Origin of the sequence: Pelagivirga sediminicola, assembly GCF_003072125.1 — a bacterium.
In the GTDB taxonomy this organism is placed as follows: domain Bacteria; phylum Pseudomonadota; class Alphaproteobacteria; order Rhodobacterales; family Rhodobacteraceae; genus Roseovarius; species Roseovarius sediminicola.
On sequence record NZ_QCYH01000006.1, the window covers coordinates 167407 to 222581 of the forward strand.

The 55175-nt window shown below is 64.6% G+C and carries 60 protein-coding genes (2 of these 60 only partly in view); 27 read left to right on the forward strand and 33 right to left on the reverse strand.

The window, feature by feature from the left end:
- The 5 genes from DC366_RS12045 to DC366_RS12055 form a co-directional block, all read left to right on the forward strand.
- Window positions 1–138, forward strand: partial view of an aminotransferase class IV gene (locus tag DC366_RS12045; protein ID WP_108692463.1) — the final stretch only. The gene continues 717 nt to the left of window position 1, outside the view; 138 of the gene's 855 nt are visible here — the last part of the coding sequence; its start codon lies beyond the left edge, outside the window; it ends in the stop codon at window positions 136–138.
- 552 nt (window positions 139–690) lie between these two features.
- On the forward strand, window positions 691–1374 hold the full coding sequence (locus tag DC366_RS19890; RefSeq protein ID WP_165802896.1) for a DUF4123 domain-containing protein: 684 nt from the start codon (window positions 691–693) through the stop codon (window positions 1372–1374).
- On the forward strand, window positions 1305–1733 hold the full coding sequence (locus tag DC366_RS19895; RefSeq protein ID WP_369333110.1) for a hypothetical protein: 429 nt from the start codon (window positions 1305–1307) through the stop codon (window positions 1731–1733). Before DC366_RS19890 ends, DC366_RS19895 begins: the two co-directional genes overlap by 70 nt.
- 7 nt (window positions 1734–1740) lie before the next feature.
- A complete protein-coding gene (locus DC366_RS20565; RefSeq protein ID WP_369333109.1) occupies window positions 1741–1887 on the forward strand; it encodes a hypothetical protein in 147 nt (48 codons plus the stop codon).
- Window positions 1888–1947: 60 nt separating this feature from the next.
- Window positions 1948–3672 (forward strand): hypothetical protein, encoded by a 1725-nt coding sequence (locus DC366_RS12055; protein ID WP_108692465.1) that lies wholly within the window; start codon window positions 1948–1950, stop codon window positions 3670–3672.
- On the opposite strand, the gene DC366_RS12060 is transcribed toward DC366_RS12055, so the two are convergent.
- The 4 genes from DC366_RS12060 to DC366_RS12075 form a co-directional block, all read right to left on the reverse strand.
- Window positions 3564–4325 (reverse strand): amino acid ABC transporter ATP-binding protein, encoded by a 762-nt coding sequence (locus DC366_RS12060; RefSeq protein ID WP_108692567.1) that lies wholly within the window; start codon window positions 4323–4325, stop codon window positions 3564–3566. The two genes, DC366_RS12055 and DC366_RS12060, sit on opposite strands and share 109 nt — an antisense overlap.
- Before the next feature lie 11 nt (window positions 4326–4336).
- On the reverse strand, window positions 4337–5008 hold the full coding sequence (locus tag DC366_RS12065) for an amino acid ABC transporter permease (RefSeq protein ID WP_108692466.1): 672 nt from the start codon (window positions 5006–5008) through the stop codon (window positions 4337–4339).
- 135 nt (window positions 5009–5143) lie between these two features.
- Entirely contained in the window at window positions 5144–5902 is a 759-nt protein-coding gene (locus tag DC366_RS12070; RefSeq protein WP_108692467.1) for a transporter substrate-binding domain-containing protein, read from the reverse strand.
- 351 nt (window positions 5903–6253) lie between these two features.
- A complete protein-coding gene (locus DC366_RS12075; protein WP_243405116.1) occupies window positions 6254–7387 on the reverse strand; it encodes a polysaccharide biosynthesis/export family protein in 1134 nt (377 codons plus the stop codon).
- Between the two features lie 267 nt (window positions 7388–7654).
- On the opposite strand from DC366_RS12075, the gene DC366_RS12080 reads away from it, so the two are divergent.
- Window positions 7655–8635, forward strand: a complete 981-nt coding sequence (locus DC366_RS12080) for an NAD(P)H-dependent glycerol-3-phosphate dehydrogenase (RefSeq protein WP_108692469.1) — start codon at window positions 7655–7657, stop codon at window positions 8633–8635.
- A gap of 3 nt (window positions 8636–8638) precedes the next feature.
- Here the strand turns inward: DC366_RS12080 and DC366_RS12085 are convergent, their stop codons facing one another.
- The 11 genes from DC366_RS12085 to DC366_RS12135 form a co-directional block, all read right to left on the reverse strand.
- Window positions 8639–9244, reverse strand: a complete 606-nt coding sequence (locus DC366_RS12085; RefSeq protein ID WP_108692470.1) for a sugar transferase — start codon at window positions 9242–9244, stop codon at window positions 8639–8641.
- Window positions 9241–10098, reverse strand: coding sequence for an NAD-dependent epimerase/dehydratase family protein (locus DC366_RS12090; RefSeq protein ID WP_108692471.1), 858 nt, complete (start codon window positions 10096–10098; stop codon window positions 9241–9243). The genes DC366_RS12085 and DC366_RS12090 overlap by 4 nt, the downstream gene beginning before the upstream one ends.
- Window positions 10099–10168: 70 nt before the next feature.
- Window positions 10169–10753: a tetratricopeptide repeat protein gene (locus tag DC366_RS12095; protein ID WP_108692472.1), complete on the reverse strand. Its 585-nt coding sequence runs from the start codon at window positions 10751–10753 to the stop codon at window positions 10169–10171.
- A complete protein-coding gene (locus DC366_RS12100) occupies window positions 10731–11438 on the reverse strand; it encodes an ABC transporter ATP-binding protein (RefSeq protein WP_108692473.1) in 708 nt (235 codons plus the stop codon). Before DC366_RS12100 ends, DC366_RS12095 begins: the two co-directional genes overlap by 23 nt.
- Window positions 11428–12195 carry an ABC transporter ATP-binding protein gene (locus DC366_RS12105; protein WP_108692474.1) on the reverse strand — a complete coding sequence of 256 codons (768 nt, stop codon included), beginning with the start codon at window positions 12193–12195 and terminating at the stop codon, window positions 11428–11430. The genes DC366_RS12100 and DC366_RS12105 overlap by 11 nt, the downstream gene beginning before the upstream one ends.
- The gene (locus DC366_RS12110) at window positions 12192–13145 is read right to left on the reverse strand and encodes a branched-chain amino acid ABC transporter permease (RefSeq protein ID WP_108692568.1); all 954 of its coding nucleotides are present in this window, start codon (window positions 13143–13145) and stop codon (window positions 12192–12194) included. Before DC366_RS12110 ends, DC366_RS12105 begins: the two co-directional genes overlap by 4 nt.
- A complete protein-coding gene (locus DC366_RS12115; protein WP_108692475.1) occupies window positions 13138–14007 on the reverse strand; it encodes a branched-chain amino acid ABC transporter permease in 870 nt (289 codons plus the stop codon). Before DC366_RS12115 ends, DC366_RS12110 begins: the two co-directional genes overlap by 8 nt.
- Before the next feature lie 64 nt (window positions 14008–14071).
- On the reverse strand, window positions 14072–15364 hold the full coding sequence (locus DC366_RS12120) for an ABC transporter substrate-binding protein (RefSeq protein WP_108692476.1): 1293 nt from the start codon (window positions 15362–15364) through the stop codon (window positions 14072–14074).
- A gap of 391 nt (window positions 15365–15755) precedes the next feature.
- Window positions 15756–17039 carry an ABC transporter substrate-binding protein gene (locus DC366_RS12125; RefSeq protein WP_108692569.1) on the reverse strand — a complete coding sequence of 428 codons (1284 nt, stop codon included), beginning with the start codon at window positions 17037–17039 and terminating at the stop codon, window positions 15756–15758.
- A 127-nt stretch (window positions 17040–17166) separates the two neighbouring features.
- Window positions 17167–18729, reverse strand: coding sequence for an alanine/glycine:cation symporter family protein (locus tag DC366_RS12130; RefSeq protein ID WP_108692477.1), 1563 nt, complete (start codon window positions 18727–18729; stop codon window positions 17167–17169).
- A gap of 15 nt (window positions 18730–18744) precedes the next feature.
- Window positions 18745–19182, reverse strand: coding sequence for a universal stress protein (locus tag DC366_RS12135; RefSeq protein ID WP_108692478.1), 438 nt, complete (start codon window positions 19180–19182; stop codon window positions 18745–18747).
- A 248-nt stretch (window positions 19183–19430) separates the two neighbouring features.
- Between DC366_RS12135 and DC366_RS12140 the strand changes: the two genes are divergently transcribed.
- On the forward strand, window positions 19431–20465 hold the full coding sequence (locus DC366_RS12140; protein WP_108692479.1) for a succinylglutamate desuccinylase/aspartoacylase family protein: 1035 nt from the start codon (window positions 19431–19433) through the stop codon (window positions 20463–20465).
- A gap of 4 nt (window positions 20466–20469) precedes the next feature.
- On the opposite strand, the gene DC366_RS12145 is transcribed toward DC366_RS12140, so the two are convergent.
- Window positions 20470–21147 (reverse strand): hypothetical protein, encoded by a 678-nt coding sequence (locus tag DC366_RS12145; protein ID WP_108692480.1) that lies wholly within the window; start codon window positions 21145–21147, stop codon window positions 20470–20472.
- A 270-nt stretch (window positions 21148–21417) separates the two neighbouring features.
- Here DC366_RS12145 and DC366_RS12155 point away from each other — a divergent pair, with 270 nt between their 5' ends.
- The 5 genes from DC366_RS12155 (at window position 21418) to DC366_RS12175 (ending at window position 26642) form a co-directional block, all read left to right on the forward strand.
- Window positions 21418–21930 carry a TRAP transporter small permease subunit gene (locus DC366_RS12155; protein WP_207768706.1) on the forward strand — a complete coding sequence of 171 codons (513 nt, stop codon included), beginning with the start codon at window positions 21418–21420 and terminating at the stop codon, window positions 21928–21930.
- Entirely contained in the window at window positions 21927–23252 is a 1326-nt protein-coding gene (locus DC366_RS12160; RefSeq protein ID WP_207768707.1) for a TRAP transporter large permease, read from the forward strand. The genes DC366_RS12155 and DC366_RS12160 overlap by 4 nt, the downstream gene beginning before the upstream one ends.
- A gap of 26 nt (window positions 23253–23278) precedes the next feature.
- Window positions 23279–24358: a TRAP transporter substrate-binding protein DctP gene (dctP, locus tag DC366_RS12165; protein WP_108692482.1), complete on the forward strand. Its 1080-nt coding sequence runs from the start codon at window positions 23279–23281 to the stop codon at window positions 24356–24358.
- A gap of 303 nt (window positions 24359–24661) precedes the next feature.
- Window positions 24662–25612: a YaaC family protein gene (locus tag DC366_RS12170; protein WP_165802898.1), complete on the forward strand. Its 951-nt coding sequence runs from the start codon at window positions 24662–24664 to the stop codon at window positions 25610–25612.
- A gap of 97 nt (window positions 25613–25709) precedes the next feature.
- Window positions 25710–26642 (forward strand): IS5 family transposase, encoded by a 933-nt coding sequence (locus DC366_RS12175; RefSeq protein WP_108692484.1) that lies wholly within the window; start codon window positions 25710–25712, stop codon window positions 26640–26642.
- Between the two features lie 138 nt (window positions 26643–26780).
- Here the strand turns inward: DC366_RS12175 and rpsU are convergent, their stop codons facing one another.
- Window positions 26781–26987, reverse strand: coding sequence for a 30S ribosomal protein S21 (gene rpsU / locus DC366_RS12180; RefSeq protein ID WP_025051451.1), 207 nt, complete (start codon window positions 26985–26987; stop codon window positions 26781–26783).
- 104 nt (window positions 26988–27091) lie between these two features.
- Here rpsU and DC366_RS12185 point away from each other — a divergent pair, with 104 nt between their 5' ends.
- The 4 genes from DC366_RS12185 to DC366_RS12200 are packed head-to-tail and all read left to right on the forward strand — an operon-like array spanning window position 27092 to window position 30428.
- Window positions 27092–27769, forward strand: coding sequence for a COQ9 family protein (locus DC366_RS12185; protein ID WP_108692485.1), 678 nt, complete (start codon window positions 27092–27094; stop codon window positions 27767–27769).
- Between the two features lie 13 nt (window positions 27770–27782).
- Window positions 27783–28766 (forward strand): NAD(P)H-quinone oxidoreductase, encoded by a 984-nt coding sequence (locus DC366_RS12190; protein WP_108692486.1) that lies wholly within the window; start codon window positions 27783–27785, stop codon window positions 28764–28766.
- Between the two features lie 13 nt (window positions 28767–28779).
- Window positions 28780–29880 carry an exo-alpha-sialidase gene (locus DC366_RS12195; RefSeq protein WP_165802899.1) on the forward strand — a complete coding sequence of 367 codons (1101 nt, stop codon included), beginning with the start codon at window positions 28780–28782 and terminating at the stop codon, window positions 29878–29880.
- Complete coding sequence (locus DC366_RS12200) at window positions 29877–30428, forward strand: hypothetical protein (RefSeq protein ID WP_108692488.1); 552 nt, start codon at window positions 29877–29879, stop codon at window positions 30426–30428. Before DC366_RS12195 ends, DC366_RS12200 begins: the two co-directional genes overlap by 4 nt.
- Before the next feature lie 152 nt (window positions 30429–30580).
- Here the strand turns inward: DC366_RS12200 and rplT are convergent, their stop codons facing one another.
- From rplT to pyk, 4 genes are all read right to left on the reverse strand, one after another.
- Window positions 30581–30946, reverse strand: a complete 366-nt coding sequence (gene rplT / locus DC366_RS12205; protein ID WP_108692489.1) for a 50S ribosomal protein L20 — start codon at window positions 30944–30946, stop codon at window positions 30581–30583.
- 12 nt (window positions 30947–30958) lie between these two features.
- The gene (rpmI, locus tag DC366_RS12210; protein ID WP_108692490.1) at window positions 30959–31159 is read right to left on the reverse strand and encodes a 50S ribosomal protein L35; all 201 of its coding nucleotides are present in this window, start codon (window positions 31157–31159) and stop codon (window positions 30959–30961) included.
- A 121-nt stretch (window positions 31160–31280) separates the two neighbouring features.
- Window positions 31281–31505, reverse strand: coding sequence for a hypothetical protein (locus DC366_RS12215; protein ID WP_108692491.1), 225 nt, complete (start codon window positions 31503–31505; stop codon window positions 31281–31283).
- A gap of 34 nt (window positions 31506–31539) precedes the next feature.
- A complete protein-coding gene (pyk, locus tag DC366_RS12220) occupies window positions 31540–32985 on the reverse strand; it encodes a pyruvate kinase (RefSeq protein ID WP_108692492.1) in 1446 nt (481 codons plus the stop codon).
- A 126-nt stretch (window positions 32986–33111) separates the two neighbouring features.
- Between pyk and DC366_RS12225 the strand changes: the two genes are divergently transcribed.
- Genes DC366_RS12225 through DC366_RS12235 form a run of 3 tightly spaced genes read left to right on the forward strand, consistent with a single transcriptional unit; the run spans window position 33112 to window position 34555 of the window.
- Window positions 33112–33852, forward strand: coding sequence for an N-formylglutamate amidohydrolase (locus tag DC366_RS12225; RefSeq protein WP_439331659.1), 741 nt, complete (start codon window positions 33112–33114; stop codon window positions 33850–33852).
- A gap of 14 nt (window positions 33853–33866) precedes the next feature.
- On the forward strand, window positions 33867–34241 hold the full coding sequence (locus DC366_RS12230) for a 5-carboxymethyl-2-hydroxymuconate Delta-isomerase (RefSeq protein ID WP_108692493.1): 375 nt from the start codon (window positions 33867–33869) through the stop codon (window positions 34239–34241).
- Window positions 34241–34555 (forward strand): DUF1244 domain-containing protein, encoded by a 315-nt coding sequence (locus DC366_RS12235; RefSeq protein ID WP_108692573.1) that lies wholly within the window; start codon window positions 34241–34243, stop codon window positions 34553–34555. Before DC366_RS12230 ends, DC366_RS12235 begins: the two co-directional genes overlap by 1 nt.
- 49 nt (window positions 34556–34604) lie before the next feature.
- On the opposite strand, the gene DC366_RS12240 is transcribed toward DC366_RS12235, so the two are convergent.
- The 3 genes from DC366_RS12240 to dgcN all read right to left on the reverse strand — a co-directional run bounded on the left by DC366_RS12240 (window position 34605) and on the right by dgcN (window position 37495).
- Entirely contained in the window at window positions 34605–35462 is an 858-nt protein-coding gene (locus DC366_RS12240; RefSeq protein ID WP_108692494.1) for a D-amino-acid transaminase, read from the reverse strand.
- Between the two features lie 5 nt (window positions 35463–35467).
- Entirely contained in the window at window positions 35468–36427 is a 960-nt protein-coding gene (gene dgcA, locus DC366_RS12245) for an N-acetyl-D-Glu racemase DgcA (RefSeq protein WP_108692574.1), read from the reverse strand.
- Between the two features lie 66 nt (window positions 36428–36493).
- Window positions 36494–37495, reverse strand: a complete 1002-nt coding sequence (dgcN, locus tag DC366_RS12250) for an N-acetyltransferase DgcN (RefSeq protein ID WP_108692495.1) — start codon at window positions 37493–37495, stop codon at window positions 36494–36496.
- Window positions 37496–37801: 306 nt separating this feature from the next.
- Here dgcN and DC366_RS12255 point away from each other — a divergent pair, with 306 nt between their 5' ends.
- A complete protein-coding gene (locus DC366_RS12255) occupies window positions 37802–38761 on the forward strand; it encodes an L-malyl-CoA/beta-methylmalyl-CoA lyase (RefSeq protein WP_108692496.1) in 960 nt (319 codons plus the stop codon).
- A gap of 69 nt (window positions 38762–38830) precedes the next feature.
- Here DC366_RS12255 and DC366_RS12260 read toward each other — a convergent pair whose 3' ends face one another.
- From DC366_RS12260 to DC366_RS12290, 7 genes are all read right to left on the reverse strand, one after another.
- On the reverse strand, window positions 38831–39748 hold the full coding sequence (locus DC366_RS12260) for an ornithine cyclodeaminase family protein (RefSeq protein ID WP_108692497.1): 918 nt from the start codon (window positions 39746–39748) through the stop codon (window positions 38831–38833).
- Window positions 39745–40365 carry an HAD family hydrolase gene (locus tag DC366_RS12265; RefSeq protein ID WP_108692498.1) on the reverse strand — a complete coding sequence of 207 codons (621 nt, stop codon included), beginning with the start codon at window positions 40363–40365 and terminating at the stop codon, window positions 39745–39747. The genes DC366_RS12260 and DC366_RS12265 overlap by 4 nt, the downstream gene beginning before the upstream one ends.
- On the reverse strand, window positions 40362–41318 hold the full coding sequence (locus DC366_RS12270; RefSeq protein ID WP_108692499.1) for a DMT family transporter: 957 nt from the start codon (window positions 41316–41318) through the stop codon (window positions 40362–40364). Before DC366_RS12270 ends, DC366_RS12265 begins: the two co-directional genes overlap by 4 nt.
- A gap of 10 nt (window positions 41319–41328) precedes the next feature.
- The gene (locus tag DC366_RS12275) at window positions 41329–41775 is read right to left on the reverse strand and encodes a YaiI/YqxD family protein (RefSeq protein ID WP_108692500.1); all 447 of its coding nucleotides are present in this window, start codon (window positions 41773–41775) and stop codon (window positions 41329–41331) included.
- 10 nt (window positions 41776–41785) lie between these two features.
- Window positions 41786–43240: a Si-specific NAD(P)(+) transhydrogenase gene (sthA, locus tag DC366_RS12280; protein WP_108692501.1), complete on the reverse strand. Its 1455-nt coding sequence runs from the start codon at window positions 43238–43240 to the stop codon at window positions 41786–41788.
- A complete protein-coding gene (gene fghA, locus DC366_RS12285; protein WP_108692502.1) occupies window positions 43230–44063 on the reverse strand; it encodes an S-formylglutathione hydrolase in 834 nt (277 codons plus the stop codon). The genes sthA and fghA overlap by 11 nt, the downstream gene beginning before the upstream one ends.
- An 82-nt stretch (window positions 44064–44145) precedes the next feature.
- Window positions 44146–45078 (reverse strand): AEC family transporter, encoded by a 933-nt coding sequence (locus DC366_RS12290; RefSeq protein ID WP_108692503.1) that lies wholly within the window; start codon window positions 45076–45078, stop codon window positions 44146–44148.
- Window positions 45079–45311: 233 nt separating this feature from the next.
- Here DC366_RS12290 and rpsD point away from each other — a divergent pair, with 233 nt between their 5' ends.
- The 4 genes from rpsD (at window position 45312) to DC366_RS12310 (ending at window position 48992) form a co-directional block, all read left to right on the forward strand.
- Entirely contained in the window at window positions 45312–45932 is a 621-nt protein-coding gene (rpsD, locus tag DC366_RS12295; protein WP_108692504.1) for a 30S ribosomal protein S4, read from the forward strand.
- Window positions 45933–46060: 128 nt separating this feature from the next.
- The gene (gene hisC, locus DC366_RS12300; protein WP_108692505.1) at window positions 46061–47146 is read left to right on the forward strand and encodes a histidinol-phosphate transaminase; all 1086 of its coding nucleotides are present in this window, start codon (window positions 46061–46063) and stop codon (window positions 47144–47146) included.
- Window positions 47143–48060 carry a prephenate/arogenate dehydrogenase family protein gene (locus tag DC366_RS12305; protein WP_108692506.1) on the forward strand — a complete coding sequence of 306 codons (918 nt, stop codon included), beginning with the start codon at window positions 47143–47145 and terminating at the stop codon, window positions 48058–48060. The genes hisC and DC366_RS12305 overlap by 4 nt, the downstream gene beginning before the upstream one ends.
- Window positions 48057–48992 (forward strand): extensin-like domain-containing protein, encoded by a 936-nt coding sequence (locus DC366_RS12310; RefSeq protein WP_108692507.1) that lies wholly within the window; start codon window positions 48057–48059, stop codon window positions 48990–48992. Before DC366_RS12305 ends, DC366_RS12310 begins: the two co-directional genes overlap by 4 nt.
- Window positions 48993–48995: 3 nt before the next feature.
- Here the strand turns inward: DC366_RS12310 and DC366_RS12315 are convergent, their stop codons facing one another.
- A complete protein-coding gene (locus DC366_RS12315) occupies window positions 48996–50012 on the reverse strand; it encodes a DUF2125 domain-containing protein (protein ID WP_108692508.1) in 1017 nt (338 codons plus the stop codon).
- Window positions 50013–50143: 131 nt separating this feature from the next.
- Between DC366_RS12315 and DC366_RS12320 the strand changes: the two genes are divergently transcribed.
- The 3 genes from DC366_RS12320 (at window position 50144) to DC366_RS12330 (ending at window position 53753) form a co-directional block, all read left to right on the forward strand.
- A complete protein-coding gene (locus tag DC366_RS12320) occupies window positions 50144–50674 on the forward strand; it encodes a gamma-glutamylcyclotransferase (protein WP_108692509.1) in 531 nt (176 codons plus the stop codon).
- A 67-nt stretch (window positions 50675–50741) separates the two neighbouring features.
- Window positions 50742–51956: a biopolymer transporter ExbB gene (locus tag DC366_RS12325; RefSeq protein WP_108692510.1), complete on the forward strand. Its 1215-nt coding sequence runs from the start codon at window positions 50742–50744 to the stop codon at window positions 51954–51956.
- 3 nt (window positions 51957–51959) lie between these two features.
- Window positions 51960–53753, forward strand: coding sequence for a peptidoglycan -binding protein (locus tag DC366_RS12330; protein ID WP_108692511.1), 1794 nt, complete (start codon window positions 51960–51962; stop codon window positions 53751–53753).
- Between the two features lie 60 nt (window positions 53754–53813).
- Here the strand turns inward: DC366_RS12330 and clpA are convergent, their stop codons facing one another.
- Window positions 53814–55175: the 3' portion of an ATP-dependent Clp protease ATP-binding subunit ClpA gene (gene clpA, locus DC366_RS12335; RefSeq protein WP_108692512.1), read on the reverse strand. Its footprint extends 966 nt past the window's final position; 1362 of the gene's 2328 nt are visible here — the last part of the coding sequence; its start codon lies beyond the right edge, outside the window — the gene reads right to left on this strand; it ends in the stop codon at window positions 53814–53816.

Below are 55175 nucleotides of genomic sequence, written 5' to 3' on the forward strand. Positions count from 1 at the left end.
TTCGCGACCTCGGCCACAAGCTTCGTGCAGCCCGTCGTCGAGATTGACGAAACGGCAATCGGTACCGGAATACCCGGCCCGATCACGCAGCGCCTGCGTGAGATCTACATCGACGAGAGCCGAAAGCGCGCGATTTGAACGCTTCAATTCTCGATCGGCGGAACCTCGTCGAACTGAGAGCCCGACGCATTGGCTACTGAAGCAGAGGTGATGTGAATGGATAGGTGCTACGTTGAATGTCATGCTTAGGGTATTTCGCGCAGCCACTCTACGTTTTCTGTCCTGCGAAATTTATGGCTTAACATTCTGATAATTTAAATAATTCGTTCGATTTAGGTTCTGGCGCCTTTGGCGTGGGGCGGCGGGTCCCTTCACCCGCACCAAATCGAAACGATAGGTTCTTACTCCGGGCGCGATCACGTGCAGCCGCTATGCCTTACGACGAGCGAAGGGCAGACCGCCTTTGATGCATCTGTTGAAGTCGTGACAAATGCGGGTAATGTCTGTGGTTCGGGCAGTTCTCGGCGCAATTCCGAGGTCAATTGGCAAGCCTTTTGCATCAAAGCGATTGATGGCAGAATGCGAGTGACGTCCAAGTATATCATGTCCGAGCGGATCGACATTGGCCGGGCGAGGCGATTCGCCTGTGCAGATGCCCCTTTCGCCCGCCATTGTCCGAACGGCTGATCCGTGATCGAGCCCTGGATCGCATCCTGCCGCCTGCGGGCGGCCAGCCCGGACAGCAGGCGTTGGGATGGCGATACCGACTTTGGCGAAGGCCTGCTGATAACATCGGCCGAGGACGCCGCGAGCTATGCTGCCGCGATCAGGGCCCGGATCGAGGCCACGGGGCTTCTCCTTGATGATGTCACGGATGCAGGCCCGCTGAGGACGGCGGCGGCCTATGCGCGGCACCGCGCCGAGATCGATCAGTCCTATTGGCAAATCAATGAGACGGGCCTGCTGCTTGTGAGCGGCCTTCACCCATTTGTGCCGGACACGAACTGCGCCGAGGCAGCTTGGGACGACCTGCTTGCGCGCGGGGCGGAGCCGCTTTGGGGGGTGATCGACGGGGTCAACTGGCCGGAGGCGCCTGCGCTTTTGGAAAGCCGGACGGATGCTGTGTGCCTCTATGCCTCGCATGGCGCTGCCGCGCGGGCGGGGGCGCCATGGCTTGTCCGGCTCAGCGACAGCAGTCCGGTCACGGCCATGTTCAGATCGCGGCCGCACGAGCGGCATTCGGGCATCTTGCTCCAGAGCAAATGGATATGTACGAGTTGCGCAAGCATTTGCGCAAATTCACGATGGTCTGGACGCCCGCCGACGACAACGCGCCGATCTACTTCCGGTTTTATGACCCGCGGTCCTGCTTGATATGGTCGGCGCGCTGGGCGCGCGCAATTGGGAGAGCTTCAGCGCGCCGTACTCATCCATGGCGGCGCCGCTTTCGGCGCAATCGCTCCTGCCGCGCTATAGCAGGCTGTCGGCGCCTTGCGATCTGTTTGATCCGCCGGACAGCTATCAGGGCCGGATCACGGGCATCGCCTGCGGGCCCTGCACGCAGCAGGCTGCAACATTCAGGCTGGACGCCTCCGAATTCGACCGGTTCTCGGCGCTGCACATGGAGAAATCCAAGCGGGCGCTGGCGTTGTCGCTGCATGCGTCGATGGGCAGCTTTTACCCAAGGACAGGTTCCTGCCCGCCGCTCAGGCGGCCTCCGGTGTCGCGCATGACCACGGCTTGCGCAGCCAGAACCAGGTGCACGTGATTGCCCGCTGCCTGCTTATCCTCGGGCTGGACTTTCCCACAGGCTTCCCGGAAGCTCAGGCGATCCTTCGGGACAGGACATTGCTGCCCTGGCAGCGCAAGAACAAACTGCATGACTGATTCGTCATGGCGACACCCCCTGTCGGCTCAAGCGCATTTCACCTGAGGAACTGACCTGGCATGGCCGACATGACAATTCTGGAAGCAATGAACTGGATCCAGTCCAACCCGAACAGCCTGGGCGATGTGTATGGCCAGCTGTACACGGTGCAGACGGGGCTGAACCAGGACCTCGATGATCCCTACCTCCAGGGGCAACGCGACTACCTGGTCGGCGAAGTTCAGGCCGCGAAGGACGAACAGCAGCAGGAGGCCTTCGATTCGGGCGAATTCGGCGCCGCGGCCTGCGATTGCGAGCCGGGCGAGCCGTGCTGCATGCGCGCGTTCAAGGTCCATGACAGCGCGGCCCCCTCCCGCAAGATTGACTGGCGCCTTGCCGAAGGTGCCCCTGAAAAACTGTTCATGATCACGAAGGAGGCGACGGGAGGGCGCGCATCCGCCAATGTGACGGTAGAGTATGAAGAGTGGGAAACCTGCAAACTGGGCCTCAAGGACAAGCCGCGGATCTTTGCCTACGGCTTTCATGATGACGACACCGAGTGTTTTCAGGAAAAGAGGGCCGAAAAGACCGTAACAACGCCGCTCCAGTTGCCGGTATTCAACCTGCCGTTCTTCCCGACCGAATTGCTGCAGGTGATCTGGATCATCCAGGTGATGATGCGGGCGGCGACCTTTGACGAAGATGAATTGCCCAGTATCTATTCGGCCCAGTGCTCGGATCCGCGCGGCTATCCGATCAAAATCGTACGGCAAGGGCCGGTCAATACGCCCATCTTCGCCTTCATAGACAAGATAAACAACGCGATGAAAGGGCTGGCGGATGAGTGCCGCTCCAAGCCGTTCGAGCCCAGCGTGCTGGCACCGTCAACCTTTTCCTACCAAAGCTCGTTGAAGCTGGAGTTCAGCGTCGAGGTGTTGGCGCCGACAATGGAGCTGAAGGGCAAAGGGGGCAGCCCCAATCTGGAGCTGACGCTGAACCCGTTCGGGCTGAGCTTCGGGCCCGCGGTGACGGGAACCGTCGATCTTCTTGACCTTTTCCTTTCAAGAATTCCCTACGGACCGGACATCAGGAACCGGCTTGCTCATCCGGGCGGCGTGGTAAGTGCCTCTGCGGAATGCTCATTGACGGTCAGGGGGGCCGGCCTTGCCAAGCTGGAGGTTCTGAATGGTGCCACGATCGAAATCGGCAGCGCCGAGGGGTGGGAGGCCGAATTCGGCAAGATGGACACGCGCTATGCCGGCGAGCTGAAGCTGACGGGCAGCCTCAAGGCCTGCGCGCGGCTGGATCTGCGCACCTGGTTCTTCGATGCCAGCGCTTCTGCGGGTGCGGAGGTCAGCACGGGATGGCAGTTCGGCGGGCGGGCGAACGACAGGGCCGACGGGACCGTGAAATGGGAAGAAATTTATCACTTTCAGGGCATCTTGCTGAAGGCCTACGCGAGCGTCGCTGCCGGGACCGATACCGGCCGGGGAAAAGATCGGCGCGTATCGGGTCATGTTCTGCCAGCAGCCGGGCGGCGAGATGAAAGTCTGCCACCAGATGGACATCCCTTACTGACGCGTTTCCAACCTGGCGGCGCGGCTCGATGCGCCCCCGATGCGCGCAGATGTAACAAGGCCCCGCCATTTCCGGCGGGGCCTTGTTCGTCAGCGCCAGCAGGTGCGCGCGGCATGTCTCAGTGCGTCAGCACCCGCGCAAGGAAGCTCTGCGTGCGTTCGTTCTGGGGGTTGTCGAATACCGCCTCGGGCTTGCCCTGCTCGACGATCTCACCCTTGTGGATATAGATCACCCGGTCCGCGACCTCGCGCGCAAAGGTCATCTCATGCGTGACGATCACCATCGTCATGCCCTCGCGGGCCAGTTCGCGCATGGCGTCCAGCACCTCGCCGATCATCTCGGGATCCAGCGCCGATGTCGGCTCGTCGAACAGCATCAGGCGCGGCTCCATCGCCAGCGCGCGGGCCAGCGCGACGCGCTGCTGTTGCCCGCCCGATAGCTGCGTGGGGTGCTTTTCGGCCTGATCGGAGATGCCGACCCGCTCCAGCAGGCGGCGGGCGGTCTGTTGCGCCTCGTCCCGGCTGGCGCCGCGCACCTTCATCGGGGCCAGCGTGACGTTGTCCAGCACCGTCATGTGCGGGAACAGGTTGAACTGCTGGAACACCATCCCGACCTCGGTGCGGATCTGCTGCAGCGCCTTGGACGCCTTGCCGTTGGGCAGCAGCTCCTTGCCGTCCACATCAAGATGGCCGGACTGGAACTCCTCCAGCCCGTTGATGCAGCGGATCAGCGTCGATTTGCCCGATCCGCTGGCGCCGATGATCACCACCACCTCGCCGGGGGTGACGGCCAGATCGACATCCTTCAGCACGTGCAGGGTGCCGAAATGCTTGTTCAGCTTCTCCATCCTGACGATGGGCTTGGCGCCGTCTTTTTGCATGTTGTCGCCCTTCATTGTCCGACCAGCCCCTTGCGTTCCAGAAGGCGCAGGCACACCGACAATGTCAGCGTGATCGCCAGATACATGATGGCCACCATCATGTAGACCTCAAGCGCGTTGAACGTGGTCGCGATATATATCTGGCCCTGACGGACCAGCTCGCCCACGCCGATGACGGCAAAAAGCGATGTATCCTTGATGCTGATGATCGCCTGGTTTCCCAGCGCCGGGATCATGCGGCGAAAGCCCTGCGGCCAGATGATGTAACGAAATGTCTGGATGCGCGACAGGCCCAGCGACACGCCCGCCTCGCGCTGGCCGCGCTCGATGGACTGCACGCCGCCGCGCACGACCTCCGAGATATAGGCGCCGGAGTTGACGGCGATGGCGGCGATGCCCGCGGTCAGCGCGTCGATCGGGCCGCCCAGAAGCTGGGGCAGGCCGTAGAAGATGAACAGCACCTGAACCAGAACCGGGGTGCCGCGGAACACCTCGATATAGGCGATGGCGGGCCAACGCAGCCACGCTGTGGGGCTGATCCGCATGAGGCCGAAAATGATGCCGATGATGAACCCGATCGCCAGACCCCCGAACGAGATCATCAGCGTATAAGGCACGCCCTTGAGCAGATAGGGAATCGAGTCGATCGCCGCCTGCCAGTCAAATTGAAAGGATGAATTCACTAATCGGGCTCCGCTGCGGTGATATCCGTTGACGTGAAAACCTCCCCGAAGATGCGTCCCCGGAGAGGCTGGGCCGCGCGGTCACGCAGCCGGGTCATCATGCATGACGCATGGCGCATGGCGCAAGCGCGAGGATTACTCTTCGCTCTTGCCGAACCACTTGGCGTGGATCTCGTCATAGGTGCCGTCCTCGCGCATGGCGGCCAGCGCCTCATTCACCGCGGCGACACGCTCGCTGCCCTTGGGGAACGCGATGCCATACTGCTGACCTTCATAAAGCGGGCCGACAACCTTGACCCGGCCTTCGCCCTTGGTCTGCGAGAAGTAGCCGACATTGGGCGCGTCATAGAACACCGCGTCGACGCTGCCGCCGACCAGCGCCATGTACATGTCCGCCGAGCCCGGATAGGGCGTAATCGTCGCCTCGTCACCGAATTTTTCGGTCAGGTAGTCATAGCTGGTCGAGCCGATCTTGCTGCCGATCTTCATGCCCTTGAGATCGTCGATTTCCTTGACGCCCTCCTGATCCATGCTGACCAGCATCTGCAGACCGCTGTCGTAATAGGGGTCGGAGAAATCCACGATGCCCTTGCGCTCTTCGGTGATGGTGATGCCTGCGATCGCGATATCCACGTTGCCGGTCTGCAGCGCGGGGATGATCCCGTTGAAGTCCATCGTGTTGATGTTCGGCGTGAACCCGGCGCGCTCGCCGATTTCGCGGATGATGTCCATGTCGAAGCCGGTCATCTCGCCGGTTTCCTGATCCATCATCTCGAACGGCACAAAGCTGGGGTCGGTGGCGACGCGCACGTCGTCCGCCTGCGCCATCGCGCCCATCGTCATGCCGATGCCGGCCGCACTGGCCAGCGCAATCTTCCTGAAGTCGAATTTCATGGTTTTCTCCCTTTGTTTCGCTTGTCGCGAGATCGTTCACTTAGACGGCACGGACCATGACGAAGCGTCATCACAGCGTCAACCCGAAAGCCCGCCGGATGCCGCGTCGATACGTGCGGCGCGGGACGGGCAGCCCGTCAACTGCGCAAATAAGGCTGGGTTCCGGAGGCGCGGCGCGGCTTACGATTGCCGCACTGAACGGGCGCCGCTGCGCGCTCGATTGCCATTATATTGCGTGAAAAGGGGGCGTCGGCGACAGGATCGCAAAGGTCAGCGCCGCCATGCTGGCCGCGCATCCACCGGACGGTTGCGTCAAGTGACGGCCCGAACCACGTGGTCCGGGCGCGCCGCTTAATAATTCTGGACCGAGCTTGCCACCCCGAAGGCGGAGCCGACAAGGCTGAGGATCGTGCGCACCGATGTCACGGTCGATTCGGTGGCCATGACGGTATCTTCGGGCTGAATCTGGAACTTGCGGGCGGCAAAGAGGCCATCGGCGCTGCTGACGTCAAAAGCAAAGACGACCTGAGGCTTGCTGGGGCCGGTCCCGTCGCTGCGCAGCGCCGAGGCGGGGTAGTCGCGCAGCACCAGAACACCCTTGGGATTGGCCCGGTTTTCGGACAGACCGCCGAGGATCGACAGCGCTTCCAGTGCGGTGATCTTCTCCTGCTCGAAGCGGATCAATTCCTCGCTGCCCGTGGCGCCGAACGCGGTGAAATAGCGCTTGTCCTCCAGCACCATCACGCTGTCGCCGCCGCGCAGGGTGATGTTATGCGCGCCGCTGTCGAACAGACGGTCGGCGCGGATCCGGTAGGTGGCGTTGCCGCGCTGCAACTGCACCTGCGGGTTGCGCAAGGTGGGCGCGATGCCGCCGCCCTGGGCAATCAGGCTGAGGATCTTGTAGTTGCGATCTGGCAGGGGAAAACTGCCCGGCTGGGCCACGCCCGACACAAGGTTGACCGAATTGTTCTGTCCGGGCTGCAATTCCAGCTGCACCTGAGCCGACGGCACGATCGAGGCCAGCCGGTTCTGCACCTCGCGCCGGGCCTGCGCGGGGGTCTGGCCGTTCACCACGACCTCCTCCAGATACGGCACGAAAATGGTTCCCGAAGGCGATACCGTCAGCCCCTGCATCGTCACCGACTTGCCGTCAGCCTGCGTCAGCAGCGAGTTTTCCTGATTGTCCCAGATCGCCAGATCCACCTTGTCGCCGGCCCGGATGATCGCGCTTTGCGGCCCGTTCGACGCCTGCGGCCAATGAAATGCCTCGCTGGTGCCGGTTTCGGGCCAGGTGGAGATCGCGGGCACATTGGCGCGGCTGACGCGTATCACCTGATAGGTCGGCGACTGGGCGTTTTCCTCTTTCACGATCTCATTCGTCAGGGCGGCGCCCCGCGGCAGGCTGCAGGCCGGAATAGCCACCAACGCCAGTCCAAGGACGGCGTGACGCAGGATGCTGCGGGCGGATATGGTGATAGGGTCCACGTGTCTTGTTCCTGCGCTCATGCCCGGCGCCCCCCGCGCCGACGCCCACACATCTACAAGCTGCCCGGCGTCGCCGACAACCCGAAAACCGGCCGCACCACCAAGGATCGCAGGCGCAGTTGCACTGGCTACAACGGGTTGTGGCCGCCGGGAACATCCAGAGCGCCCGCTTGGCCTTTGATCCGGCGTGATAATTGGATGGCGACGGGTGCTGGTGCGCGTTAGCATGGGTCCTGTTCGGGCAGCAGGATACAGGCGGAAAACAGCATGACGAATGATACGGTTGTCGTTGTCGGCGGCGGAGCCTGGGGGACGGCGCTGGCGTGCGTTGCCGCAAGGGCCGGGCGCCGCGCGACGGTGCTGTGCCGCGATTCTGCCGTGGCGGATGCGCTGAGCGCGCGCGCGGAGAACCCGCGCTACCTGCCCGGCATCACGCTGGCCGACGACATCGGCGCCACGACCGACCCCGCGGTGCTGGGCGCGGCGGATATCGTCATCCTTGCGATCCCTGCGCAAAGGCTGCGCGCCGCGCTGCCGGGTCTTGCGCCGCAGATCGCGCCGGGCGCGCGCCTGATCAACACCGCCAAGGGGATCGAGCTGGGCACGGGATGCGCGCTGAGCCGCGTGATCGCCGAGATCTGTCCCGATCATGCCCAGGCGATCCTGTCGGGGCCCAGCTTTGCCACCGATGTGGCGCGCGGCAAACCCACTGCCGTGACGCTTGCGGCGCGTGGTGAGGCGTCGGCGCTGGATCTGTGCCGCGCGCTGAGCTCGGACAGCTTTCGCGCCTATGCCAGCGCGGACATGGCCGGGGTCGAAACCGGCGGCGCGCTCAAGAACGTCTATGCGATCGCCGCCGGTGTGGTCATCGGCCTCGGCTTCGGCGAAAGCGCCAAGGCGGCGCTGATCACGCGTGCCTTTGTCGAATTGCGCCGCCTTGGCGCCGCGATGGGCGGCCAGCCCGAGACCTATCTGGGCCTGTCCGGCTTTGGCGATCTGATGCTCAGCTGCTCGTCCGCGCAATCGCGCAATTTCGGCTATGGCATGGCGCTGGGCCAGGGCGAGGACGTGACCGGCCGGCCCCTGGCCGAGGGGGTGGCGACCGTGCGCATCGCCAGCCGCATCGCCGATGAAAGCAGCCTCAGCGCCCCGATCCTGCAAGCCACAAAGCGCCTGATCGAAGGCGAGATCGCCCCCAAAGACGCGGTCGAGGCGCTGCTTTCGCGCCCGATCAAGGAAGAATTCTGAGCCTCAGCGCAGGCGCCGGAACACCGTTTTCAGCGTGATCTCCCAATCATAGCAAAACGAGCGGTTGCGCTGATAGATCATGTCGATCCGCGCCTTGCGCGGCACGCAGCGGGCCGAATAGACGCGGTCGGTCTCGGCCGCATCGCGGCAGGACGCCAGCAGATATTCCTCGTGCTCGTGGAAATAAAGTGTGGCAAGCCCGGTGATGCCGGGCCGGGATTTCAGCACTTCGGCATAGATTTCGGGAAACCGCTCGACATAAAGGCGCAAGGGCGGGCGCGGGCCGACAAGGCTGATGTCGCCCTTCAGCACGTTCAGGATTTGCGGCAACTCGTCCAGCCGCTTGGCGCGCAGCATCGCGCCGGTGCGTGTCAGGCGCCCGTGCTTGTCGCCGCCCGACACGCCGATGTCATCTGCTGCGGGGCGCATGGTGCGGAACTTGATCAGGCCAAAGGACTGTGTGGGCGTTTTCATCCGCTCGGCCACGTAGAAAACCGGCCGCCCGTCGCGCACGAGGATCAGCACGGCGACCCAGATCATCACCGGTAGCAGAACGGTGCCCAGCACGATGGCCGAGATGATGTCGAAAAACCGCTTGAACGGCGTCATGCCGTGTCCCTGACCCGGCGCAATTCATCCAGCATCGGGCCCGCCTCCGACGCGGTATCGGCAAAGCTGTGCAGCGCCGCCAGCGCGCTGCAATCCAGCGTGATGTTCTGGACCGCATCCGGCGGCGCCGGGCGCATGACATAGGGCGTGCCGCCGACCTCCAGAAGCGTCTGCATGGCGACGGGCGCGGGCGCGCCGACATTCAGCGTCTCCGGCAGGGCCGCGCCCTTTTTCAGCAATGTCTCAAGCACCTGCGCGAGGGTGACAGGGCCGATATAGCTGCGCAGCGGCCCGTGCCCGTCGGTAAACTGATCAAGGTGAACGGGGTGATCCTCGCGTGCCTTGCAGGCGTTCAACATAAGCGCGTCCGCGCCCAGCACATTGCCGATCCGAAGCGCGCAAACGGGCGGCGCGCCCTCCGTGTCGTGCGCTGCGCGCTCGGCTGCCAGCTTGGCCTTGGCATAGGGGCTGGCGGGGTCGGGGGTGTCCTCCTCGGTATAGGGGCGATCCTTGCCGGTGCCATAGACGGCCGAGCTTGAGGCCAGCAGCACATGTTCCGCGCCCATTTGCGCGGCTGCCTCCATCGCGGCCCCGGCGATCACGGCGTTCTGGTCCAGATCGGCGTCCTCGGCGGGGGTCACGCCGGCCAGCACCAGGAGGCGGTCGAAATCGCCCGCGGCGGCCAGCGCAGCGGCGCCGTCCGAGGCGCACCATTCGATATCACCGCCCGCGCCGCGCGCCTGCCACGTCAGCGCCATGCCGCGCGGCGGCGCCGCGTCCCAGTAGTGGCGCAGCATCCGGCCCACGCGGCCCGTGCCGCCGAGGATCAGCACTTTCAGATCGTCTTGTGCCATGGGCCATGCCTTTCGGGGTTGCGCCTGCGGCGGGCACGGCAAAAGCCGGTCCCGCCGCAATGGCGCAGGTCTAGCGCGGCAAGGCGTCCGGTATCAACAAGGCTGCGGCCAAAACCTTGCGCGTGCCGTCAAAGACGGGCGGCTTTTCACCGCGCCAGCGGGAAAAATGGCGGTGCGGTGTCCGCTCGCCTCCCATTGCGGCCAGTGTCTCGCCGGTTTCCTCGGCGATGCGGCCAAGGCGCAGGCGCAGGTTGTCGTGATATTGCCCGCGATGCTTGGCCTCCATCCGCAGATGAAACAGCGACGAGCGGATGCGCGGACGAATCTCCATATCCGCCACCGCAGCCGGGGCCGAGTGCCAGCTCTGCCGGGCCAGCGCGATCAGCGCGCCCGCATCGCGGCCCCGCGCCAGCCGCACCATCGCGCGCGCAGCAGGCGCCGTTGCGCGGCGCAGATCGGCCGCATCGAAGCGGCCCCGCGCCAGCGCATCGGCGTAGAAAAAGAGGCGCCCGGCGCGCGCCATATGGCCGGCGCAAAACGCCTCGTTTCCCGCCTCCATCAGGCGCTCCCACGTCAGGTCGGCGCGGGTCCAGCCGGAATTGCGGGCCAGATCCCAGTCAGGATCGCCGCGCCTAGATGCCCAGATAAGCGGCACGGACCGTCTCGTTATCGTGGAGCTCATGGGCGGGGCCCTCCATCGCGCAGTTGCCGGTTTCCAGAACATAGGCGTAATCGGCCAACTCCAGCGCCAGCTCGGCGTTTTGCTCGACCAGGACGACCGACAGGCCTTGGGCGTTGATTTCCTCGACGATCACCGCGATCTCCTCGACAATGACGGGGGCAAGGCCCATCGACGGCTCGTCCATCAGCAAAAGGCGCGGCGCGGACATCAAAGCACGGCCAATCGCCAGCATCTGCTGTTCGCCGCCCGACATGGTCTGCGCGCGCTGGGTGCGCCGCTCGCGCAGCCGCTCGAACCGTTTGAAGACGTCCTCCAGATCGTTTTCCACCGCGTCCTTGTCACGCCGCAGAAACGCGCCGGTGCGCAGGTTTTCCTCGACCGTCATCTGCGGAAAAATGCGCCGCCCCTCGGGCACATGCGCGATGCCGTGCGCCACCACCTTGGAGGCGGGCAGCCCGTCGATCCGCTTGCCCTCGAACGTGATCTCGCCCTTCGTGATCGGCACCATGCCGGACATGGCGCGCAGGGTGGTCGTCTTGCCCGCGCCATTGCCGCCGATGATGGTGACGATCTTGCCCTCGGGGACCTGGATCGAGATATCGCGGATCGCGTTGATCTTGCCGTAATTGACGGCGATGCCCTTCATCTCAAGCAACATGGCGCGCGCCCCCCAGATAGGCTTCGATCACGGCGGGATGGTTGCGGATCTCCTTCGGGCCGCCCTCGGCCAGAAACTTGCCAAAGCTCATGCAGGTGATCCTGTCGCACAGGCCCATGATCGCCTGCATGTCATGCTCGACCAGAAGGATGGTCGTGCCGGCCTCGCGCAGGCGGCGCATGAGGTCCATCATCTGGCGGGTCTCCTCGGGGTTCATGCCGGTGAAGGGCTCGTCCAGCAGCATCAGGTCGGGATGGCTGGCAAAGCAGATCGCCATGCCAAGGGCGCGCTGGTGGCCGTGGCTCAGATCGCCTGCGCGCTCGGTCGCCAGATCGCTGAGGCCAAAGAATTTGAGCGCCTCGCGCGCGCGCCCCTCGGCGCCCTCGCGATCCTCGCGGTCCCAGCCGACGATGGCGGCAAAGATGTTCGGACGGAATGGCATATGGGTGCCGATCAGCACGTTCTCCATCACCGTCAGTTCGGCAAACAGTGTCGAGTGCTGGAACGTGCGCACGACGCCGCGCCGCGCGACCTCGTGCATTTTCAGGCCCGATATATCCTCCTCATGCAGCAGAACCTTGCCGCTGGTGGGTTTGTAGAAGCCCGAGATCATGTTGAACGTGGTGGTCTTGCCCGCCCCGTTGGGGCCGATCAGGCCATGAATCGTGCCATGATCGACCGAGAAGTTCAGCGCATCCACCGCGACCAGACCGCCAAAGCGCATGGTCAGGTCTTCGACTTTCAGGAACTGGGTCATGACTTGGCACTCCGCTTGGTGAATTTCTGGACGATGCTTTCCAGCCCGTTGGGCAGGAACAGGATCGAGGCGATCAGGATCGCGCCGTAGATCAGCGGACGCAGCTGCTCGAACCCAAGCTCGCGCAGCACCACCTCGTTGAGGATCGTCAGCACCACGCAGCCCAGGATCGGCCCGTAAAAGGTGCCGGTGCCGCCGACGATGGCCCATGTCAGCACGAAGACCATGTAATCCAGATCGAAACTGCCCGGATTGATCGTGCCGATATAATGCGCCAGCAGCGCGCCGCCGATGCCCGCAAAGCCGCTGGCCACCGCGAAGGCCAGCGTGCGGTAGGCGCGCAGGTTGACGCCCGACGCCTCGGCCAGCTTGTCCTGCCAGTGGACGGCGTGGAAGGTCAGGCCCACCGGGCTACGCTCGATCCGCCACAGGATCCACAGGCAGACGATGACGATGAAGCCGGCAAAGTAGAAATAGCTGACCGGCTCGAAGAAATCGAAATCGTAGATGCCGATGCTGAAATCCGGCATCGGGTCGATCCCCTTGATGCCTTTCGCGCCGCCGAACGGGTCGCGGAAATGCTTCCACAGCAGGCGGATGATCTCGCCCGCGGCAAAGCTGCCGATGAGGAAATAGAACCCCTTCATGCGGAACAGGGGGAAGCTGAGCACGACCGCGATCAGCGCGGCAATAATGCCGCCCATCAGCATCGCGACCGGCACGTAGACGCCGAGGTTCTTGGTCATCATCGCGCTGGCATAGGCGCCCACGCCCATGATGACGACATGCGCCAGCGACCATTCGCCGGTCAGCGTCAGAAGACGGTAGGACGACACGACAAGGATGTTGATGGTCAGGAAAACAAGGATTTCCTGCTGCGAAAAGCTCAGCCCGTGGGGCAGGGCGATGAGGGCGGCGCCGAAGGCGATCCAGATGAGGGCTTTACGCACGATCCGCACTCCCGAACAGGCCCGTGGGCTTGACGATGAGAACGATCAGCATCAGCGACAGGCCGGTGATGTCGGCGATCACGCCGCCGTAGAAGGTGGTCACGAAGGTATGGACGAAGGCATAGGCGATCGACGCGATGATCGCGCCCTCCAGCGAGCCGACGCCCCCGACGATGATGACGATGAACGCCGTCACGATCACCGAGTGGCCCATATGCGGATTGACCGAGATCAGCGGCGCGGTCAGCGCGCCCGCGATGCCGGCCAGCCCCGCGCCGATGAACATGGCGATCTTGGCGGTCTGGGCGATGGAGATGCCCTGCAATTCCGCCGCCTGCGGATCCTGGGCGGAGGCGCGCAGCGCCCAGCCAAAGCGCGTGCGCTTCAGGAAATACCACAGCGCCGACAGCAGCACGATGGCCGCGACGATCACGTAGACCCGCGCCAGCGGGATGCTGATATTCTCGCCCAGTTGCACGACATGCTGGGTCACCGGCGGGATGAACTCCATCCGCACGCCAAAGCCCATGGTCGCCAGCGCCTGCAGGATCATCAGGAACCCGATGGAGGCGACAAGCCCGCCCAGCGGATTGTCCCGCAGCGGGCGGAACAGCGCCCGCTCCATCAAGAGGCCAAGGCAGCCGACGAACAGCAGCCCCACGACGACGGCAATGAAGAACGGCATATGCATGTCCGCATAGACAGCCACGACGACATAGGCGCCGGCCATGAACAGCTCGCCATGGGCGAAGTTGATCACACCCATCACACCGAAGATCAGCACAAGGCCGACCGCGACGAGCGAGATATAACTTGCCGCATAGACGGCATTCAGGCCGGTCTGGGCCAGAAGATCCAGCATGGATTACACTCTCAAATAGGGGGAAGATGCAGCGCAGGCCGGGGCCTGCGCCGCGACAGGCAGATCAGCCGCGCTGATCGTACATCTGGTTATAGGCCTGCATGTGCTTGATCAGCAGATCGCCATGCTGGTCATACCAGTCGGGGATCGACTTGAACCCCTTGATGACGGCCTTGCCATCCTCGATCACCACGACGGGCCAGTCACCGACCAGCGCGTTGTCGATCCCGAACAGCTCGGTCCCCCACCACACGGCGTCGCCGAAGGCGTGCTTGCCGGTGCCGCCCTCTTTCATCGCCTCCATGACGGCCTCGGGATCGGCCGAGCCTGCCTGCTCGGCGGCGGCCTTCCACAGGTCCATGATCGACGCGTATTCCCACGAAACGGCGCCCCACTGGCCGGGGTGACGCTTGGCGTATTCTTCGTAGAAACCGTTCGCGTCCTCGAAATTGATGTTGTCGCCCGACAGCGCCGGATCGTCGAAATCGGGGAACTGGAAGATGAAGCCTTCCATGAACTCCTTGGACGTCTTGGCGATCATCTGGTCATAGAAATCGGCCGTGGCGCTGATCATCTTGCCCTTGTAGCCCTGCTGGAACAGCTGCTCGCAGATCGGGTGGACATAGTCCGAATAGCAGGTGTCGAGGCAGATGATATCGGGATTGCTGGACAGCATCCGCGTGACGATGGGCGCGAAATCGGTCGTGGCGGGGTCAAACAGCAGCGGCTCTTCCAGAACCTCGATGCCGCGCGCCTCGAAGGCGGCCAGATAGGTCGCGACCGAGGGCAGTCCCAGCGCGTCGTCCTGCGCGCAGATCACCACCGTCTTGGCGTCGGGGAAGGTGTCGGCCAGGTAGTCGACGCCGGTGACCAGGTAGATCGGATGCACCTCGGCGGGCGCCAGCAGCGTGGTGCTGTCCGGGCTCAGATCAGACGGCAGCAGGGTGGAGAACAGCATGCCGGTCTTGTCCGCGACAGGCTGCACGCCGGGCCAGGTATCGCCGCCCAGCATCATGATGAACGAAACGCCGTCCTCGCGGATCAGCTTGGTCGCGCCGGTGCGCGCCTTGGCCGGGTCATATTCGTTGTCATAGCTGACAAATTCGACCGGATGCTTGCCGTCCTCCAGCTCGATCCCGCCTGCGGCATTCACCCGCTCGGCCCAGATCATGCAGCCGTCAAGGCCGGGCTTGCCCCATGCGGCCACCGCGCCGGTCAGGGGCGCCAGAAAGCCGATCTTGATCGGCTCGCCCGCGGCCAGTGTGATGCTGGGCATGGACGCGCCGACGGCGGTGATTGCTGTGCTTTTCAAAAAGGTGCGGCGCGTCAGGCCCGCGGCCCTGAGTTTGGAAATCATCGAGTTTCTCCCATGTTGTGGCCGCAAATCGGGTGCGGCGCATCTCTTGGAGATCGGCGATGTCAGGATGGTCCGCCGCGGGACGCATCATCGCGTCCAGCGGGCCAAGGAGGGTGGTTCGCGCCGGTCTCGACCCAAGCGTAACAGCCGTGTGGTTCACCGATCAAGAAACTTTGTTTCGTCGTGGTTTAATATTTTGAACCAATTATGCGCGAGGGGCCGTTTTCAGGGAATCTAATTCCAAGATATCGTCAATCATTTTAACAGGTTAGATGCGACAAACTGCCGCGTATCCGGTCGCATCCTGCTGAACCAATTTTTATACCGGATCTGACCGCCAAAGGCCGGATCGCGTCCGCTCCGGATCGAATCTGCGGATAGGCGCGCGCTGTCAGCGGTCGGAAAAGGCCCATCCGCCGTTGGCGAGGCGCTGCTCCCAGAGCTGGCCCAGATCGGACATCTCGCTGCGCAAAAGCGCGCCGTGCCGCGCCAGCCACGCGGGGATCGAGCCGAATTCGGTGATCCGCGCCTTGCCGTCCTGCACCGTGACGACCGGCCAGTCGCCGACCAGCGCGTTGGAGATGCCGAACATCTCGTCGCCCCACCACTGCGCCGGGCCGAAGGCGTGCGTGACCTGTCCCAGCTGCTTCATCGCCGCCAGAACCGAGCCGGGCGCAAGGCTGCCTGCCTTTTCGACCGCGGCCTGCCAGATCTCCAGCGTGGCGACGTATTCCCAGCTGACGGCGCTCCAGGTGCCGGGAAAGCGGCGCTCGTATTCGTCAAAGAACATGTCCGGCTGGTTAAAGAAGAATGCCTTCTCGCTCAGCAGCGGGTCGTCGAAATCGGGGAACTGGAACAGCGTGCCTTCCATGAACTCGGTCGATGTGCGCGCCACGAGCGCGGGATAATTGTCCAGCGTGCAGGACACGATCTGTCCCTTGAAGCCCTTCGCATGGGCGTATTCGGTCAGCGCGTGCACCATCGGCGCATAGCTGGTGGACCAGCACAGGATGTCGGGATCCTCGGCCAGCATCGCATCGACGATGCCGGATGCGTCGGTCAGGTCCGGCGGATACTGGATCTCGCGCAGCAGATCGATGCCTGCGGCCTTGAACGCGGCGCGGTAGGTGGCCAGCGACGGCAGGCCCAGCGCGTCGGTCTGGCTGCAGATCGCCGCCGTCTTCAGCCGGGGGCGCGCCCGCGCCAGCCAGTCGACGCCGGTGACGGTATAGATCGGGTGCAGCTCGCTGGGCGCGATCAGCCACGGGGTGTCGGGTGACAGGTCCGAGGGCAACAGTGTGGACGTCAGCACCTTGGAGCGCATCAGGAAATCGCGCACCGGCGTGAACGTATCGCCCCCCAGCATCATCAGGAGCGCGACGTTATGGCGCTGCACCATCAGCCGCGCGCCTTCCATCGAATGGCCCTGATCATAGCCGCAGTCGAACGCATGGATGCGCACCGGGTGGCGGTGCCCGTCAATCAGCAGCCCGCCCGCCGCATTCAGCCAGTCCTCCCAGATCCGCGCGCCGTTCAGTCCCGGCAGGCCCCAGCTTTGGACCGGGCCGCTGAGCGGGCCCAGAAACCCGATATTGACCACATCCCGCGTGCCCGCATTCAGGCGGGGCAGGGCACTGCGCACGGCAAGGCGGTGGGCGAAACTGGATCCGGACATGACGCGCATCCTATCAGCGCGCCGCCCGCGCTGTCCTGCAAGATCTTTCAACTTTACGAAAAAACCCGAAAAGGCCACCCGCGCTGTGCGCGCGGATGGCCCGGACCTTGCCTTGGCGGTTTCGCGATCAGTGCGCGTATTGCGTGATCTCGCCCGACCGCAGCCGCCCGGCATAGGAGTTCAGCTCGCGCCGCACCAGCCGCATCAGGAAGTAGAGCGCGAAGATGTTGACCACCGCCATCGAGAAGATCGCCGCATCGGAGAAGTCGATGACCGGCCCAAGGCTCGCCGCCGCGCCGATCACGATGAAGACGCAGAAGATGACCTTGAAGATCAGCTCGGACGTCTTGCCCTCGCCGAACAGGTACGTCCACGCCTTCAGCCCGTAATAGCTCCACGAGATCATCGTGGAGAAGGCAAAGAGGACCACCGCGATGGCCAGCACGTAAGGAAACCAGCCAATGGCCGATCCGAACGCAGCCGAGGTCAGCGCGACGCCCGAGGTGTCGCCGATGGTGGCGATGGCAGTCCCCGCCTCGTTCAGCACGAACCTCCCGGTTTCGGGATCGGTGATCAACTGGCCCGATATGGTGATGACCAGCGCCGTCATCGTGCAGATCACGACCGTGTCGATCAGCGGCTCCAGCAGGGAGACGAAGCCTTCGGTAATCGGCTCCTTGGTGCGGACCGCCGCGTGGGCGATGGCCGCCGATCCGACGCCCGCCTCGTTCGAGAAGGCCGCCCGCTTGAAGCCCTGGATCAGCGCGCCGACCAGGCCGCCCGCCACGCCAAGGCCGGTAAAGGCGCCCGCGAAGATCTGGCCGAAGGCCGTGCCGATCTGGTCATAATTGACCAGAATGATGACCAGCGCCGCGCCCACATAAAGGATGCCCATGAACGGCACGATCTTTTCCGTCACCTGCGCGATGGACTTGATCCCGCCGACGATCACGGCAAAGACGACGCCGGCAAATATCACGCCGGTGATCCAGCCGGGATAGTCGCCGGTGATCCCGACGATCTGCGCATGCGCCTGATTGGCCTGAAACATGTTGCCGCCGCCCAGCGCGCCCAGAATGCAGAAGATCGAGAACATGATCGCCAGAAAGCCGCCACCCGGCAGGCCCAGTTCGGCAAACCCCTTCTTCATGTAATACATGGGGCCGCCCGACACGGTGCCGTCCGGATATTCGTTGCGGTATTTCACCGCCAGCGTGCACTCGGTGAATTTCGAGGCCATGCCCAGAAGCCCGGCGAGGATCATCCAGAACGTCGCGCCCGGCCCCCCGATGCCCACGGCCACCGCGACGCCGGCGATATTGCCCAGCCCGACTGTGCCCGACAGCGCGGTCGTGAGCGCCTGAAAGTGGCTCACCTCGCCCGCATCATTGGGGTCGGAATAATCTCCTTTGACCAGCTTGATCGCATGGCGGAAAAAGCGGAATTGCACGAACCCGAAATAGAGCGTGAAGACCGAGGCGCCGATGACCAGCCACATCACGATCCAGGGAAAGGTCGTGCCCGGAAAGGGCGCAAAGATCAGGTCCACGAAGGGCCCCGTTGCGGTGGCGAAGGCCGCGTTTACCTTTTGATCCAGGGTGACCGTCTCTGGCGCGGCATCCTGGGCGAGTGCGGCGGCCGGGGCCAGAAGGGCCAGGGCCGCAAGAAATGTCCTGTTGAAAAATGTCATTGACTGCGTCCCTTTTCAGCTGACGACGGTGACGGGCACCGGCGAGCTCATGACGAGATTGGAGGTGGAGCTGCCGAACAGCCGCTTGGCAAAGCCCCCTTCGGAGGTGCGCGCCACGATGATCTGCTCGGCGCCCTCTTCGGTTGAAATGGCGATCAGCGCATCGGACACGTCGCCGTGTCGCACCACGCCGCGCACCTTCAACCCTGAGCCGCTGAGCGCCTCGATCGCCGGGTTGACCACACGCTCGAACGCGGTCTGGACCTCTTCCTCGCGGCGCTTGTGGCGCATCTCGTTCTCTTCGGCGGTCTGGAACGAGAAGGGGGACCATTCCACGATATAGCCCACCACCAGTTCGCAATCGCCGATCAATTCGGCCAGGCGGCGCGCATATGCCAGCGCCCGCTCGCCCGAGGGATGGCCATCAAGGCCAACCACCAGTTTCGTTGTCATAATTTATTTCCTCCCGGTTCATAACTGCGCGCCAGATGGTCTCGTCCCCCAGGGGTGTGACACATTCATTGGCGCAGCTTGCCGGGGGCAAAGGCGGCAGAGTGCAGGAAGCGTAGCAGAAAATGCACAATCTGACGCTATTTTATTGCAAGGCGCCATATCTGCGGGGTTTTGGCGGCGCGGCGCGGTAGAGGGACAGGCAGAGCAAAAGCGCCCAGCCCGTCGCGCGGCGCCGCAGCGGAGGATCCATGCAAAGCACTCAAGCCTTTCAGATCGCGGGGCACAGCATTGCGCCCGGCGCGCGCGCCACCGTCGATATTCCCGTCAGCACGCTTTCGGATCACACGCCGGTCAACCTGTCGGCGCATGTCGTCCACGGGCGCAGGCCCGGCCCGGTGATGTTCGTGTCGGCCGCCATCCACGGCGACGAGGTGATCGGCGTCGAGATCGTGCGCCGCCTGCTGCGCGCGGCGCCGCTGAAATCCATGGCCGGCACGCTTCTGGCGGTGCCGATCGTCAATACCTACGGGTTTCTGAACAATGCGCGGTATCTGCCTGACCGGCGCGATCTGAACCGCTGTTTTCCGGGCGGCGCGGAAGGGTCAATGGCCTCGCGGCTGGCCGATATCTTCATGCGCGAGGTGGTGACGCGCGCCGATGTCGGGATCGACCTGCACTCGGCCGCGATCCATCGCAGCAACCTGCCGCAGATCCGCCTGACCCCCGGCAACGCGCGGCTGGCGGCGCTGGGCCGGGCCTTCGGCGCGCCCGTGATGCTGAACTCGAAGCTGCGCGAGGGATCGCTGCGCATGGCCGCCGAAGAGGCGGGCGTCGATGTGCTGCTTTTCGAGGGCGGCGAGGGGCTGCGCTTTGACGAGCTGGCCGCGCGGTCGGGTGTGGCTGGGATCCTGCGGGTCATGCAAAGCCTTGGCATGGTGGGCCAGAAAGGCGTGCCAAAGGCGCGCGCGGCAACCGTCATGTGCGCCGCCTCGCGCTGGTTCCGCGCGCCGGCGGGCGGGCTGTTTCGCGGCTATCGCGCCATCGGTGACGCGGTCGAGGCGGGCATGGTTCTGGGCGCCATTTCCGACCCGTTCGGAGAGATGGAGGCCGAGGTGATCTGCGACGAGGCCGGCATCGTGATCGGGCGCACCAACATGCCGGTCGTCTACGAGGGCGAGGCGCTGTTTCACGTCGCCAGCACACCGCGCGGCGACGCCGCGGCGGATGTCGCCACCGCACAGATGGACGCGGCGCCGCTGTTCGACGAGGATGAGATCCTCTAGTCGGTCAGCGCGTCTTTGACGGGTTCTGCGGCAACAGGAAGATCGAGACCACCAGCAGGCTGAAGATCAGCTCGTAGACCTCCCATTTGCGATCGACGTCCAGCAGGGCGATGATGATGCTGGCCACCAGCGCGATGGCCGCATGTTTCAGCCACGGCACCGGCACCGCCATGCGGTCCGCCAGCGCGGCGATCCGCCCGCCCTTGGGATAAAGCAGCGGCAGACCCACCAGGTAGAGCAGGATGCAGATGGTCAGGACCGGACCGAACAGCGACTTGGTCAGATGCACGTCGGCGACGATCAGGTTGTGCAGGTTCGTCTCATTCTGCTTGTTGTGCTGCTGAAAGAACTCACCGGATTCCCATCCGATGATGCGCTGGCCCCACGACACTTCCTCGCCCGCCGCCATGAAGAACATCAGCGCGTAAACGCAGGTCAGCAGCGCCGCACCGCGCCGCCCGCCGCGCCACAGCGACAGCGCATGCGATGCCAGAACGCCGCTGGCCACCAGCAGGAACACCGCCGTGGCGTATTCCACCGGGCCATCTTCGGCGGCGAAGACAAGCGTGAAGAAATCAGGATCGGCAAAGGCCAGAATGACCGTGGCGATCAGGGTTATCACGATCAGCGCCATCAGCGCGGCGTCGGATTTGCGGATCAGGCTCATCGCATGTTGTCCCATTCAATTCACCGCCAGCAGATAGGCCAGAGCCGTGCGCGCATCAAGCCTATTTGCCCCGCGCGTGAGCGCAAGCCTGCCTGCGCGGCGCCGCCAGCGTAGAAATACGCACCAGCTTGCAATCATCTCCGGATAGCATAAGGCTGTGCCGCAGAGCGGAACACGCGCAGGCGCATCAGCGGCGGCGCGGCCGGAAAAATCCGGCCCGATCCGCATCGACGCGGCCCGCAAGAGGCCGGACCATCATCGGGGAGAAACAATCATGGATCACCAATGCTGATCATCATACGGGCCATCGACGCCCTGAACGAGGTTGTCGGCCGCATCGTTGCGGTTGTCGCGATCCTCTTTGCCGGCATCATCATCTACGATGTCGTCATGCGCTATGCCTTCAACGACCCGACGCGCTGGGCCTTTGACGTCTCCAAACAACTTTATGGATTTTATTTCGTGATGCTGGGCGGTTACGCGCTGCGCCACAAGGCGCATGTGCGCGTCGACATCCTGACCGAACGGTTCAGCCGGGGCTGGCAACGGGTGGTCGAGGTGCTGGGCTACGTGATCTTCTTCTTTCCCTTTACCTACGTGTTCACCACGCGGTCTTGGGATTTCGCGCTGAAGTCCTGGAACCAGGGTGAGACGACCTATGGCGCGATCCAGATGCCGGTCTATCCGCTGAAGATGGCGATGTGCGTGGCCGCGGCGCTGCTGCTGATCCAGGGGATCGCCGAGGTGCTCAAGATCATCCTCGATGTCGACACGACCTCCGAAGAGGTGCTCGCATGAACCCCGAGCTGATTGCCCTTCTGATGTTCGGCCTGCTGGTGCTGGGCCTGTTCATGGGCCACCCGCTGGCGCTGGTTCTGGGCGGCACGGCGGTGCTGACGGCTGTCATCACCGGCAAGACGATGGTTCTGGGCATCGTCATCAACCGCATCTTCGGCGACGTGCTGGACAATTACACGCTGATCGCCATCCCGCTCTTTGTGCTGATGGCGCGGTTCCTGTCGGATTCAGGCGTCACCGACCGAATGTTCGAGGCGCTGCGCCTGCTGTTGAGCAACGTGCGCGGCGGCCTTGCGCTGGCGGTCGTGTTCATCTCGATTCTGCTGGCGGCGACCACCGGCATCATCGGCGCGTCGATCACCGTGATGGGCGTGATGGCCCTGCGCCCGATGCTGCAATACGGCTATGCCCCGACGCTGACCACCGGCGTCATCGCGGCATCGGGCTGCCTTGGTATCCTGATCCCGCCGTCAATCATGCTGATCCTGATGGCCAGCTATTCGCCGCTAACGGTGGGCGATCTCTTTGCCGGCTCGATGATCCCCGGCGTGCTGCTGGGTCTCAGCTATGCGGTCTATGTCTACGTCATTTCGGTCTTTCGGCCCGATCTGGCGCCAGCAGTCCAGCCGGACGAGAAGATTTCGCGCCCCGCCCTCATCCGCATGCTGCTGATCGAGGCGCTGCCGCCGCTCGTGCTGATCTTCGGCATCCTCGGCTCGCTTCTGGCCGGGATTGCCACGGCGACCGAGGCATCGGCCATCGGCGCGGGCCTTGCGTTGCTGATCGTCATCATGCGCGGCCGGTTCCGCCTGCGCACCTTCTACGGCGCCATGCTGGAGACGGGGCGCACCTCGGCGATGATCCTCTTCATCGTCGTCGGCGCCACCGCCTTTACGGGCGTATTCAACATCACCGGCGGGCTCAGAGCCACGCAGGAGATCATCCGCGCGCTGGATATGGAGCCATGGCTGCTGATCACCATGATGATGTTCATCGTCTTCATCCTCGGCGCGTTCCTTGACTGGACCGGCATCGTGCTGCTGTCCTTCCCCATCTTTCTGCCGATCGTGCAGGAAATGGAGGGCGTCAGCCTGCTGTGGTTCGTCGTGCTGATGGCCGTGGTGCTGCAGACATCGTTCCTGACGCCACCCTTCGGATACGCGCTGTTCTACTTACGCGCCATCGCGCCAAAGGAAGTGCGCACCGGCCATATCATCCGCGGGGTCATGCCCTTCATCGGGCTGATCGTGGCGATGTGTGTCCTCGTCGCTGCCTTTCCGCCGCTGGTGGAATGGCTGCCAAGCGTTCTTTACGCCAACTAAAATGCTACCAAAAAGGGAGAGTAAGCATGACTAAACTGACAATTCTGGCCGCTGCCGCCGCCGCCGCATTCGCGGGGCAGGCGGTGGCACAGGAAAGCTGGACCATGACCACCACATGGCCCTCGTCGCTGGAGCTGATCGAGACGGACAAGCATTTCGTCGATCTGGCCAACAAGCTGACGCAAGGCGAGCTGACCATCGAGTTCTTCGAGGGCGGATCGCTGGTGCCTGCGGGCGAGGTCTTTGGCGCGGTCGAGAGCGGCACGGTTCAGGCAGGCGCCGACTGGCCGGGCTACTGGGCGGGCCGCGATGCGGCCTTCTCGGCGCTGGCGACCACGCCGTCGCTGTTCAACGCGGTCGATTACGCCAACTGGATCCAGCAATGGGGCGGCGCCGAGATCTATAATGAGATCTACGGCCAGTTCGGCATGGTCTATCTGCCCTACGGCATCACCAACAACGAATCGGGCTTCCGCACGCGCGAGCCGATCCGCAACCTCGCCGACCTGCAGGGCAAGCGCCTGCGCCTTTCGGGCCTTGAGCAGGGCAAGCTGCTGGAGCGTCTGGGCGGCAACCAGGTTTCGATGGCAGGCGGCGAGATCTATCAGTCGCTGGAGCGCGGCGTGATCGACGGCGCCGAATTCTCCACCCCCAACGTGGACTGGTCGGGCGGCTTCCAGCAGGTCACGAAATACTGGGCGACACCGGGCTGGCACCAGTCGGCATCGGTCTTTGGCGTGATGATCAACAAGGATTCGTGGGACGCGCTGAGCGAGGAGACACGCGAGAAGCTGCAGATCGCCGCCGACGCCACGATGATGTGGTCGCTGGCCTTCACCGAAAAGCGCGCGACCGAGGCCTACGCCAAGTTCGACGAGGCGGTCGAGATCAACCGCTACGACGACGAGACGCTGGCGAAGGTGCAGGAAATGGCCAACGAGGTGATCGTCGAGGTCGCCTGCGAGAACCCCAACTCGGCGAAAGTTTACGTGTCGATGCTGGAGTATCTGGACGACTACTCCCAGTGGCGGGACGCGTCGGCCCCGTTCAACCTGGGCCGGACACCGAACGGGCCGGACGTGCAGGCGATCAAGGACTGCATGTGAGACTGTAGGTTAGTAGGGGACCTCCTCCAACTTCTGGAGGTCCCCGCTTATGTGAACCGGAAATTTGCAATGCACTCTCAATCTGCAATGTATTCCCGTTGAAAGCCAGAATTTACCACTATGCCACCATTACCCCAGCCTCGATCCGGTGAAAGGCTTCAAACGAAAGGCCGACCAACCGAATTTTCATACTGGCCTACTAAACGTCTAAGAGCACATGCAAAAATCCAGCCAAAATTGTTCGCGTTGGCGCCATGGGGAACCCTGACTAGTGCGGTTTCTAAAATCCGAGAGGCGACAAAAATGCTCGAAGCGTCAGCGTGTCTTAAGCAGGCGCAGGATTTTTATCTGGTCGGAACTGAGAGAAATGTTGAGGCGGCTCGACCTCTAGCGCTCTACTACTGCTACATGAACCTCTTGAAGGTGTATTGCCTTCTTAGGTCGGACAAGCAATCCTTTAACGATGCCCGACACGGCATAGCAGAAGTAAGTACGGGTACTTTTGAAAGCACAACACTCAGGGCCTTTCGTTCACCTAATCAAAATAAGATTCAGAATTTCTCTGAAATGATGTCAGTTCTTACCGGATCTGGATTGGATGGAAGTCATGATTATTTGCTAACGCATATCCTTCCACAAATTCTTCCAGGCCATCGAATTTGGTGCGAAGCAACGAATGAACGAGAACGGTTCATTTCCTTTGAGAGTATTCAATTTTGGCAAAACAAATCGGATCGTTGTGTTTGGCTAAATCTGTACGTTTACGCGGATGATTTGTCTCGATTGAGCCGAACTCACTCGGAATTCCTGTCTCAGTCCGGCCTTGAGGGCAATTTTAGAGAAGTAGTCTGTGAGAGGGCTAATGACGGCCGACGCATTATTTGCTTTGAGCAAGTCACACCCACCACATATCCCGCAAGTCATCCCGCAGACGCTCTCCTAGAGTTAGTCGCTGGCGTTCGCCATGATTTATGGGCAACGGTTTCATCTGTACCGCCGTATCGACGTTACTACGCTTACCTGACGCCTGACGCGGAACTGGAATCTAGACTCCCTCAACTTCTTTCTATTTATGCTCTGACGTTCCAGCTTGGCTCCGTAACTAGATATCGCCCTCAAGAATATGATAAGATTCTTGAGGGAAAGTTCGGCGCGAGAATACAGGACTTTGTTACAGGACAGCCTGCTCAGTTTCTATACTTACTTTCATCGGAAATACTGCAGCAAGATATTACCCAACCAAGCATTATATGAATTTATGATGGTAACTTTCTTATCTCCCACCAATCGGCTTTGTTGCACAAATGGCGTGTGGGATTCCCTGTTTGAATCCAGCATGGTAGCTGGGGGCATGAGCAGTTGGTCCCCTACTAAGTACAAGACCAAGAACTGGCCTTCGTACAACACGGCGCTGAAGCAGCGCGGTTCGCTATCGATCTGGTTTGATCTTGAGATGCCTTGGCATGCGCTTCCGACAGGCAAGCGCGGGCGTCAGCCTGAGTTCAGCGACGCGGCGATCCAAGCTTGCCTGACGATGAAAGTTCTTTTTGGCATGCCCCTTCGTCAGACGACCGGTTTCGTCGAAAGTCTGCTGCGTCTGGCTGGGCTCGACTGGAAAGTGCCGGACTTCAGCACTCTGTGCCGCCGCCAGAAGGCATTGAACGTCGCCATTCCTTACCGTGGCGGGTCTGGGCCTCTACATCTGCTGATCGACGCGACCGGGATCAAAGCGGAAGGTGAAGGGGAGTGGAACGCCCGCAAGCATGGCGGGCCAAAGAAGCGCCTTTGGCGCAAGCTGCATCTCGGTATGGATGAAGAAACACTGGAGATCCGTGCGATTGGCGTCACTACAAGCAATGTCGGTGACGCACCTATGCTGCCCGACCTGCTGGAACAGATCCCGCCCGATCAAGAGATTGCCACGGTCATCGCTGATGGGGCGTATGACACGCGCAGATGCCACAATGTGATTGCCGCTCGGGGGGCTGCATCCATCATCCCGCCGCGTAAAAATGCCCAACTTTGGAAGCCAACCACGGCGGGAGCTATTGCGCGAAACGAAGCTGTGAGAGCCTGCAAATATCTGGGACGGGCACTCTGGCGAAAGTTGACCGGTTATCACCGCCGAAGTCGCGCAGAGACGAAGATGAACTGCGTCAAACTCCTTGGCCAAGGCCTCATGGCCCGAGACTTCGATCGACAGGTCGCTGAGCTCCAGATCCGGATCGCGGTACTGAACCGCTACACCGCTCTTGGCATACCCGTCACAGAGCCCGTAGGATAAGTCCGTCTGGGGAAAGGGGAAGTGCGATCAAATCCCGATTTGTGCAACAAAGCCCCACCAATCACCAAAAACCCCCGCAGCATCCGCTCCGGGGGTTCTTCGTCTCTCACGTGTCGGTCGAAACCGGCGCAGGGGCGCTTACATCATCCCTTCGCGCTGAAGCTTCTTACGCGCCAGCTTACGGGCACGGCGAATCGCCTCGGCCTTCTCGCGCGCTTTTTTCTCGGACGGCTTCTCGAAATGTTGCTTGAGCTTCATCTCGCGGAATACGCCTTCGCGCTGCAGTTTCTTCTTCAGGGCACGAAGCGCCTGATCGACATTGTTGTCGCGAACACTAACCTGCATGTGGTGTCACCACCTTCCTGGTTGAATTTGCATGATTTGCAGGAAGCGCGTCTATAGCAAAACCTGCCCTATATGTCTAGGGTGGATGCAACGAGGAGGATGCCATGCAGACCGATATCATCGACCGATTGCTGGACGCCGCCACCGCTCATGTGCCCTTCGACGGGTGGAGCCATGCGGCCTTTGCCGCCACCGCCCGCGATGCGGGGGTGGATATTGCCGTCGCTCGCGCCGCCTGTCCGCGCGGGGCGGTCGATCTGGCGCTGGCCTATCACGCCGCCGGGGACCGCGCCATGCGCGAGCGGCTGGAGGCGGCGGACCTGTCAAACATGCGGTTCCGCGACCGGATTGCCGCCGCCGTGCGCTATCGGCTGGAGGCGGGCGAGCCGGAGATGGTGCGCCGGGGCATGACGCTGTTTGCGCTGCCGCAGCATGCCGCCGATGGCGCCCGCGCGCTGTGGCAGACCGCCGATCACATCTGGATCGCGCTGGGCGATACCTCGGACGACGTGAACTGGTACACCAAGCGCGCGACGCTGTCGGGGGTTTACGGGTCCACCGTGCTCTATTGGCTGGGCGATGACAGCCTCGATCACGCGGCAACGTGGGAGTTTCTGGACCGGCGCATCGACGACGTTATGCAGATCGAGAAGCTGAAGGCGCAGGTCAAGGACAACAAGCTGGCAAGTGCGCTGATGGCCGGGCCGATGGCGATAATCGGCCAGATCCGCGCGCCGAAACGGGATGACGATCTGCCGGGCCACTGGTCCGGCACGCGCTGAAAGGAACATGACGATGAGCGACATGATGAAGGCCGTCGAGATCACCGAGGCGGGCGGGCCGGAGGTTCTGCGCCTCTGCGAGCGCCCCCGTCCCGAGCCGCGCGCGGATGAGGTGGTGATCCGCGTCGCCTACGCAGGCGTCAACCGCCCCGACGCGCTGCAACGCGCGGGCGCCTATGCCCCGCCCAAGGGCGCGAGCGATCTGCCGGGGCTGGAGGCCGCGGGCGAGGTGGCGGCGGTGGGGGGCGGCGTCACCGGCTGGAAGGTGGGCGACAAGGTCTGCGCCCTTCTGCCCGGCGGCGGCTATGCCGAATACGTCGCCACCCCCGCCGCGCATTGCCTGCCGGTGCCGGAGGGGATGGCCCTGAAACAGGCCGCCTGCCTGCCCGAGACGTTCTTTACCGTCTGGTCCAACGTCTTCCAGCGCGGCGGATTGCAGGCGGGCGAGCGGTTCCTGGTGCATGGCGGCTCGTCCGGGATCGGCACGACGGCGATCCAGCTGGCCAATGTGCTGGGCGCGCGGGTCTTCGCCACGGCCGGCACGGACGAGAAATGCGCGAAATGCGTCGAGTTGGGCGCTGAGCGGGCGATCAACTACAAGACCGATGATTTCGTCGAGGTGCTGAAGGCCGAGGGCGGCGCGGATCTGATCCTCGACATGGTGGGCGGCGATTACATCCCGCGCAACGTGCGCGCGCTGGCCGATGACGGGCGGCTGGTGCAGATCGCGTTCCTGTCCGGCCCCAAGGTCGAGCTGAACTTTGCCCATGTGATGGTGCGGCGCCTGACGATCACCGGCAGCACGCTGCGCCCGCAAAGCGATAGCGCCAAGGCCGCGATCGCGCAGGCGCTGCTGGCCCATGTCTGGCCGCTGCTGGAGGCGGGCCGCGTGGCGCCGGTGATGGACAGCACCTATGCGCTGGCGGATGCGGCCAAGGCTCACGCCTATATGGAAAGCAGCGCCCATATCGGCAAGATCGTCCTCAAGGTCGCGTAGAGACGTGGGCGCCGTGCAGATCGCCATCCTGGGATTGGCGCTGCTCAGCCTCGGGCTGAGCGCGTGGACGATCCGGCGCGACGTGCCGCTGGTCTGGGAATGGGCGGTGCCGGCGCCCTTGCCGCGGGGCGAGGCGCCGCTTTTCAGGACGGTGCTGGACTATACCGCGCCTGCGGGCGACGCCCATTCGCCCGGCATCGTCCTGCGCGGCGATGGCTATAGCATCCTGTGGTTCGAAGGCTCGCAGGAGGCGCGGGCGGATGTGGATATCGTGGGCGTCGATATCGGGCCGGGCGGCGTGTCTCCGCTGACAGAGCGCGTGACGCGCGGCGCGCTGTCGGACGCGTTCGAGCCGCGGCAACTGGTCGTGACGCTGGGCAATACGGTGCAGAACGATGGGGCGCCGGATGCGCTCTATACCACTGCCGTATCGGTCGGAGGCTGGGCGATGGCATCGGTCGCGGATGTGCGCATGGGGCCGGACGGCCCCGCCTGGGCGCGCAAGCTGAACCTTTCGCCGCTGCTCAACCGCTCGTTTTTGGTGAAATCGCCGATGGTGGCCCTCGCCGATGGCAGCCACGCCTTGCCCGCCTATTTCGAGATGGGCCGGACCTATGGCGCGTTGGTGCGCCTCGACGGGCGCGGACGGGTGCGGGACATGCGCCGCATGGCCGGGCCGATGAAGCCGATCCAGCCGATGGTGGTGCCGCTGGACGCAAAGCGCGCCGTGGCGTTTCTGCGCAATTTCGACACCGGCGCCGGGCGCTTGCTCATGACCCGCACGGAGGATGGCGGGCAAAGCTGGGACACCGTGCGCGAGACGGATATGCCCAACCCGTCGGCGCCGGTTGCAGCATTGGGGCTGGGTGCGGAGCGTATCCTGATGGCGGTGAACGACGATGCGGGCGATGGCGGCATCCTGAACCTGACACTCAGCGAGGATGGCGGCGAGACCTGGCGCCATATGCACCGGCTGGAGGCGGGCGGCGGCGATGCGCGCTATCCGATGATGCGCGCGCTGCCGGACGGGCGGATCGTGCTGACCTATAGCATCGGCGGCAAATCCGGGATTCGCGTGCACGAGTTCAACCTGAGCTGGGCGCTGGGCGCATGAGCGCGTTGGCGTCAACGGCATGGCTGGCACTGCTGCTGGGCTGGATGGCTTGGGGCGCGCTCAGCCTTGGGCTGGAGATGCCGGTCAGCCTTGGCCTTGGGCTGGCGCTGGGCGTGATCTGCGCGGCGCTGTTTCGCGATACGCTGCCGCTGCGCGGGATCGTTGCGGTGCTGGGGCCGGTGGGAATCGTGCTGCCGCTGCTGATCCTGCGGCAGATGGCGGCGCATCTGGGCGCGCCGGTGCAGCCCTTCGGCGCTGTGCAGCTGTTGCTGTTCGTGGTGCTCTACATTGCGTTTCTGGCCAGCGCGGCGGGAGCATTGCCGGTCGATCTCTACCGGCTTGGCTATGCGCCCTGGCCGGTCGCGATCATGGTGCTGGCGCTGTGCGTGCTGGGGTTTTGGCAGGGCGCGCTTTTCGTGCCGGTGCTGGCCGTCGCGGCGCAGGCGATCTGGGCGATGGGCGGGGGCAGCAGCAACTGGTTTGACCATGTGCTGCATCCCGCGCTGGTGCCGGCGGCGCTCATCGTGTTGGTGCTGCGGCTGGTGTGAGGCCGGATCGGGGGCGTTGCCCCCAAGATGAATTCTCAGGTGAATTTATCGCTCCCCCCAGGATGTTTGAAGCAAGAAGAACGGGGATGGCGCACGAAAAACGCCGCCGGAGCCGATCCGGCGGCGTTTGCTATCTGTCGTGTGCGCGCGGCTCAGGCGGGCAGGGCGCCCTTGGCCTGCTCGACGATCGCGGCAAAGGCTGCGGGCTCGTGAACGGCCAGATCGGCCAGAACCTTGCGGTCCACCTCGACCCCGGCCAGCGCCAGACCGTTGATGAAGCGGCTGTATGTCAGCGCCTCGTCATGGCTGCGCACGGCGGCGTTGATCCGCTGGATCCACAGCGCGCGGAAGCTCCGCTTGCGGTTCTTGCGGTCGCGCGTTGCATACTGGTTGGCCTTGTCAACGGCCTGCGTGGCGACGCGGAAGGTGTTCTTGCGACGGCCATAATAGCCTTTGGCGGCCTTGATGACTTTCTTGTGACGGGCGTGCGTGACGACGCCGCTTTTGACTCGGGACATGCCTGATCCTCCTTAGCGCGCGTAGGGCATCATCGGCTTGATGATCTGCTCATCGGCCTTTGACAGGGTTGTGGTTCCGCGCGCATTGCGAAGGAATTTGTTGCTGCGCTTGATCATGCCGTGCTGCTTGCCGGCCTGACCTGCAATGATCCGGCCCGTGGCCGAGATCTTGAACCGCTTCTTGCAGCTCGATTTCGTCTTCATCTTGGGCATTTCCGGCTCCTCTTGAAGTTCGGTCGAACGCGCGACTCGGCATGCCACTACGGGCCGGACGCGCGGGTGAAGTCCGCCTTTTAGGGGTGATCGCCCCGCGCCGCAAGGGCCAAAGCCGCGATCAGCGGGCGATCTGGCCAATCACCCGCACAAAGGCGTTCGGCACGTCGCGCAGCGCGTAGCCGCTGGGCTTTTTCTGGATCGCCCAGACGATCAGGCAACCGGATGCGATCAGCACCAGGGCGGCCACGCGGGGCGGGCGGCGATCGGACAGGGCCGAAATGATCGAAGGGACGGAAAAGACCCCCAGTACGATGCCGATCACCAATATCAGGTCAGGGGTCATGAGAAATCATCCTGTTTGGAAATATCCCGGTATCCTAGCTTGGGTCGGTGGCGTAGATCAAACTTTCCTGACATGGGGCGACGCGCAGGATGTTGGTGGTGCCCGGCACGTTGAACGGCACGCCCGCCGTCACCACGATCTGGTCCAGCGTCGTGGCATAGCCCTGGGTGCGCGCCGCGCGCGCCGCGATGATGACCGCCTGCTTGAAGCGCTCCAGCTCGGGCGTCATCACGCAGTTGACGCCCCAGCTGAGCGCGAGGCGCCGCGCGGTGCCGCGCTGCGAGGTCATGGCGATGATCGGCACGCGCGGGCGCTCGCGCGCGGTCAGAAGGGCGGTGGTGCCCGACTGGGTGAAGCAGCAGATCGCCTTGATATCGGTCGTCTCGGCGATTTCGCGCGCGGCGGCGACGATGCCGTCGGCCACGGTGGTGCGTGCGGCAATGCGCGAGGCTTCGATGATCTGGGTATAGGTCGGATCGTTCTCGACCTCGCGCGCGACATTGTCCATCGTCGTCACCGCCTCGACCGGATAGCTGCCGGCCGCCGATTCCGCCGAAAGCATGATGGCGTCCGCGCCCTCGTAGATCGCGGTGGCCACGTCGCTGACCTCGGCGCGGGTGGGCACCGGCGATTCGATCATCGATTCCAGCATTTGCGTCGCGACGATCACTGGCTTGGCCGCCGCGCGGCAGGCGCGCACCAGACGTTTCTGGATCGGCGGCACGTTCTGCACCGGCAGTTCGACCCCAAGATCGCCGCGCGCCACCATGATGCCGTCCGAGGCCGCGAGGATCGCGTTGAAACGCGTCACCGCCGACGGCTTTTCGATCTTCGACAGGATCGCGGCGCGGCCATCGGCCAGATCGCGCGCCTCGTTCACGTCCTGTGGCCGCTGCACGAAGCTGAGCGCCAGCCAGTCGACGCCCAGCTGGCAGACAAACTCCAGATCCTTGCGGTCCTTGTCCGACAGGGCCGCCAGCGGCAGTTCCACATCCGGCACGTTCACGCCCTTGCGGTTCGAGATCGTGCCGCCGACGACGACCTCGCAATTTGCGTGGTCCTTGCCGCAATCGGTCACGGTCAGGCGGATCTTGCCGTCATTGACCAAAAGGCTCGCGCCGGGTTTGAGCGCCGCGAAAATCTCGGGATGGGGCAGGCACACGCGCTGCGCGTCGCCCTCGGCCTTGTCCAGATCCAGGCGGAAGGCCGCGCCCGGCTCCAGCTCTTCCTCGCCATTGGCAAAGACGCCGACGCGCAGTTTCGGCCCCTGCAGATCGGCCAGAATGCAGATCGGGCTGTCCAGATCCTTTTCCACCTGCCGGATGATGCGGTGCTTTTCGCGGATGCCCTCGTGATCGCCATGGCTCATGTTCAGGCGAAAGACGTCCGCGCCGGCCTCGTGCAGGGCACGGATCATGTCATAGGTCGCGGATGCGGGCCCGAGCGTGGCGACGATCTTGACGTTGCGATGGCGTCTCATATGTGGAATCCCTTGGTGCTGGGGCGGTGCCGGAACAGATACTTCGGGGTTATCGCTAACATTGACGTGCCGATGATGCCAGCATTTGATGCGGGGCCGCGGATTTAACCGGATGGAATTGAGCGCGTGACATATCATGCAGTCGATGTGGAAGGGTCGGATCGCGGCGGGCGCTGGATGGTGCTGTGCGATCATGCGACGAATATCGTGCCGGATTTCGTGAATGGTGGCTGTCTGGGGGTCGCCCCCGCCGACATGGCGCGGCACATCGCCTTTGATCCGGGCGCCGCGGGCGTCAGCCGCGCCCTGGCTGCGGCGCTCGAGGGGCCTGCGGTCCTGTCGCGCTTCTCGCGGCTTGTGATCGATCCCAACCGGGGCGAGGATGATCCGACGCTGATCATGCAGCTTTATGACGGCACGATCATTCCCGGCAATCGCGGCATTTCGGATCTGAACGCGGCCGAGCGGATGCGGCTGTGCCACCGTCCCTATCATGCGGCCATTGCCGATCTGGCCGCGCGCCGCGCCGCGCCGGTGATCGTGTCGATCCACAGCTTCACGCCGCAGCTTCGCGGGCGGCCGCCGCGGCCATGGCAGGTGGGCGTCCTTTATGCAGAGGACACCCGGCTTGCCCATCCCCTGATCGCGCGGCTCGCCGCCGAGCCGGATCTGAGCGTCGGCGACAACCGGCCCTATACCGGCCACCTTCCCGGCGATACGATCGACCGGCACGCCATCGCGCAGCATCGCCTGAACGTGCTGATCGAACTGCGCAACGACCTGATCGAAACCCCTGCGCAGCAGCGCGCCTGGGCGGCGCGACTTGCGCCGATATTGACCGAAACGCTGGCCCGCACGGGCCTTTGACGAAAGGAGACGCCATGCCGCATGTCGTGATCGAACATTCCCCCGATGCCGCGCCGGGTGGCGGCATGCAGGCGCTTTGCGCGGCGTTGATGGACGCGCTGGCCGCGCATCCCGCGATCCCCAAGCCCGAGACGCTGAAGCTGCGCACGCATCAATCGGGCGCGCATCTGTCCGGTACCCAAGGGCAAAGCTATGCCCATGCGACACTGTTGCTCTTGCCCGGACGCGATGGCGATACCAAGTCAGACTTGGCGCAGACGATCCTGCGCGTCATGGCCGAGGCGTTGCCGCAGGTCCACAGCCTGTCGGTGAACCTTGCCGATCTGGACAGCGCCTATGCCAAGCGCGTGCTGCCGGATGAGACGATGAACCACGAGGGAGTGACATGATGGACAAGCAGACACAGACCGAGCTGGAGGCGGCCGCATTCCGCAGGCTGCGCAAGCACCTGATGGAAGACCGCACCGACGTGCAGAATATCGACCTGATGAACCTTGCCGGGTTCTGCCGCAACTGCCTGAGCCGCTGGTATCAGGAGGCCGCGAACGAGCGCGGCATCGAGATGGACAAGACCGAGGCGCGCGAAATCTACTACGGCATGACGATGGACGAATGGAAAGCGGCCCATCAGACCGACGCCAGCGCCGAGCAGCAGGAAGCGTTCAAGAAAGCCTTCGCCGAGAATGTCGGCACCAAGGATTGACGCGGCGCGCGCCGGGCGTCTGCATGAGGACGACAGGCGCGCCCCGCGATCAGGTGGCGCGCTTGAGGCTTTCGTCGATATAGATCTCGCGCAGGCGCGTTGCGACGGCGCCGGGCGTGCCCCCTGACAGCTTGCAGCCATCGATTTCCACCACCGGCGTGACAAAACCGCTGGCGGAGGTGAAAAACGCCTCGTCCGCGTCCTTTGCCTCGTCGAGGGTAAAACTGCGCTCTTCGATTTCCATCTGCGCCTCTCGCGCAAAGCGCAGCACGGCGGCGCGGGTGATGCCATGCAGGATATCATTGCTCAGCGCGCGGGTGATGATGCGCCCGTCCTTGACGATATAGGCGTTGTTGGAGGTGCCCTCGGTCACCAGCCCGTCCTGCACCAGCCATGCGTCGTCAGCCCCGGCCTTTTGCGCCATCATCTTGGCCATCGACGGATAGAGCAGTTGCACCGTCTTGATGTCGCGGCGCCCCCAGCGCATGTCAGGCACCGAAATCACCCGCGCGCCGCGCTGGGCAAGCGGCGATGCGGCCAGCCCCGGCTTGGCCTGCGTGAACACCACCAAGGTCGGCGCGGTGCCTTCGGGCGGATAGTGGAAATCGCGATCGCCGGGATTGCCGCGCGTGACCTGCAAATAGATCAGGCCCTCGTCGATCTCGTTGCGCGCCACCAGCTCGCGGTGAATCTCCAGCAGATCACCCATCGCGGCGGGCTCCTGCATGTCCAGTTCGGACAGCGACCGCCGCAGCCGCACGAGGTGGCCGTCAAAATCGATCAGCTTGCCGCCCAGCACGCTCGTCACCTCATAGACGCCGTCCGCCATCAGGAAGCCGCGATCAAAGACCGAGACCTTCGCCTCGTCCTCGGGCAGGTAATCGCCGTTCAGGTATACGGTTCGCATGGTTTCTATCCCCAAAGGTCCGGCGCGGGGGGATGCACCCCGGCTCTGTCGAATGTCAGCGGTGTATCGCGGTCTTCGGCCAGCAGGAGCGGCCCGTCAAGGTCTGTCACCATCGCGCCCTGCGCAACCAGCGTCGCGGGCGCCATCGCAAGCGAGCTGCCGATCATGCAGCCCACCATGACGCGATAGCCCTGCTCCAGCGCCGCGCGGCGCAGCTCCAGCGCCTCCGTCAGGCCGCCGGTCTTGTCCAGCTTGATGTTGACGACATCATACTTGCCCTTCAACGCGGCCAGGCTGGCGCGGTCGTGGCAGCTCTCGTCGGCGCAGACCGGCACGGGCCGGTCCATGCCCAGCAGGGCGTCATCGGCATCCGCAGGGAGCGGCTGCTCGACCAGCGCGACGCCAAGACGCAGAAGATGGGGCGCGAGGTCCGCATATATATCGGCGCTCCACCCTTCGTTGGCGTCGACGATGATCGTCGATTTCGGCGCGCCCGCGCGCACGGCCTCCAGCCGGTCCATGTCATCGGGCGTGCCCAGCTTGATCTTCAGAAGCGGCCGGTGCGCATTCTTGGCGGCCTGTGCCCGCATCGCGCCGGGCGTATCCAGCGACAGGGTATAGGCGGTGATCTCGGGGCCCGGAGCGGGCAGCCCGGCCAGATCCCAGACCCGCCGCCCGGCGCGCTTGGCCTCCAGATCCCACAGCGCGCAGTCCAGCGCATTGCGCGCCGCCCCCGCAGGCATCTCATGGAGCGCCGCGCGATCCGTCACCGACGCCCCCTCGATCTGGTCGGCCACGCTGTCCAGCGTCTCGCCATAACGCGCATAGGGCACGCACTCGCCGCGCCCCTCATGCGCGCCGTCGCGCACGCGCACCGTCAGAACCTCGGCCTGCGTGCGCGAGCCGCGGCTGATGGTGAACACCTGCGCCAGCCTGAACACATCCCGCGTCACTGAAACCTGCATGCGCCCGTCCTTCATCTTGGTCCAAATACTCAAATCCATGCGCCCGCCACGGGGCGTCGGCCGCCGCTAAATCGCCGCCAGCGCATCCACCAGCACGTCCGATCCGAAACGGTAGGGGTCCGTCGCGGGCAGGTCCATCCGCTGCGATACCTCGTCCAGATAGGCGCGCGCATCTGCCTCGCTCATGTGCTGCGTGTTCACGGAGATCCCGGCGACGCGGCAATCGGGGTTGGCGACGCGCGCCAGCGGCAGGGCGGTATCGCGCAACTGCTCCAGCGTGGGCAGGGCATAGCCGGGCAGGCCGCGCATATGGGTGCGGGTCGGCTCGTGGCACAGGATCAGCGCGTCGGGCTGGCCGCCATGGATCAGCGCCAGCGTCACACCGGAATACGAGACATGAAACAGGCTGCCTTGTCCCTCGATCATGTCCCAGTGATCCGCCTCGTTGTCCGGCGTCAGATACTCGATCGAGCCGGCCATGAAGTCGGCGATCACGGCATCCAGCGGCACGCCCTCGCCGGTGATCAGGATGCCGGTCTGGCCCGTGGCGCGGAACGTCGCCTTCAAGCCGCGCGCCGTCATGTCACGCTCCATCGCCATGGCGGTATACATCTTGCCGACCGCGCAATCCGTGCCGACGGCGAGGCAGCGCTTGCCGCGGCGCTTTTCGCCGTTGGCGATGGGGTATTGCACGGAGGGGATGCGCACGTCATGCAGGGTGCGCCCATGTTCCCTGGCTGCGGCGACCAGATCGGCCTCGTTACGCAGAAGATTGTGCAGCCCGCTGGCCAGATCATAGCCCATGGCGAGCGCCTGCAGCAGAACCTCCTTCCACCTGGGCGAGATGACGCCGCCCCGGTTGGCAACGCCGATGACCAGCGTCCTGGCGCCCGCGTCCCGCGCGGCGCTCAGCGTCATGTCCGTCAGCCCCAGATCGGCGCCGCAGCCGGGCATACGGAACTGGCCCACCGCGTTTTCGGGGCGCCAGTCGCGGATGCCGATGGCGACCTTCGCGGCCAGCATGTCGGGCGCATCGCCCAGGAACAGAAGATATGGCGTCTGGATCATGGCGCATGTCCTTGGTTGAGCGTGGCGCGGTGTCGCGTGCCGGCGCGGATTCGCGATCTTGCTTAGTGATACCGTTGTTTTCGGCGTATTTCACGGCAAAACATACTTTAAATCCAGACGCGAGCGGAAAAAATGCAATAAACCTGCGTCAATGACCTTTATTGACGAAGCATCTTCATATCTACCCACCCAGCAGCGCGGGTCTGCGGAATGCTGCAACCGCGAAATCGGCTTGTGCCTCGCGGCGTAATTTCATACCGATCAGCACGACCCTTGCGCAACATCCTTATTTGAAAGGTTCGTCACATGAGCTTCCGCCTGCAGCCCCCCGCGCCTGCCCGTCCCAACCGTTGCCAGCTGTTCGGCCCCGGCTCGAACGCGAAACTGTTCGAGAAGATGGCCGCCAGCGCCGCGGATGTCATCAACATCGATCTGGAGGATTCGGTCAGCCCGAATGACAAGGATCTGGCGCGCAAGCAGACGATTGACGCGATCAACTCGGTTGATTGGGGCAAGAAATATCTCAGCGTGCGGATCAACGGCCTCGACACCGGCTGGTGGTATCGCGATGTGGTCGACCTGCTGGAGCAGGCGGGCGACCGGCTGGACCAGATCATGATCCCCAAGGTGGGCTGCGCGGGCGACATCTATGCCGTCGATGCGCTGGTCACGGCGATCGAGCGCGCCAAGGGGCGCACCAAACCCATCAGCTTCGAGGTCATCATCGAAAGCGCCGCAGGCATCGCCCATGTCGAGGAAATCGCGGCAGCCAGCCCGCGCTTGCAGGCGATGAGCCTCGGCGCGGCCGATTTCGCCGCCTCGATGGGCATGGCGACGACCGGAATCGGCGGGACGCAGGAAAACTATTACATGCTGCACGAGGGCGCGAAACATTGGTCGGATCCGTGGCACTGGGCGCAGGCGGCCATCGTCGCGGCGTGCCGGACGCATGGCTTGCTGCCCGTGGATGGCCCGTTCGGCGATTTCTCGGATGACGAGGGATTCCGCGCGCAGGCGCTGCGCTCGGCGACGCTGGGCATGGTGGGCAAATGGGCGATCCACCCCAAGCAGATCGCGCTGTGCAACGAGGTGTTCACCCCGTCCGAGGCCGCCGTGACCGAAGCGCGCGAGATCCTGGCGGCGATGGAAGAGGCCAAGGCCAAGGGCGAGGGCGCGACCGTCTACAAGGGCCGTCTGGTGGATATCGCCAGCATCAAGCAGGCCGAGGTCATCGTGAAGCAGTCCGAGATGATCGCAGGCGGCTGAGCCGCGTCGCAGGGGGCGGGCGGCGCGCATCCGGGCCGCCCGTGCAACTGCCAGTGAGGCCGCTTCAGCTCAGGGGTTTGCCTGCCACGCGTCGAGGATGTAGCGGCTGGTCATCAGGTCCAGATGTGCGCCGCCGCCGTTCTTGAAAAGCGTGATCTCGTCCTCGGACCGGCGTTCGAAGGCGCCGGGCTGGTAAAGATCGGCGACGATATCGGAGGGCGCGATGACGCCCGCGGCGATCGGGGACATCAATTCGCCGATATGGTCCACCGTCGTCTCGCGGCTGTCCACGAAGATCCGTGCGCGCGCCATGGCGGTATCGTCCGCCTCGCGCATGTCGGGGCGATAGGCGCCGATCAGGTCAATATGCTGGCCGGGCCGGAACCACTCGCCCTTGATGAACGCATCGGTGCTCATGGTCGCCGAGGTCACGATATCGGCGGCGCGCACGGCCGCCTCCAGATCATCGGCGACGCTCAGGCCGGGACAATCGGCCGCCATCTCCTCGGCATTGGCGCGGGTGCGGTTCCAGACCGTATAGCGCGCATCCGGCCACTGCGCGCGATAGGCCTGCCACAGGCTGCGCCCGACCGTGCCGGCACCGACGATCAGGATGTTCTCGCTGTCCGGCCGGGCCAGACGGCGCGCCGCGAACAGGCTGTCGCCCGCCGTTTTCCACTTGGTCACAAGGTGGAAATCGATGATCGCCTCCAGCGTGCCGAACGCGTCATCGAAAAGGTTGACCACGCCGTTGATCATCGGCTGGCCCTTGGCCGGATTGCCGGGAAAGACCGACGCGCATTTGACCGCCAGCCCCAGCCCGTCGATCCAGGCCGAGCGGTTCAGCAGCGTGTCCTTGCCGCGATAAAGCAGCGTGTCGGCAATCTCGGCCTTTTGCATGGCATGGCCGCGCTCGAACGCGTCGCACAGGTCCAGCCATTTCAGATTGGCCTCGCCCTCGGCGAAGGGGATCATGGTGACGCTCATCGGTGTTCTCCTTGGCTCAGCAGACCTGCGGTTTCCAGACGTTGGGCTAATCCGGCGGCGCCGTCAAACAGATGCACCTGCCAGCCGCGCGCGGCGGCGGCGGCGATATTCTCGGACCGGTCATCGGTGAACAGAAGGCAGGCAGGGGGGATGCCGCAATCGGCCTCGACAGCGGCGTAGATGGCCGGGTCAGGCTTGGCCATGCCCATCGGGCCCGAGATATAGGCGCGGTCGAACTCGGTCAGGAAAGGAAATTGCGCGGCACTGCGCGGGAAATTCTCGGCGCCGAAATTCGACAGCGCGAAAACCGGTACGCCGCGCGCCTTCAGCGCCAGCAGAAGGCGGACGGATCCGGGGATGGCCGGCTGGGCGATATCGCACCAGTGATCGCGGATATGCAGGATCTGGTCCGCATGATCCGGATGGGCGGCGGCGGTGCGCGCGATCTCGGCGCCAAAGCCCGCGCCGCTGTCGATACGCTGCATCATGGCGTGGATATCCACGGCAGCAAAGAGCGCGCGGCACTGTTCAGGGCCGATCAGGCGGTCGAAATACCGCTCCGGCCGCCACTCGATCAGCACATTGCCGATGTCGAAGACGACTGCGCGGGGCGTCACCGGCGATACCGCGGCTTGGGCCTGCCTGCCGCGCTTTCGCGCCAGAGCATGTAAAGCCCCGATCCGACGATCAGCACGATCCCGGCCCACGCGTTCAGCTGAGGCCAGGTGTCGAAGAACGCGACCCCCCAGAAGATCGAGATCGGCATCGCCGCGTATTCGAAGGGCGCCGCAAAGGCCGCCTCGCTCAGCCGGTAGGCTTGGCTGATCAGCCAGCTGCCCATGACCCCGGCGACGCCCAGCATGAGGATGATCCACATATCCGCGCGCGTCACCGGCGCCCATGCGCGCAACAGGAACTCCAGCGCCGGATGCGGGCCGCCCTCATACCGCCCGTCCCCGATGAACAGCCCTATGATCGCGCTGGAGACGAGGAAGGTGATGATCACGTAGAACGTCATGGTCGTCGCGCTTTCGGTGGTGCGCACGCGGCGCGTGACCATGTGCATCGCCCCGTATAGCAGCGCCGAAATGGCCGGCAGCAGGGACGCGGCCTGAAACGCCTCCGTGCCCGGTTGCACGATCAGCAGAACGCCGACCAGCCCCAAAACGATGGCCGCCCAGCGGCGCGGACCCACCGTTTCGCCAAGGAAAATGACCGACATGACGGCGATCGCCAGCGGCGAGACGAAAAAAATCGCCACCGCATCGGCGATGGGCAGCGCCGCAAGGCCGAGGAAGAGGCAGACATTGGCGCAGACGATGAACGCCCCGCGCAGCAGATGTGCGCCGGGGCGCCGCGTGCGCAGGACGCTCCAGCCGCCGCCGAGCGGCAGGATCACGGCCAGAAAGAAGGTCAGGCTGACCAGCGAGCGCAGGAACACCACCTGATGCAGCGCATACCCCTCGCTCAGCAGCTTGATCCCCAGATCCACGAAGGAAAAGCACAGGATCGCGGACAGGGCGCAGACCGCGCCCATTGTGTTGTTGCCCGGTTCTGCCACGGCCTTCATCGCAAAATCCTCAGGTGGCGCGGGCCTGCCTGACCGCCCGTTCCAGCGCGTCCAGAAAGCGCGAGCGATCCGCCTTTGTAAAGCCCTTGCCGCCGCCCTGGCGAAAGGGGTCCGCCGCGCGCAGATCGGCCATCAGATCGCGCGTGGCCAGCACGTTGCCGATATTGGCGCCTGTCAGCGGCTCGCCATTATGTTTCAGCACCAGCGCCCCCGCCTCGACGCATTTCGCGGCCAGAGGGATGTCGCCGGTGATGACCACGTCGCCCGGGCCTGCGCGCTCGGCGATCCACATGTCGGCCACGTCCGGGCCGTCCTGCACGATGACCGTCTGCACCAGCGGGTGCGGCGAGGGGCGCAGGCCGCCGTTCGAGACGATGTGGACGACCCAGCCATGGCGCGTGCCGACGCGGATCGCCTCGTCCTTGACGGGGCAAGCGTCGGCATCGATATAGATCATGCCGCGCGCCTCATTCCGCCGCCGTCTTCTTGGCCTTGTCGCGATGCACCTTGTATTCCTCGGGGATCGGCATGCGGTTGAACGCATCCAGCCCCGCGATCTTGTAGGCTTCGGCCAGCGTGGGATAGTTGAACGTGTTCTGCACGAAGTAATCCACCGTGCCCTTCAGGTTCAGAACCGCCTGCGCGATATGGATCAGCTCGGTCGCGCCCTCGCCGACGATCTGCACGCCCAGAACGCGGCGCGTTTTCAGCGAAAACAGCATCTTCAGCATGCCATGCTCCAGCCCCATGATGTGGCCGCGCGATGTCTCGCGAAAGCGCGCGATGCCGACCTCGTAGGGAATGCCGCGCTCGTTCATTTCCTCTTCGGACATGCCGCAAGTGCTGATTTCGGGGACCGAGTAGATGCCGTAAGGGAACCACGGGCTTTCAGGCAGGGTGGGCGTGTCGAGCGCGTGACACGCCGCGATGCGCCCCTGCTGCAGCGAGGTGGAGGCAAGGCTGGGATGGCCGATCACGTCGCCGGCGGCATAGATATGCGGCACGCTCGTCTGATAGGTCTTGCGGTCCACCTCCAGCCGTCCGCGATGGTCCGTCTTCAGCCCCGCCTTGTCCAGCCCGAGGCCGGCGGTCGCGCCCATGCGCCCCGCCGCGAACAGCAGCATGTCCGAGCGCACGTGACGCCCATTTTCCAGCGTCACCTCGACATGGCGCCCCTCATCCTCGATCGATTTGATCCCCGATCCGAGCCGCAGATCGACGCCGTTTTCGCGTATCTGATGGGTGAAATCCTCGATCAGGGTCTTGTCGATGAAATCCAGGAACGTATCGCGCGGCTCGATCATGGTGACGCGCACGTCCAGCGTGGCGAACATCGTGGCGTATTCCACCCCGATCACGCCCGCGCCGATCACCGTCAGGCTGCGCGGGATCGTGGCAAGCTCCAGAAACTCGTCGCTGTCCAGCACCGTCTTGCCGTTGAACGGGCAAGTGTCGGGCCGGTAGGTCTTGGTCCCGGTCGCGATCAGGAACCTGTCGGCGGTCAGGCGCGTGGCCTTGCCGGCCTCGACCTTGACCTCCACCTCGTTGGGGCCGGTGAAGGCGGCAAGACCATAAAGCGTCTCGACATGGTTGCGGTTGAACTGGTGCTCCAGCACGTCAACCTCGTAATCGATGGTCTTGTGCAGCCGCGCCTGCAGATCCTCGGGCCCGATATCGTCCTTCACGCGGTATGCACGCCCGTAAAAGCTGCGCTCGCGCCAGCCCGACAGGTTCAGAAGCGTCTCGCGCAGCGTCTTGGACGGGATGGTGCCGGTATGCGCCGACACGCCGCCCAGTCGCTCCTTGCGGTCGATCACCAGAACCTTGCGGTTCAGCTTGCCCGCCTGAATAGCAGCGGACCGGCCCGCCGGGCCGGATCCGATGACGATCAGATCGTAATCGTGCTTGCGCTCAGCCGGCATAAAGCGCCTCTGCGTGGAAGGTCACGTGATCCTCCATGAAGGTCGAGATGAAGAAATAGCTGTGATCGTATCCCGGCTGCATCCGCAGGATCGCCTGCTGGCGCCGCTGCGCCGCCGCATGGGCCAGCGTTTCGGGCATGAGCAGATCCATGAACTGATCGTTGGTGCCGGTATCCACCAGAATCGGGCCGTCGAACCCCTTGCTTTTCATCAGCATGCTGGCGTCATGGGCCTCCCACGCGCTCTCGTCCTCGCCCAGATAGCCGGTCAGCTGCTTGCGGCCCCAGTCGCTGCGCATCGGGTTGCAGATGGGTGAGAAGGCCGAGACCGAGCGAAAGCGCCCCGGCAGCCCCATCGCCAGCGTCAGCGCGCCATGCCCGCCCATCGAGTGGCCGGTGATCGCCTGCCGGTCCATGTCGACGCTGAATTCCGCGCCGATCAGCGCGGGCAGTTCTTCGGCCACGTAGTCCCACATCTGGAAATGCTTGTCCCAAGGCGCCTGCGTGGCATTGACGTAAAAGCCCGCCCCCTGGCCCATGTCGAACGCATCATCATTGGGCACACCCTCGCCGCGCGGCGAGGTGTCCGGGAAGACCAGCGCGATGCCCTGCTCGGCGGCCCAGGCCTGCGCCCCGGCCTTGGTCATGGCGTTCTCATGGGTGCAGGTCAGCCCGGCCAGGAACCACAGCACCGGAACCGGGCCATCCTTGGCCTCGGCCGGCAGGAACAGGCCAAAGGTCATATCGCCTCCGGTGGCCTTCGACGCATGCGTATAGACGCCCTGAACACCCCCGAAGCAGGCATTTTCCGATTTGGTTTCCATGACGGCACTCCTATCTGCGAAATCGTTGTGTCACGTATATGCTTAACAGGCGGTTCACCCGGTTGAAACGTATAAAGACGCCTCAATAGAGCGGCTGGACCCAACCGATGACCAGCGACACCGTCACCGCCGCCAGCACCGTGGAAATCAGGATCGATGCCGACACGCGCTGCGGCGCCACGCCATAATGCTGCGCCAGCATATAGACGTTTCCCGCCACCGGCAGCGATGCGGCGGCGATCATGACGGCGGCTGAATAGGGGTCCACGTCAAAGATCAACAGCGCGGCGACGGCCACCGCGGCGGGGTGCAGCACCAGCTTGCAAAGGCTCAGCCACGTCGCGACATAGGGCCGCTCGGCCGATTTTCCAGCCAGCGACGCGCCGATGGCAAACAGCGCGCCGGGCGTCGCGGCGCCGCCGAGGATGATCAGGAATTCGTTGACCGGGCCGGGGATCGGCAGTTGCAGGCCCGACCATGCCAGCCCCAGCACGATCGACACGATCATCGGGTTCCTCAGCAGGCCCAGCCCGACCGTGCCCAGCACCGCCGGGCGCATCCGGCCGTCGCGCGTGCCGGTGATGACGATCACGATCAGCGCGCCGAAGACGATCAGATCGACCGCCAGCACCATCATCACCGCCGCGATCGCGGCCTCGCCCATCAGCATCGCCAGCATCGGGATGCCCAGAAACCCGACATTGCCGACAACGGCGCATTGCGCCTCGATCGCCGCTTCCTCGGCGCGGGCGCCGCGCACGAGCGACACCGCCGTCGCCAGCCCATAGACGACGGCCGAGCCGCACAGATAGGCCAGCACGAAGGACGGCTCGAAAATCTCGCGCAGGCTGAGATTGGCCGAAAACCGCAGGAGCATCGCCGAGAGGGCGAAATAGAACACGAACTTGGTCAGCCACGCGGTCGCCTCCGGCGTGAAAAACCCGCTGCGCCCCGCGCCGTAGCCGGCAGCGATGACCATGAAGAACGGCAAGGTTGACAGGAAAATCGCGGCCATGCCACTTGGTAGCAGCCCGGCGCGCGGCGTCAATCGCAAGGCGGCGCCTTTTATTTATTGCCAAATGGTCCCGCCAGAGGGGTTTGCGCCTTTTGGCACGGCGCCCGTTGACTCCGCCCCAAACCCCGATATAAGCGCGGCTTCATTGGTGTTGGTGGCCCCCGCAAGGGGATGCCTGTCGGGAGCGATCCAAAGGACAACGCCCTTCGCAACGCATAAGAAGGAGATCAGCCGTGACCAAACGCACGTCTGCCAAGTACAAACTCGACCGCCGCATGGGCGAAAACATCTGGGGTCGTCCGAAATCCCCGGTGAATCGCCGTGAATACGGCCCCGGCCAGCACGGCCAGCGCCGCAAGGCCAAGATTTCCGATTTCGGCCTCCAGCTGCGCGCCAAGCAAAAGCTCAAGGGCTATTACGGCGACCTGACCGAAAAGCAGTTCAAGCGCGTCTATGTCGAGGCGGCCCGCGTCAAGGGTGACACCGGCGAGAACCTGATCGGCCTGCTGGAGCGTCGTCTGGACGCCGTCGTCTACCGCGCCAAGTTCGTGCCGACCGTGTTTGCCGCCCGCCAGTTCGTGAACCACGGCCATGTCAAGGTGAACGGCCAGCGCGTCAACATCCCCTCCTACCGCGTGAAAGAGGGTGACGTGATCGAGGTGCGCGAGCAGTCCAAGCAACTGGCCGTCCTTCTGGAAGCCACCCAGCTGGCCGAGCGTGACGTGCCCGATTACATCGACGCGGATCACTCCAAGATGACCGCCACCTTCGTGCGCACGCCGGGCCTGTCGGACGTGCCCTATCCGGTGATGATGGAGCCGAACCTGGTTATCGAATTCTACGCGCAGAACTAAAGCATCGCTTCATTCTGCACATATGCCACAGGGCAGGGGCCGCGCCGGGAAACCGGGGCGGCCCTTTCCTTTGGTGCTGGTCAAGGCCGGGCGCGGTGGCTAAAACGGGCGCTGTTGGAGGGGGGCGCATGAGCAACATCACACCGCAGCCGGGAATTCTGGACATCACGCTTTACCAGGGCGGGGCGGCGCATGTGCCGGGCATCGCCAACGCGGTCAAGCTCAGCTCGAACGAGAACCCCTTCGGTCCCAGCGAGGCGGCAAAGGATGCGTTCCGCAAGGCCTCGTATCATCTGCACCGCTACCCGTCCTCCGATCATGCCGAGCTGCGCGGCGCCATCGGCGAGATCTTCGGGCTCGATCCCGCGCGCATCCTGTGCGGCGCGGGCAGTGACGAGCTGATTTCGTTCCTTTGCCAAGCCTATGCGGGGCCGGGGGACGAGGTGATCCATACCGAGCACGGCTTTGGCATGTATCGCATCAGTGCGCTGGCCAATGGCGCCACCCCGGTGGAAGTGCCCGAGCGCGAGCGCGTGACGGACGTGGATGCGATCCTCGGCGCCTGCACCGATGCGACAAAGCTGGTCTTCATCGCCAATCCCAACAATCCCACCGGCACCATGATCGGCGAGGGCGAGGTGGCGCGGCTGGCCGCGGGCCTGCCCGATCATGTGCTGCTGGTGCTGGACGGTGCCTATGCCGAATATGTCGATGGCTACGATGGCGGCGCGTCGCTGGTCGAGGCACGCCAGAACGTGGTGATGACGCGCACCTTTTCCAAGCTTTACGGCCTTGGCGGGCTGCGGATCGGCTGGGCGTATGGCCCCGATCACGTGATTTCGGTGCTGGCGCGGGTGCGCGGCCCGTTCAACCTGTCGAGCGCCGCACTCGCCGCAGCAGAGGCCGCGGTGCGCGATACCGACTGGGCCGAGAAATGCCGCGAGGGCAACACCCGCTGGCGCGCCTGGCTGGCCGAGGCGCTGGGCGAGCATGGGGTGCCGTCGGACACGTCGCTGGGCAATTTCATCCTTGCCCGTTTCGCGACCCGCGCCGAGGCCGAGGCCTGCGACGAGCATCTGAAATCCGAAGGTCTGATCGTGCGGCGCGTTGCGGGCTACAACCTGCCCAACTGCCTGCGCATCACCGTCGGCGACGAGGCCAGCTGTCGGCGCGTCGCGCATGCCGTGGGGCAATTCATGGCCACCGCGCGATGACCGCGCTTTACGGCCGCATCGCGTTGATCGGGCTTGGCCTGATCGCCGGATCGATGTCGCTGGCGATCCGCCGCGCCGGGCTGGCGGGCGAGGTGGTGGGTTATGCCCGCTCGGCCGAAACGCGGCAGACCGCGCGCGAGATCGGCCTTTGCGACCGGATCGAGGACAGCGCGCTGGCCGCCGTCCGCGGCGCCGATCTGGTCGTGCTGTGCGTGCCCGTGGGCGCGATGGGCGACGTCGCCGCCGAGATTGCGCCGGGGCTCAAGCCGGGCGCGACGCTCAGCGATGTCGGCTCGGTCAAGCGCGCGGTAATCGACGCGGTCGCGCCGCATCTGCCGCAGGGCGTGCATTTCGTTCCCGCGCATCCGCTGGCAGGAACCGAACATTCCGGCCCGCGGTCGGGCTTTGCCGAGCTTTTCGACAACCGCTGGTGCCTGATCGTGCCACAGGAGGGCGCGGACCGCGCCGCCGTGGACCGGCTCGAAGCATTGTGGAAAGCCATCGGCGCGCTGACCGACGAGATGGAGGCCGACCATCACGATCTGGTTCTGGCCGTGACCAGCCACGCGCCGCACCTCATTGCCTACACGATGGTTGGCGTCGCCGACGATCTGCGCCGGGTAACGGACAGCGAAGTCATCAAGTATTCCGCCGCCGGTTTCCGCGATTTCACCCGGATTGCCGCCAGCGATCCCACCATGTGGCGCGATGTGTTCCTGAACAACCGTGAGGCGACGCTGGAGATCCTCGGGCGCTTCACCGAAGAGCTGTTCGCGCTGCAACGCGCGATCCGCACCGGCGACGGCGATCATCTGCACGCGTATTTCACCCGCACCCGCGCCATCCGCCGCGGCATCATCGAGGCGGGGCAGGACACCGACGCACCTGATTTTGGCCGGGCGCGCAAGGGATGAGGCGGGCCGCGATCGCCTTGGCGCTGATCGCCGCCACCAGCGCCGCGGTTGCAGGCGCCCCCGATACGTCGCCGCGCCCCGTTGCCCGCCCCTCGGTGCAAGGCGCGGCGCCCAGCGGTGCGGCGGTGCGGGCGCGTCCGCTCTATACGCATGTCCGCCCGCAGGCGCGCCCGCCCGCGCTGGTGCCGCCGCAGGTCGCGCTCAGCCCGGCCCGCGCGCCTGCGCCCGCGACGCCCCCGCTTGATGTCGCGTCCCAGGCCCATCCCTCGAACCGCGCCGCCACTGCCGGGACACCGCCGACGGCTGTCGAGCAGCAAGCGCGCAGCGGTCTTTTCTCGTCGCTGCGCCCGCTCTTGCGGCCCTTGGGCATGGACCGACAGACGCAGGAGCGCAAGCGCACCCTGGCGCGCGGGGCGGTCTGCGGCGACGCCGATATCCAGGGCGAGGAGGTCGGCCGCGTGCCCGGCCGTATCAGCGGCTGCGGAATCGAAGACGCCGTCAAGGTGCGCAGCATCAATGGCATCGCGCTGAGCCAGCAGGCGCTGATGGATTGCCAGACCGCGCGCACCATCAAGGCGTGGATGCAAAAGGGCATGGCCCCGGCCGTGGGCAACTATGGCGGCGGTGTCTCGCAGCTTCATGTCGCCGCGCATTATTCCTGCCGCGCGCGCAACAACCAGAAAGGCGCGAAAGTGTCCGAGCATGGCAAGGGCCATGCCATCGACATCGCCGGTTTCAGGATGCGCGACGGGCGCAGCATCAGCGTGCTTCAGGATTGGGGTGGCGGCGCCAAGGGCCGTATCTTGCAACAGATGCACCGTTCGGCCTGCGGCCCGTTCGGGACCGTGCTTGGCCCGAATTCGGACCGCTTTCACCGCGATCATTTCCATTTCGACACCGCCCGCTATCGCAGCGGCAGCTATTGCCGCTGACGCTCAGTTCAGGCGCAGCACCGGCGCGGGTGCTATCGGGATTGGTCCGATCCAGACGCGCCCGCCCTTGAACGTCAGCGGGATGTTCAGGGCCGCGTCGCTTTCATTGCCGCCGGCCATGACGGCAAGCGCCCGCTCGGCGGTATCGGCCAGATCGCGTGTCAGCAGCTCGGCCTCGGCGGCGATATCCAGCATCTGCCGCCAGCCCCGCGCCGAGACGGTCAACGTGCCGCTGGGCCTGCCGCCGATATCGACGCGCAGCGCGCCGGATGCCTCCAGTGACATCGCGCCCCAGTGCAGACCGGCCGATTTGACCGCGATGCGCGTCGGCTGCGGGCGCGCATCCTCCAGCGCGTAGCGGTCCCAGGGCGCATCGAAATCGACCGTCAGATCGGCAGCGATCCGATCGATCACCCGCGCAAGCGAAATATCGCCCTCCAGCAGTGCCATCACCGGCGCAGGCGGCGCCACGTCTTGCGCCAGCAGGCCCAGGTGATAGCGCGGCTGATGGGTGGCCGACGCGTCCTCCAGCCGCTCGACCGCCAGCCGCAGTACCCCGGCCGAGATTGCGCCGCTGCCGTCGTCGGGCGTCAGGGCCACATCCTCGGCCGTCAGCGTGCTGCGCCGCAGCGCCAGCGTGGTGTTCGGATCGGCCACGACCGAGGCGCGCATATCGTCACTGGCCAGCGTGAACGCGCCGCCGGGGCCCGTGATCCGCTGCTCATGCGGCCAGACGGCGATGATGTGGTTGGGCGTATAGCTGAGCGTCAGGAGTTGAAGGAACGGGGCCTCCCAGCCCAGCCCGGCGGCCGGATCCGCGAGGCGCAGATCGCTGAGCGTGGTGTCAAACCGATTGGGAAATCCCTTGACCGACAGATCGCTGTATTCGGCCACCCACCCTTCGGCGCGGCGCGCATCGAACCACGCGGCCAGCCCTGACTGCAGCGCGCTGGACCCGATGAACCAGTACCCGGCCCAGGCCGCTGCCAGCGTGATGACGATTGCCAGCAATATGCGCATGCCCGGCCCCCTTTCGCATTTCTTTACAATGATGTTTATAGAGTGTTTGCGGGCGATGCCCATGGCGCCGCCCGCGCAACGAGGCATAAAACGGCCGCGTCGGCGGGCGGGCGGAAAAAAGGACGTGCGATATGACGATGTGGGTGTTCGGCTATGGATCGCTGGTCTGGAACCCCGGTTTCGACGTGGCGCAAAAGGCGATCGCCACATTACCGGATTACGCGCGCAGCTTCTGCATGCGCTCGATCCACCATCGGGGGACCGAAACCGTGCCGGGCCTCGTGCTGGCGCTGGACCAAAGCCAGGGGGCGCAGTGCCACGGTGTCGCGCTGGCCGCAGCACCGGGGCAAGAGCGCGAAACGCTGGAATATCTGCGCGCGCGCGAGCTGATCTCCTCGGCCTATCTGGAGCGGATGCTGCAGATCCGGCTGGAGGACGGCCAGACGGTGGAGGCGGTGACCTATGTGATCGACCCGCATCATGTGCAATATTGCGGCGCCCTTCCGCTGGAGGAGCAGGCCCGCATCATCGCCCGCGCCGTCGGCGACAGGGGGCCGAATACCGAGTATCTCTACAACACCGCTGCGCATCTGACCGAACTGGGCATCGCCGATACCGATCTGGAATGGCTGGCCGACAGGGTGCGCAGCCTTTGCGCTTAACGCCTTGGCGCGGCGCGGCGATCCGCGTAGGGTAGCGCCAAACGAAACAAGTGTCGGGAGCGTCCGCATGGACCAGCCGGACCGCGAGGTCGAGCCGCATTTTTCCCAGCCATGGCGCCAGATCGTCATGATGGTCCTGGTGCTGGGCCTGTCCGCCTTGGGCGCGTTCATGGCGCTGCCGCGCGTCCTGCCGGTGTTCGAGGCGAACCCCTATCTGAACGGCTTCATCTTCTTTGTCTTCCTGATCGGCGTCGTTGCGTGCTTCTGGCAGGTGTTTCAACTGATCGGGTCGGTCCGCTGGATCGAGGGCTTTGCCCGCGACGCGCCCGGTGTGGAAATGACCAAGCCGCCGCTGCTTCTGGCGCCGCTGGCGGCGCTGTTGCGCCAGCGCGGCAAGAAGCGGATGCAGATCTCGCATTCCTCTGCCCGCTCGATCCAGGACATGATCGCACAGCGTATCGACGAGGCGCGCGAGATTACGCGCTACATCGTCAACGTGTTGATTTTCCTAGGTCTTCTGGGCACGTTCTATGGCCTTGCCACTACGGTGCCCGCGCTGGTCGAAACCATCCGCGGCCTTGCCCCGCAAAAGGGCGAAGGCGGTGTGGAGGTGTTCACGCGCCTGATGACCGGCCTGCAATCGCAGCTCGGCGGCATGGGCGTGGCCTTTGCCTCGTCGCTTCTGGGGCTTGCCGGATCGCTGATCGTCGGGCTGCTGGAGCTGTTCGCCGGGCACGGCCAGAACCGGTTTTACCGCGAGCTTGAGGAGTGGATGTCCACGATCACGCGCGTCGGCTTTGCGGGCGCCGAGGAGGGCAGCCCCGAACAGGCGCTTTTGACCGGAATCGTCGACCAGATGAGCGAGCAGATGGAATCGCTGCAGCAGATGTTGACGCAATCCGACATCAGCCGTGCGGCCTCGGACGATCAGATGGCCCGGCTGTCGGCCGCGGTTGAAAAACTGGCCAGCCCCGAAAGCGACGGCACCGCCGAGGCGCTGGCGCGCGTGGCGCAAGGCCAAGAGAGCCTGATCGCGCTGCTGGAGGCGCGCGAGGCGCCGGGCGACGGCGCACTGGACGCCGAAAGCCGGATGCGCCTGCGCTCGATCGACGTGCAGATGCTGCGCATCCTTGAGGAAATCAGCGCCGGCAGGCAGGAAAGCATGACCGAGCTGCGCACCGATCTGGCCGGGCTGAAGGCGGCGCTGCACGCGGTGCGCGCGCCCCGGCGCAGCTATCGCACGACGGCCGCCGCGCCGCACGCGCCGGAGCAGGAGGGCTAGACCATGGCCCTGTCGCGCCGCACCGGGCAACGTTTTCAAGCGTCGATCTGGCCGGGTTTCGTGGATGCGATGACCGGCCTGTTGCTGGTCCTGATGTTCGTGCTGACGATCTTCATGGTGGTGCAATTCGCCCTGCGCGAGACGATCACCGGGCAGGAAAGCGAGCTGGATTCGCTCTCAGCCGAGGTTGCGGCGCTGTCGCGCGCGCTGGGCCTTGAGCAGGACCGCAGCGCCACCTTGCAGGAGCGCGTCGGCGCCCTGACCGCCACCTTGACCGATGCGCGCCAGCGCCAGCAGGAGCAGACCGCGCTGATCGCATCGCTGAGCGCCCAGAACGAGGCGTCCGAGGCGCGCATCGCCAGTTTCGAGCAGCAAGTGGCGGGCCTTCTGGCGGGGCGCGATGCCGCGACGGCGCGGATCGACGATCTGGAAGGCGCGCGCGACCGCTTGATGTCGGAAAAGGAGGCGCTGCAACTGGCGCTGGCCGATCTGCGCAGCGAGGTCGATGCCGGCGCCGAGGCCGCCCGCCTTGCCGCCGCGCAGCGCGACGCGCTGGAGGCGCTGGCCGCTGAATTGCGCGCCAAGGCGGAGGGCGCGCAGGCGACGGCCAGCGATCTGGAAGCGAAGCTGAGCGACGAGGAGGCAGCCCGCCTCGCCGAGGCCGCGGCGGCCGAGGCGCTGCGCGAAAAGCTGCAGAATTCGCAGACCGAGCTGACCGCGATGACGCTCGCCCTCGAAGAGCAGCGCCGCCGCGCCGAGGAAACGCTGACCTTGCTGGCCGCCGCCCGCGACGGCGCGGAAGATCTGGAGGCGCGGCTGGCCGATGCGCTGGCGGGCCGCGAGGATGAGACGGCGGCGCTCGGCGCGGAGCTTGACAATGCGGAGCGGCGCGTTGCCGCGCTGGAGGCCGAGCTGGCCGCGCTGAAGGCCGACCAACAGCTGTCGATGCAAGACGTCCGCGCGCAGCTTGCCGCCGCGCTCGCGGCCAAGCTGGAGGCGGAAAACGCCGCCGAGACCCAGATGAGCGCCGCCGAGGAGCGCGCGGCGCTTCTGAGCGAGGCGCGCCGGAACCTGGCCGAGCAGACCGCCCAGACGGAAGCAGCGCAGCGGGACCGCGAACTGCTCAATCAGCAGGTTGCCGCCTTGCGCGATCAGCTTGGCCAGTTGCAGGCGCTTTTGGACGAATCCAAGGAACGCGAGGCCGCCAGCGATGTGCGCGTCGAGGCGCTGGGCCAGGATCTGAACGCCGCCCTCGCGCGCGTCGCCGCCGAGGAAAAGCGCCGCAGACAGGCCGAGGAAGAGAAAAACAAGCTGCTTGAGGCCGAAAAGCAGGATCTGGAAAAATACCGTTCGGAGTTTTTCGGGCGCTTGCGGGACGTGCTGGGCACGCAGGACGGCGTGCGGATCGAAGGGGACCGCTTTGTCTTTTCGTCCGAAGTCCTGTTCGCGCCGGGGCAGGCGACGCTGTCGGCACCCGGCAAGAACGAGATCGCGAAAGTCGCCGAGATTCTGCGCAAGGTGGTCGGCGAGATCCCCGAGGGCATCGACTGGATCATCCGCGTCGATGGTCATACCGACGACGTGCCGATCCGGGGCACGGCCGAATTTGCCGACAACTGGGAGCTTAGCCAGGCGCGCGCGCTGTCGGTCGTGCGCTACATGATCGATTTTCTGGGCGTGCCCCCCGGCCGTCTTGCGGCGAACGGGTTCGGGCAGTATCAGCCGATCGCACCGGGCAGCAGTCCGGAGGCGCGGGCACAGAACCGCCGGATCGAATTGAAATTTACCGAGAAATAAGTGCAAGCGCGGGCAGCGGCGCGGGCTGAATGGGCCCGCGCCGCTGCTCTGTGTGTACGTTTACTCGGCGGTCAGAAGCGGGGGCTTCTTGCCGCTCAGGCGCGGGGTGTCCGGCCCGTTGATCTGAAGGTCGATCTTGCCGTCCTTCACCGCCACCCGCACGACGCCGCCCTTGGCCAGTTTGCCGAACAGCAATTCCTCGGCCAGCGGCTTCTTGATGTGCTCCTGGATGACCCGGCCCAAGGGGCGCGCGCCCATCTTCTCGTCATAGCCGCGCTCGGCCAGCCATTCGGCAGCCGGCTGCGTCAGCTCGATGGTCACATTGCGGTCCATCAGCTGCGCTTCGAGTTGCAGCACGAACTTTTCGACCACCTGCATGATGACCTCCTTGGGCAGCGTGCCGAAGGAAATGACCGCGTCCAGACGGTTGCGGAACTCGGGCGTGAAGGTCCGCTCGATGGCGGCCGTATCCTCGCCCTCGCGGCGGTCGCGGCCAAAACCGATGGCCGATTTCGCCAGCTCCGACGCGCCCGCGTTCGAGGTCATGATCAGCACCACGTTGCGGAAATCGACCGACCGGCCGTTGTGATCGGTCAGCGTGCCGTGGTCCATCACCTGCAGCAAGATGTTGAACACATCCGGATGCGCCTTTTCGATCTCGTCCAGCAGCAGCACGCAATGCGGATGCTGGTCCACGCCATCGGTCAGCAGCCCGCCCTGATCGAAGCCGACATAGCCCGGAGGCGCGCCGATCAGGCGCGAGACCGCGTGTTTCTCCATGTATTCCGACATGTCGAAACGGATCAGTTCCACCCCGAGTGTATCGGCCAGCTGCTTGGCCACCTCGGTCTTGCCCACGCCAGTGGGGCCAGCGAACAGATAGTTGCCGATCGGCTTTTCCGGCTCTCGCAGGCCCGCGCGGGCCAGCTTGATCGCCGAGCTGAGCGCGTCGATGGCCGCATCCTGTCCGAACACGACCCGCTTGAGCGAGGTTTCCAGATCGCGCAGCACCGCCGCGTCATCCTTGGACACGTTTTTCGGCGGGATGCGGGCGATCTTGGCCACCACGGCCTCGATTTCCTTCACGCCGATGCTCTTGCGGCGCTTGGAGGCGGCCAGCAGATGCTGCGCCGCGCCGGCCTCGTCGATGACGTCGATGGCCTTGTCGGGCAGCTTGCGGTCGTTGATATAGCGCGAGCTGAGATCGACGGCGGTCTTGATCGCGTCATTGGTGTATTTGACGCTGTGATGCTCTTCGAAATAGGGCTTGAGGCCCTTGAGGATCTTGATCGCATCCTCGACCGAAGGCTCGGCCACGTCGATCTTCTGAAACCGGCGGGCCAGCGCGCGGTCCTTTTCGAAATGCTGGCGGAACTCCTTGTAGGTGGTGGAGCCCATGCAGCGCAGCTTGCCGCCCTGAAG

Excerpts from the sequence above, each read along its gene's own strand:
- DC366_RS19895 (WP_369333110.1), top strand. The coding sequence starts at position 1,305 with ATGGTCTGGACGCCCGCCGACGACAACGCGCCGATCTACTTCCGGTTT.
- DC366_RS12055 (WP_108692465.1), top strand. The coding sequence starts at position 1,948 with ATGGCCGACATGACAATTCTGGAAGCAATGAACTGGATCCAGTCCAAC.
- DC366_RS12060 (WP_108692567.1), bottom strand. The coding sequence starts at position 4,325 with ATGCAAAAAGACGGCGCCAAGCCCATCGTCAGGATGGAGAAGCTGAAC.
- DC366_RS12070 (WP_108692467.1), bottom strand. The coding sequence starts at position 5,902 with ATGAAATTCGACTTCAGGAAGATTGCGCTGGCCAGTGCGGCCGGCATC.
- DC366_RS12080 (WP_108692469.1), top strand. The coding sequence starts at position 7,655 with ATGACGAATGATACGGTTGTCGTTGTCGGCGGCGGAGCCTGGGGGACG.
- DC366_RS12085 (WP_108692470.1), bottom strand. The coding sequence starts at position 9,244 with ATGACGCCGTTCAAGCGGTTTTTCGACATCATCTCGGCCATCGTGCTG.
- DC366_RS12090 (WP_108692471.1), bottom strand. The coding sequence starts at position 10,098 with ATGGCACAAGACGATCTGAAAGTGCTGATCCTCGGCGGCACGGGCCGC.
- DC366_RS12100 (WP_108692473.1), bottom strand. The coding sequence starts at position 11,438 with ATGTTGCTTGAGATGAAGGGCATCGCCGTCAATTACGGCAAGATCAAC.
- DC366_RS12105 (WP_108692474.1), bottom strand. The coding sequence starts at position 12,195 with ATGACCCAGTTCCTGAAAGTCGAAGACCTGACCATGCGCTTTGGCGGT.
- DC366_RS12115 (WP_108692475.1), bottom strand. The coding sequence starts at position 14,007 with ATGCTGGATCTTCTGGCCCAGACCGGCCTGAATGCCGTCTATGCGGCA.
- DC366_RS12120 (WP_108692476.1), bottom strand. The coding sequence starts at position 15,364 with ATGATTTCCAAACTCAGGGCCGCGGGCCTGACGCGCCGCACCTTTTTG.
- DC366_RS12125 (WP_108692569.1), bottom strand. The coding sequence starts at position 17,039 with ATGTCCGGATCCAGTTTCGCCCACCGCCTTGCCGTGCGCAGTGCCCTG.
- DC366_RS12130 (WP_108692477.1), bottom strand. The coding sequence starts at position 18,729 with ATGACATTTTTCAACAGGACATTTCTTGCGGCCCTGGCCCTTCTGGCC.
- DC366_RS12135 (WP_108692478.1), bottom strand. The coding sequence starts at position 19,182 with ATGACAACGAAACTGGTGGTTGGCCTTGATGGCCATCCCTCGGGCGAG.
- DC366_RS12140 (WP_108692479.1), top strand. The coding sequence starts at position 19,431 with ATGCAAAGCACTCAAGCCTTTCAGATCGCGGGGCACAGCATTGCGCCC.
- DC366_RS12145 (WP_108692480.1), bottom strand. The coding sequence starts at position 21,147 with ATGGGACAACATGCGATGAGCCTGATCCGCAAATCCGACGCCGCGCTG.
- DC366_RS12155 (WP_207768706.1), top strand. The coding sequence starts at position 21,418 with ATGCTGATCATCATACGGGCCATCGACGCCCTGAACGAGGTTGTCGGC.
- DC366_RS12160 (WP_207768707.1), top strand. The coding sequence starts at position 21,927 with ATGAACCCCGAGCTGATTGCCCTTCTGATGTTCGGCCTGCTGGTGCTG.
- dctP (WP_108692482.1), top strand. The coding sequence starts at position 23,279 with ATGACTAAACTGACAATTCTGGCCGCTGCCGCCGCCGCCGCATTCGCG.
- DC366_RS12170 (WP_165802898.1), top strand. The coding sequence starts at position 24,662 with ATGCTCGAAGCGTCAGCGTGTCTTAAGCAGGCGCAGGATTTTTATCTG.
- DC366_RS12175 (WP_108692484.1), top strand. The coding sequence starts at position 25,710 with ATGAGCAGTTGGTCCCCTACTAAGTACAAGACCAAGAACTGGCCTTCG.
- rpsU (WP_025051451.1), bottom strand. The coding sequence starts at position 26,987 with ATGCAGGTTAGTGTTCGCGACAACAATGTCGATCAGGCGCTTCGTGCC.
- DC366_RS12185 (WP_108692485.1), top strand. The coding sequence starts at position 27,092 with ATGCAGACCGATATCATCGACCGATTGCTGGACGCCGCCACCGCTCAT.
- DC366_RS12190 (WP_108692486.1), top strand. The coding sequence starts at position 27,783 with ATGAGCGACATGATGAAGGCCGTCGAGATCACCGAGGCGGGCGGGCCG.
- DC366_RS12200 (WP_108692488.1), top strand. The coding sequence starts at position 29,877 with ATGAGCGCGTTGGCGTCAACGGCATGGCTGGCACTGCTGCTGGGCTGG.
- rplT (WP_108692489.1), bottom strand. The coding sequence starts at position 30,946 with ATGTCCCGAGTCAAAAGCGGCGTCGTCACGCACGCCCGTCACAAGAAA.
- rpmI (WP_108692490.1), bottom strand. The coding sequence starts at position 31,159 with ATGCCCAAGATGAAGACGAAATCGAGCTGCAAGAAGCGGTTCAAGATC.
- DC366_RS12215 (WP_108692491.1), bottom strand. The coding sequence starts at position 31,505 with ATGACCCCTGACCTGATATTGGTGATCGGCATCGTACTGGGGGTCTTT.
- pyk (WP_108692492.1), bottom strand. The coding sequence starts at position 32,985 with ATGAGACGCCATCGCAACGTCAAGATCGTCGCCACGCTCGGGCCCGCA.
- DC366_RS12230 (WP_108692493.1), top strand. The coding sequence starts at position 33,867 with ATGCCGCATGTCGTGATCGAACATTCCCCCGATGCCGCGCCGGGTGGC.
- DC366_RS12235 (WP_108692573.1), top strand. The coding sequence starts at position 34,241 with ATGGACAAGCAGACACAGACCGAGCTGGAGGCGGCCGCATTCCGCAGG.
- DC366_RS12240 (WP_108692494.1), bottom strand. The coding sequence starts at position 35,462 with ATGCGAACCGTATACCTGAACGGCGATTACCTGCCCGAGGACGAGGCG.
- dgcA (WP_108692574.1), bottom strand. The coding sequence starts at position 36,427 with ATGCAGGTTTCAGTGACGCGGGATGTGTTCAGGCTGGCGCAGGTGTTC.
- dgcN (WP_108692495.1), bottom strand. The coding sequence starts at position 37,495 with ATGATCCAGACGCCATATCTTCTGTTCCTGGGCGATGCGCCCGACATG.
- DC366_RS12255 (WP_108692496.1), top strand. The coding sequence starts at position 37,802 with ATGAGCTTCCGCCTGCAGCCCCCCGCGCCTGCCCGTCCCAACCGTTGC.
- DC366_RS12260 (WP_108692497.1), bottom strand. The coding sequence starts at position 39,748 with ATGAGCGTCACCATGATCCCCTTCGCCGAGGGCGAGGCCAATCTGAAA.
- DC366_RS12270 (WP_108692499.1), bottom strand. The coding sequence starts at position 41,318 with ATGAAGGCCGTGGCAGAACCGGGCAACAACACAATGGGCGCGGTCTGC.
- DC366_RS12275 (WP_108692500.1), bottom strand. The coding sequence starts at position 41,775 with ATGATCTATATCGATGCCGACGCTTGCCCCGTCAAGGACGAGGCGATC.
- sthA (WP_108692501.1), bottom strand. The coding sequence starts at position 43,240 with ATGCCGGCTGAGCGCAAGCACGATTACGATCTGATCGTCATCGGATCC.
- fghA (WP_108692502.1), bottom strand. The coding sequence starts at position 44,063 with ATGGAAACCAAATCGGAAAATGCCTGCTTCGGGGGTGTTCAGGGCGTC.
- DC366_RS12290 (WP_108692503.1), bottom strand. The coding sequence starts at position 45,078 with ATGGCCGCGATTTTCCTGTCAACCTTGCCGTTCTTCATGGTCATCGCT.
- hisC (WP_108692505.1), top strand. The coding sequence starts at position 46,061 with ATGAGCAACATCACACCGCAGCCGGGAATTCTGGACATCACGCTTTAC.
- DC366_RS12305 (WP_108692506.1), top strand. The coding sequence starts at position 47,143 with ATGACCGCGCTTTACGGCCGCATCGCGTTGATCGGGCTTGGCCTGATC.
- DC366_RS12310 (WP_108692507.1), top strand. The coding sequence starts at position 48,057 with ATGAGGCGGGCCGCGATCGCCTTGGCGCTGATCGCCGCCACCAGCGCC.
- DC366_RS12315 (WP_108692508.1), bottom strand. The coding sequence starts at position 50,012 with ATGCGCATATTGCTGGCAATCGTCATCACGCTGGCAGCGGCCTGGGCC.
- DC366_RS12320 (WP_108692509.1), top strand. The coding sequence starts at position 50,144 with ATGACGATGTGGGTGTTCGGCTATGGATCGCTGGTCTGGAACCCCGGT.
- DC366_RS12325 (WP_108692510.1), top strand. The coding sequence starts at position 50,742 with ATGGACCAGCCGGACCGCGAGGTCGAGCCGCATTTTTCCCAGCCATGG.
- DC366_RS12330 (WP_108692511.1), top strand. The coding sequence starts at position 51,960 with ATGGCCCTGTCGCGCCGCACCGGGCAACGTTTTCAAGCGTCGATCTGG.